General features: G+C 44.2%; 40 protein-coding genes, 2 tRNA genes, 1 other RNA gene and 1 riboswitch (1 of these 44 only partly in view). Of the genes, 4 read left to right on the top strand and 39 right to left on the bottom strand.

Annotated features, from left to right (window positions below; all coding sequences use genetic code 11):
* Nucleotides 1-123: 123 nt before the first annotated feature.
* The 9 genes from G5B11_RS04935 to G5B11_RS04895 all read right to left on the bottom strand — a co-directional run bounded on the left by G5B11_RS04935 (nt 124) and on the right by G5B11_RS04895 (nt 10,549).
* Nucleotides 124-1,047 carry an SH3 domain-containing protein gene (locus G5B11_RS04935; RefSeq protein WP_244092915.1) on the bottom strand — a complete coding sequence of 308 codons (924 nt, stop codon included), beginning with the start codon at nt 1,045-1,047 and terminating at the stop codon, nt 124-126.
* A gap of 54 nt (nt 1,048-1,101) precedes the next feature.
* Nucleotides 1,102-1,173, bottom strand: a tRNA-Arg gene (locus G5B11_RS04930).
* 194 nt (nt 1,174-1,367) lie between these two features.
* Complete coding sequence (locus tag G5B11_RS04925; RefSeq protein ID WP_244092917.1) at nt 1,368-2,945, bottom strand: Na+/H+ antiporter NhaC family protein; 1,578 nt, start codon at nt 2,943-2,945, stop codon at nt 1,368-1,370.
* A gap of 190 nt (nt 2,946-3,135) precedes the next feature.
* Nucleotides 3,136-3,324: riboswitch (Lysine riboswitch) on the bottom strand.
* Between the two features lie 60 nt (nt 3,325-3,384).
* Nucleotides 3,385-4,176 carry a hypothetical protein gene (locus G5B11_RS04920; protein ID WP_173727079.1) on the bottom strand — a complete coding sequence of 264 codons (792 nt, stop codon included), beginning with the start codon at nt 4,174-4,176 and terminating at the stop codon, nt 3,385-3,387.
* A 10-nt stretch (nt 4,177-4,186) separates the two neighbouring features.
* Nucleotides 4,187-5,230, bottom strand: a complete 1,044-nt coding sequence (locus tag G5B11_RS04915) for a DUF6077 domain-containing protein (RefSeq protein WP_173727078.1) — start codon at nt 5,228-5,230, stop codon at nt 4,187-4,189.
* Between the two features lies 1 nt (nt 5,231).
* Nucleotides 5,232-7,520 carry a xanthine dehydrogenase family protein molybdopterin-binding subunit gene (locus G5B11_RS04910; RefSeq protein WP_173727077.1) on the bottom strand — a complete coding sequence of 763 codons (2,289 nt, stop codon included), beginning with the start codon at nt 7,518-7,520 and terminating at the stop codon, nt 5,232-5,234.
* Nucleotides 7,517-7,993, bottom strand: a complete 477-nt coding sequence (locus tag G5B11_RS04905) for a (2Fe-2S)-binding protein (protein ID WP_173727076.1) — start codon at nt 7,991-7,993, stop codon at nt 7,517-7,519. The genes G5B11_RS04910 and G5B11_RS04905 overlap by 4 nt, the downstream gene beginning before the upstream one ends.
* Nucleotides 7,971-8,801 carry an FAD binding domain-containing protein gene (locus G5B11_RS04900; RefSeq protein ID WP_173727075.1) on the bottom strand — a complete coding sequence of 277 codons (831 nt, stop codon included), beginning with the start codon at nt 8,799-8,801 and terminating at the stop codon, nt 7,971-7,973. Before G5B11_RS04900 ends, G5B11_RS04905 begins: the two co-directional genes overlap by 23 nt.
* 20 nt (nt 8,802-8,821) lie before the next feature.
* Nucleotides 8,822-10,549 (bottom strand): alpha-glucosidase, encoded by a 1,728-nt coding sequence (locus tag G5B11_RS04895; RefSeq protein WP_173727074.1) that lies wholly within the window; start codon nt 10,547-10,549, stop codon nt 8,822-8,824.
* A gap of 354 nt (nt 10,550-10,903) precedes the next feature.
* Between G5B11_RS04895 and G5B11_RS04890 the strand changes: the two genes are divergently transcribed.
* Nucleotides 10,904-11,500, top strand: coding sequence for a cytidylate kinase-like family protein (locus G5B11_RS04890; protein ID WP_173727073.1), 597 nt, complete (start codon nt 10,904-10,906; stop codon nt 11,498-11,500).
* Nucleotides 11,501-11,574: 74 nt separating this feature from the next.
* Here G5B11_RS04890 and G5B11_RS04885 read toward each other — a convergent pair whose 3' ends face one another.
* The 4 genes from G5B11_RS04885 to G5B11_RS04870 all read right to left on the bottom strand — a co-directional run bounded on the left by G5B11_RS04885 (nt 11,575) and on the right by G5B11_RS04870 (nt 22,695).
* Nucleotides 11,575-12,675 carry a DUF362 domain-containing protein gene (locus G5B11_RS04885; RefSeq protein WP_173727072.1) on the bottom strand — a complete coding sequence of 367 codons (1,101 nt, stop codon included), beginning with the start codon at nt 12,673-12,675 and terminating at the stop codon, nt 11,575-11,577.
* A 32-nt stretch (nt 12,676-12,707) separates the two neighbouring features.
* Nucleotides 12,708-14,063, bottom strand: a complete 1,356-nt coding sequence (locus G5B11_RS04880) for a sodium-dependent transporter (RefSeq protein WP_158422449.1) — start codon at nt 14,061-14,063, stop codon at nt 12,708-12,710.
* A 211-nt stretch (nt 14,064-14,274) separates the two neighbouring features.
* On the bottom strand, nt 14,275-21,711 hold the full coding sequence (locus tag G5B11_RS04875) for an Ig-like domain-containing protein (protein ID WP_173727071.1): 7,437 nt from the start codon (nt 21,709-21,711) through the stop codon (nt 14,275-14,277).
* A gap of 135 nt (nt 21,712-21,846) precedes the next feature.
* The gene (locus G5B11_RS04870) at nt 21,847-22,695 is read right to left on the bottom strand and encodes a hypothetical protein (protein WP_173727070.1); all 849 of its coding nucleotides are present in this window, start codon (nt 22,693-22,695) and stop codon (nt 21,847-21,849) included.
* Between the two features lie 470 nt (nt 22,696-23,165).
* Between G5B11_RS04870 and G5B11_RS04865 the strand changes: the two genes are divergently transcribed.
* A complete protein-coding gene (locus tag G5B11_RS04865; protein WP_173727069.1) occupies nt 23,166-24,971 on the top strand; it encodes a helix-turn-helix domain-containing protein in 1,806 nt (601 codons plus the stop codon).
* Here G5B11_RS04865 and G5B11_RS04860 read toward each other — a convergent pair.
* The 11 genes from G5B11_RS04860 to G5B11_RS04810 all read right to left on the bottom strand — a co-directional run bounded on the left by G5B11_RS04860 (nt 24,892) and on the right by G5B11_RS04810 (nt 38,313).
* A complete protein-coding gene (locus tag G5B11_RS04860; protein ID WP_173727068.1) occupies nt 24,892-26,556 on the bottom strand; it encodes a glycoside hydrolase family 13 protein in 1,665 nt (554 codons plus the stop codon). The genes G5B11_RS04865 and G5B11_RS04860 overlap by 80 nt on opposite strands.
* 71 nt (nt 26,557-26,627) lie before the next feature.
* Nucleotides 26,628-27,452: a TPM domain-containing protein gene (locus G5B11_RS04855; protein WP_173727067.1), complete on the bottom strand. Its 825-nt coding sequence runs from the start codon at nt 27,450-27,452 to the stop codon at nt 26,628-26,630.
* A gap of 16 nt (nt 27,453-27,468) precedes the next feature.
* Entirely contained in the window at nt 27,469-28,542 is a 1,074-nt protein-coding gene (locus G5B11_RS04850) for a hypothetical protein (protein ID WP_173727066.1), read from the bottom strand.
* Between the two features lie 30 nt (nt 28,543-28,572).
* The gene (locus G5B11_RS04845) at nt 28,573-29,877 is read right to left on the bottom strand and encodes an SPFH domain-containing protein (protein ID WP_158422807.1); all 1,305 of its coding nucleotides are present in this window, start codon (nt 29,875-29,877) and stop codon (nt 28,573-28,575) included.
* Between the two features lie 238 nt (nt 29,878-30,115).
* Nucleotides 30,116-31,645: a sensor histidine kinase gene (locus G5B11_RS04840; protein WP_173727065.1), complete on the bottom strand. Its 1,530-nt coding sequence runs from the start codon at nt 31,643-31,645 to the stop codon at nt 30,116-30,118.
* Nucleotides 31,642-32,322 carry a response regulator transcription factor gene (locus G5B11_RS04835; protein ID WP_158422808.1) on the bottom strand — a complete coding sequence of 227 codons (681 nt, stop codon included), beginning with the start codon at nt 32,320-32,322 and terminating at the stop codon, nt 31,642-31,644. The genes G5B11_RS04840 and G5B11_RS04835 overlap by 4 nt, the downstream gene beginning before the upstream one ends.
* 125 nt (nt 32,323-32,447) lie before the next feature.
* On the bottom strand, nt 32,448-33,551 hold the full coding sequence (locus G5B11_RS04830) for a glycoside hydrolase family 172 protein (RefSeq protein ID WP_416797838.1): 1,104 nt from the start codon (nt 33,549-33,551) through the stop codon (nt 32,448-32,450).
* An 81-nt stretch (nt 33,552-33,632) separates the two neighbouring features.
* Nucleotides 33,633-35,096 (bottom strand): hypothetical protein, encoded by a 1,464-nt coding sequence (locus G5B11_RS04825; RefSeq protein WP_173727064.1) that lies wholly within the window; start codon nt 35,094-35,096, stop codon nt 33,633-33,635.
* Nucleotides 35,097-35,111: 15 nt separating this feature from the next.
* The gene (locus G5B11_RS04820) at nt 35,112-35,948 is read right to left on the bottom strand and encodes a carbohydrate ABC transporter permease (protein ID WP_158422811.1); all 837 of its coding nucleotides are present in this window, start codon (nt 35,946-35,948) and stop codon (nt 35,112-35,114) included.
* Complete coding sequence (locus G5B11_RS04815) at nt 35,945-36,838, bottom strand: carbohydrate ABC transporter permease (protein WP_158422812.1); 894 nt, start codon at nt 36,836-36,838, stop codon at nt 35,945-35,947. The genes G5B11_RS04820 and G5B11_RS04815 overlap by 4 nt, the downstream gene beginning before the upstream one ends.
* A 206-nt stretch (nt 36,839-37,044) precedes the next feature.
* The gene (locus G5B11_RS04810; RefSeq protein WP_173727063.1) at nt 37,045-38,313 is read right to left on the bottom strand and encodes an ABC transporter substrate-binding protein; all 1,269 of its coding nucleotides are present in this window, start codon (nt 38,311-38,313) and stop codon (nt 37,045-37,047) included.
* Nucleotides 38,314-38,566: 253 nt separating this feature from the next.
* Between G5B11_RS04810 and G5B11_RS04805 the strand changes: the two genes are divergently transcribed.
* Complete coding sequence (locus tag G5B11_RS04805; protein ID WP_158422814.1) at nt 38,567-39,625, top strand: LacI family DNA-binding transcriptional regulator; 1,059 nt, start codon at nt 38,567-38,569, stop codon at nt 39,623-39,625.
* Nucleotides 39,626-39,682: 57 nt separating this feature from the next.
* Here the strand turns inward: G5B11_RS04805 and G5B11_RS04800 are convergent.
* The 9 genes from G5B11_RS04800 to G5B11_RS04760 form a co-directional block, all read right to left on the bottom strand.
* Nucleotides 39,683-39,756 (bottom strand) — tRNA-Val (locus tag G5B11_RS04800).
* A gap of 36 nt (nt 39,757-39,792) precedes the next feature.
* Nucleotides 39,793-40,141, bottom strand: a transfer-messenger RNA (tmRNA) gene (gene ssrA, locus G5B11_RS04795).
* Between the two features lie 231 nt (nt 40,142-40,372).
* On the bottom strand, nt 40,373-41,380 hold the full coding sequence (locus G5B11_RS04790) for an aldo/keto reductase (RefSeq protein ID WP_173727062.1): 1,008 nt from the start codon (nt 41,378-41,380) through the stop codon (nt 40,373-40,375).
* 219 nt (nt 41,381-41,599) lie between these two features.
* On the bottom strand, nt 41,600-42,157 hold the full coding sequence (gene efp, locus G5B11_RS04785; protein WP_158422019.1) for an elongation factor P: 558 nt from the start codon (nt 42,155-42,157) through the stop codon (nt 41,600-41,602).
* A gap of 162 nt (nt 42,158-42,319) precedes the next feature.
* Nucleotides 42,320-42,835, bottom strand: a complete 516-nt coding sequence (locus tag G5B11_RS04780; RefSeq protein ID WP_158422020.1) for a shikimate kinase — start codon at nt 42,833-42,835, stop codon at nt 42,320-42,322.
* Nucleotides 42,832-43,341 carry a YqeG family HAD IIIA-type phosphatase gene (locus G5B11_RS04775; RefSeq protein ID WP_173727061.1) on the bottom strand — a complete coding sequence of 170 codons (510 nt, stop codon included), beginning with the start codon at nt 43,339-43,341 and terminating at the stop codon, nt 42,832-42,834. The genes G5B11_RS04780 and G5B11_RS04775 overlap by 4 nt, the downstream gene beginning before the upstream one ends.
* A 57-nt stretch (nt 43,342-43,398) precedes the next feature.
* Nucleotides 43,399-44,259: a patatin-like phospholipase family protein gene (locus G5B11_RS04770; RefSeq protein ID WP_262582925.1), complete on the bottom strand. Its 861-nt coding sequence runs from the start codon at nt 44,257-44,259 to the stop codon at nt 43,399-43,401.
* A 16-nt stretch (nt 44,260-44,275) separates the two neighbouring features.
* Nucleotides 44,276-45,637 (bottom strand): citrate/2-methylcitrate synthase, encoded by a 1,362-nt coding sequence (locus G5B11_RS04765; protein WP_173727060.1) that lies wholly within the window; start codon nt 45,635-45,637, stop codon nt 44,276-44,278.
* Between the two features lie 159 nt (nt 45,638-45,796).
* Nucleotides 45,797-47,014, bottom strand: a complete 1,218-nt coding sequence (locus G5B11_RS04760) for an aminotransferase class I/II-fold pyridoxal phosphate-dependent enzyme (RefSeq protein WP_158422024.1) — start codon at nt 47,012-47,014, stop codon at nt 45,797-45,799.
* Between the two features lie 223 nt (nt 47,015-47,237).
* Between G5B11_RS04760 and gdhA the strand changes: the two genes are divergently transcribed.
* A complete protein-coding gene (gene gdhA, locus G5B11_RS04755; RefSeq protein ID WP_173727059.1) occupies nt 47,238-48,572 on the top strand; it encodes an NADP-specific glutamate dehydrogenase in 1,335 nt (444 codons plus the stop codon).
* Nucleotides 48,573-48,772: 200 nt separating this feature from the next.
* Here gdhA and ppdK read toward each other — a convergent pair whose 3' ends face one another.
* The 6 genes from ppdK to era form a co-directional block, all read right to left on the bottom strand.
* Nucleotides 48,773-51,403: a pyruvate, phosphate dikinase gene (gene ppdK, locus G5B11_RS04750; RefSeq protein ID WP_173727058.1), complete on the bottom strand. Its 2,631-nt coding sequence runs from the start codon at nt 51,401-51,403 to the stop codon at nt 48,773-48,775.
* A gap of 138 nt (nt 51,404-51,541) precedes the next feature.
* Nucleotides 51,542-52,801, bottom strand: a complete 1,260-nt coding sequence (locus tag G5B11_RS04745; protein WP_158422027.1) for a 6-phosphofructokinase — start codon at nt 52,799-52,801, stop codon at nt 51,542-51,544.
* A 71-nt stretch (nt 52,802-52,872) separates the two neighbouring features.
* Nucleotides 52,873-53,907: an acyltransferase gene (locus G5B11_RS04740; RefSeq protein ID WP_173727057.1), complete on the bottom strand. Its 1,035-nt coding sequence runs from the start codon at nt 53,905-53,907 to the stop codon at nt 52,873-52,875.
* A gap of 49 nt (nt 53,908-53,956) precedes the next feature.
* Nucleotides 53,957-55,366, bottom strand: a complete 1,410-nt coding sequence (locus G5B11_RS04735) for a glycine--tRNA ligase (RefSeq protein WP_158422029.1) — start codon at nt 55,364-55,366, stop codon at nt 53,957-53,959.
* Between the two features lie 156 nt (nt 55,367-55,522).
* Nucleotides 55,523-56,281: a DNA repair protein RecO gene (gene recO / locus G5B11_RS04730; protein ID WP_173727056.1), complete on the bottom strand. Its 759-nt coding sequence runs from the start codon at nt 56,279-56,281 to the stop codon at nt 55,523-55,525.
* A gap of 2 nt (nt 56,282-56,283) precedes the next feature.
* Nucleotides 56,284-57,188, bottom strand: the 3' portion of a protein-coding gene (gene era / locus G5B11_RS04725; protein WP_158422031.1) for a GTPase Era. Its footprint extends 4 nt past the window's final position; 905 of the gene's 909 nt are visible here — the last part of the coding sequence; its start codon lies off the right edge, out of view — the gene reads right to left on this strand; its stop codon occupies nt 56,284-56,286.

The raw sequence follows: 57,188 nt of genomic DNA, 5'->3' as shown, positions 1-57,188 counted from the left end.
TTTGAAGAAAATAAAAAGAAAAGAAGTTTTAAAAGAAAAATGGTGCTGGGCATAACACCCAACACCAAGTTTGTCTACAGTCTGACAGCTGCAGATCTGATCTGCAGCTGTTTTTTTTACCCTTTATTCAGTTTTTTCTTCCAGAAGTCCACTGTAAATATATGCAGTCTGACCTTCATACTCCACCTGGATCCAATCTCCTTCAGAACCAAGCTTCTGAACTTCCTCACCAGCAGAAAGACCACCAATAATATCTGCATCACTGCTGGCAGCAGCACGCACATTACAGTCTTCTGTCACTACCAGTGTAGTTCCATCAGATACAATAGATGAATCACTGGTATCCTGGCCAAGGCCATCCAGAAATGCTGTCAATGCAGGATCACCTGCCTGTGCATCCTCAAGCTGCTTGCGGATATCAGAGTAAAGTGTCTTTACATCCTCATCTGCTTCCAGCCCATCAGTATAGGCAGAAATCTCTGTATCCTCTACTGCTGATGCATCGATCTTCCACTGGCCTTCGCTGTCCTTATATACATAAAACTGACTCAATGCCGGTACTTTCGTATCAATATCCTTGCAAATATAGTAAAAACTTGCATAGACCACATATGAGTCATCCTTCAGCCCCTTTTTCACATAAACATCCCGCACTTCATACCCTTCAATATAGTCCTTTGCGTTAGTGATCTTTGATTCATCGGACGGTGCAAGATTGTCTACATACGTTTTAAGCGTTGCAATATCTTTGTCCCCCAGAGCCTTGTAATAGCCCGTAATTAATGCAGTAATCTCTGCATTGCCTTTTTCCATGGGATTGGCGTCTTTCTTCCCGTCAGTCTCCCCATCTTTTGCCGGAGAAGAAGGAACATTTCCCTGGTTATCCTGCGATGCTGTCTGCTGATCTCCCTGCCCCTGATCGGTACCCTTCTTACCTTTAACACAGGCATGGATTCCAAAAGCCAAAGCACCAACGATTAACAAAATCGCTCCGCCTAACATAAAATAGCGAAGGTTATCTGATAACCATTCTCTAAAATTGTCCAAGTTCTTGTCCTCCTTATAAAACAACGCACCGGAACGCTGGGTCGTTCCAGGCAGCACACCTGAAGGGAATCGAACCCCCGCACATGGTACCGGAAACCACTGCTCTATCCACTGAGCTACAGGTGCTTAAACTTACTGTTGAATTATCAAAGTACACTACTTCAACTTTAAAAAAGTATATCACAATCTGCATCAGATGTAAAGTTTTTTCTTTTGGTTGAAAATTCATGTCTAATGCGGACAATTCAATGATATCAGGATACCAAAACCATGCATCCACCTAAGTGGTTGTACAGTCCTGGCATCCTTACATAGAATCATTATTCCTTTTTCAGATCGCAAAAACGGGTTTTCACCACTGTCAGTACTCCCATCATCAGCACCACACCGATCACCAGGCATAGCGGGCTCTGGATAAAGCCAGCAAATATATAAGTGATAAAGGATACCACTGCTGCCACCACAGCATAAGGAAGCTGTGTAGACACATGGCTTACATGGTCACACTGTGCACCTGCCGATGCCATAATAGTGGTATCAGAAATAGGCGAACAATGATCTCCACATACAGCTCCGGCCATACATGCGGAAATAGAAATGATCATCAGATCTCCGGGTGTGTTTTCAAACACATGTACAACAATAGGAATCAGGATGCCAAAGGTTCCCCAGGAAGTTCCTGTTGCAAAAGCCAGGAAGCAGGCAACCAGGAAAATAATGGCAGGCAGCATGTTTACAAGACCGGAAGCAGAAGATTTTACCATTTCAGCTACGAATTCATCTGCTCCAAGACTGTCTGTCATGCTCTTTAAGGTCCATGCAAAGGTAAGGATCAGGATTGCAGGAACCATGGATTTAAAGCCATCCGGAATACATGCCATACAATCTCTGAAGGATAATACCTTCCGCACCAGGTACAAAAGCACAGTGATCACCAGACCAAAAAAGCTTCCAAGTACAAGTCCCACAGATGCATCACTTTGGGAAAAAGCAGTTACAAAATCGGTGCCGTCAAAAAAGCCGCCGGTATAGATCATTCCGATCACACAGCAGATTACAAGGGAAATGATGGGAATCAGAAGATCCATTACTTTCCCCCGGGGATTCACCTTTCCATCTTCTTCAGCACCTGCATAGGGCCTTGCAGCTGTAGTAAACAAGTCGCCTTTTAATGCATTAGATTCATGAATGCCCATTGCACCAAATTCTACTCTCATTAAAACCATGGATACCATCATTACAATAGTAAGGAGTGCATAATAATTATATGGAATGGCACGTACAAATACAGACATTCCGTCTTCTCCCGGGACAAACCCACTAACAGCTGCTGCCCATGAAGAAATAGGGGCAATGATACAAACCGGAGCTGCTGTAGCATCGATCAGATATGCCAGTTTTGCCCTTGAAACATTGTGCTGATCTGTGATGGGACGCATAACGCTTCCCACTGTAAGACAGTTAAAATAATCATCAATAAAGATCAGTACACCTAAAAGAATCGTTGCAAGCTCTGCTCCAACTCTGGTACGGATATGCTTTCCTGCCCAGCGTCCGAAAGCCGCAGAACCTCCTGCCCGGTTCATCAAACATACCATGGCACCCAGAATTACAAGGAATACCAGAATACCCACATTGCTGCTTGAAGACAGAACACTGATCATTCCTTCAGAAAAAATATGATTGACTGTGCCCTCAAAATTACCTCCTGAATAAAGGATTGCACCTACCAGGATCCCAAGGAACAAAGAGCTGTATACCTCTTTCGTGATCAATGCCAGAACAATTGCCACAACTGGAGGTATCAGAGACCAGAATGTGGCATATACAGCCGGTTTTGCAGCTTCTTCTGCAGCCAGCACAGTTACCGGACAAACCATCACAAACCATGTGATCATTGCCAGAACTACGGATACTTTGTTACGATTGTGCTTCATTATTGATTTCCTCCCTCATTTTGAACCCGGGCAATTCTGACAGATCATTAACAGGCTATGGTCTTTTGTGCCTTTAATTACGCAAAAATAGCCATGAACACTTCCCCGCTATGGGACACATTCATGGCATTTATTCTTTCACAGGATCCACACCTTTGATAGCGCTCCACAACAAGTGACAGTCTGCCGCATATTCTGCGTCAGCCCAGAACCTTCCTGTATGGCATAAGAAAGCTCTTCGGCGGTCTTCCCTTTATCTTTGGCCAATCTGCCATGGACTGGATATCTTCTCGTATCCGCAGCCAAAAATACTGATGAACCCCGCACCTCTATCATTATTTCCCGTATTCAGTTTCCTTTAACCATGGTAGCAGTTTTCCCTAATAATTGCAACCTTTTTTTATAGATGCTCTTGTTTGAAAACTCCGTACTGATTCACAGTGCCGATCAGACGATATCCTTTGCCTTCCAGATATTCCTGTTTCTCCTGAGACGGAAGTGCAAAGACAAGGTAATTACATCCTAGCTTTCTTACCGCCTTCACCACTCTTTTCAGATCAGGATCAGGAGAAGAAAGCTCCTGATAAAGCCGCATGGATGAATAGTGCTGGGAACCTTTTCCTGCTCTGCTGTAAGGCATGTAAAAAGAAGGCTGGTACACTCGGATATAAGCAGCCAGGTAATCATCTGCTGCCACGCATACCTCTTCCTCTTCCTCCTGCTGATCACTGATCAGATTACACACCTGAGTCACCTCATCTGGAACCTTCTGGTAATTGTGTACCTGTACATAATTATCCTCACTCCATACAGATTTTCCGGATATGCCAATCACTCCTATCAAGAGAATCAGCACAAGCCCCTGCAGCTTATGCCCACCCTTTCTTGCCTTAAGGCCAGCCCGTTCTGCCAGGGCAGTACCGGTATACGCAAGAAGCACAGTAACAGGAAGAAGCCAAAGTACACGCCAGTATACATCACTGCCAATACATTTCTGTATAATTCCCGCACTCAGGGGAAAGAAAAATAGCACAAGCAGGAGTACCGAATATGCAATAAGAAGTCTTGTCTCTTTTCTTTTTCTGAAAAAAAGCAAAAGCAACAATACCGCCAAAAGGATCAGATACTGATAATACCCGCTTCCCCAGAATAAAATCCAGGTATCCAAAATTCCTTTGATCATTTCTTTCATGAGCCACCTCCTACTGTATGAAAAAGTAAATACAACCAAGTGCCACCGGTGGAAGACAGCAGATCACTCCATACAAAAGCCTTCTCAGATCCCGCTGTTTGTACAGGCTGATCAAAAGAAAGATCCCGGTAAGGACAGGCGCCAGTATGATCCCCATAGAAGATAAAAGACAACAGGCCAGTTCTGTTAAAAACAGACTGATCCATGGATATTCTCCTTTTTTATCCACCAAAAGTTCCATACATAAGAAGAAAAGAAAAGGGAGAAAAACACCAGTAAGTAAAGCTTTTCCCTGCCAGATACGAACCATCTGGAAATTACCGCTGCTATATACAGAATAGCCGGAAAACCAGATTACAACAGCAGAAAGAAGCATAAAGATCCATCTGCTTTTCTCATTATCCTGAAACCATTTTTTTCCATAGCCCCAAAGTACAGCATAGCCTGTCAGCAAAAAGACCGGTGGAAACACAGTATGGGCCATAATTGCCGGATGGAGTTCCCCGCACAGCTGACTGACAACAGCCAGAAATACAGGAAACGGAGACAAAATGTACCTGCTTGGAATCTTTGTATAAGCATAGCCTGTATATGGACTGATAGAAAAAATAGTATCCGTATGAATATCTGTTACTGCTGTTCCCACATAAAAGGAATCATCTGCATCCATATGTGCATAGCGCACTACCACATACATCTGCAGCAGAATCAAAGCCAATGCCAGGATCATAGGAATAGAAAGACGGATTTTCCCTTTTTTCAGCCTTCCCATATATGCATCTATTGCATCCTTTTTCAGCAGACACCACATCCCCCACCATACCATTATGATCCCCAGGCTTCCATAGCATACGGTCAGGATATGAAGAGGCAGCCCAAGCCAGATCATCAACAGGGTAAGAACCTCCATAACTGCAAATAAAAAAGCATAGCCTGTGAGAAAACAGTTTCTCACAGAATAAATCTCTTTTTTCTGAAAAAACGGTGCTCCTGCTGCAGCAGGCACCACCAGAAGCCAGAAAGCGGCCAGTATCATTTTGATCATAAGACCCATCTTATACCTCCTGCCTTCCTTTGGCGATTCCCATTGCAATCTTTTCAGGTGTTATCGGCAATTCCCGGATCCGGACTCCCACTGCATTGTAAACTGCATCTGCAATGGCCGGGCAAGGGGTATCGATCACCAGTTCCCCAATGGATTTTGCCCCAAAAGGACCGCTTTGTTCATAGCTGCTTTCAAATTCCACACGGATCTGTCCCACATCCATTCTGGATGGGATCTTGTACTGCATAAAGGAATTATTCCGGATCCTGCCGGTATCCGTATACTGTACCTCCTCTGTAAGAGCCATACCGATTCCCTGTACGATCCCGCCTTCTGTCTGTACTCTGGCAAGATTGGGATTTACCGGTGTCCCGCAATCTACCACAGCCACATAATCCGTCACTTCCACTGATCCGGTCTCAGGATCTATCTCCACTTCAGCCAAGCCTGCCATATAAGGCGGCGGGGAGATCATGGAGGAAAATGAGGCAGTTGCCTGCAGCTCCTGAACATTTCCACAGGTGGCCTGTACAGCGATCTCCGCAAGTGATACCTGCCTTCCCTGGCCGGTTACACAAACACCATCAAACATGGTATCTTCCACAGGAAGTCCCAACATTCCAGCGCCAAATGCCTGGATCTTTTCCCGCAGCATACTGCAGGCTTTAAGCACTGCATTTCCGGTAGCATAGGTAGTGGCAGATGCGTAGGATCCGGAATCATAAGGTGAAATGTCTGTATCTACTGCTCCAACCACCACATTATCCAGCTCTGTATCCATACAGTCAGCTGTCATCTGGGACAAAATGGTATCACAGCCAGTACCCATATCTGCACAGCCCAGGGACAAGGTATAAGAACCATCCTCATTCAGCTTTACAGTGGCGCCTCCCACATCCACACACGCAATGGAAGAGCCCTGGAGAGCCAGTGCCATACCTGCTCCTCTGATCTTTCCGTTTGGCATTACCCTGGAGGGATATCTTTCATCCCAGTGGAACATTTCTTTTGCTCTTTTCAGGCACCTGTCAAGGGAACAGCTGGTAGCGGTAGGGCTGTTTCCATCATAACCATGTAAAGGGCCGCCTTCTACAGGCATATTTTTCTCTCTAAGTACCACTGGATCCATACCCATCTGATGGGCCAATTCATTGATCGCAGATTCTACTGCAAAAATCCCCTGGGTAGCTCCGTAGCCTCTGTAAGCCCCGGAAGCCTGCACATTCGTATAAACCACATCATAAGAAAAATGATAGGCCTGAAGATGACGATAAAGAGCCAGTGCCTTATGTCCGGTCAAACCTACTGTCGTAGGCCCGTGATCCCCGTAGGCTCCTGTATTGGAAAGCACCTTTATATCCAGTGCCTTTACAATCCCCTCCTGGTCTGCCCCTGCCTTTACCCGTACCTCCATTTCATGTCTGGGAGAGGCACAAATCAGGGACTCATATCTGGAATAAACGATTTTGGAAGGGCGTCCTGTGATCCAGGTGACCAATGCAGGATATACCTCGCATACTGCCGTCTGCTTTGCACCAAAACCGCCTCCGATCCTTGGCTTGATCACCCTTACCTTTGAGGATGGGATCCCCAGTGCCCTTCCAACGATCCTTCGTACATGAAAGGGGATCTGTGTGGAAGTCAATACATTCAGTCTCCCATAGCAATCCATATAGCAGCAGGTACGGAAGGTTTCCATCATACACTGCTGATTGGCTTTCGTATGGTACGTCTCATCTACCACATAGGCGCAGTCGGCAAAAGCAGCATCCACATCCCCGCTTATCTCATCTCCGGATGCAGCCAGATTCCTTTTATTATCTGCACCAACCGGGACTTTGGCTTCCCAGTCCTCTTCCGGATGTACAAGAACCGGGTTATCCTTTGCCTGATGCATGTCCAGTACAGCCTTTTCAACCTGATAGCTTACCTTGATCTTTGCCAGAGCCTGATCCACGGCAGCTTCTGTTTCTCCGGCTACAATCGCCACCGGATCCCCGGCAAACCTTAAATGTACATCCAGGATCTTGCGGTCATAAGGGCTAAGCTCCGGATAGGTCTGTCCTGCAATCGTAAAACGCTGATCCGGCACATCCTGATATGTAAGCACACAGACAATGCCCTCTACCTTTTTGGCTGCTTCTGTGCGGATCTCACGAACCCAGGCATTTGGATGGGGACTTCTTAAAAGCTTTACCACAAGACAGTCTTTCGGTGCAAGATCATCAGTATATACAGGTTTTCCTGTCACAAGGGCCATGGCATCCTTTTTAGGAACCGGATGATTTACATATTTCATTCCCTGTATTCTCCTTTCCTGTCCTGTTTATATCTAAGGTATTTCAGAATACTTCTGGTCTGTCCCACAAAGCCGGAGCAGCGGCACAGATTGCCCGCCAAATATTCCCGGATCTGTTCTTCATCCGGATCCTGCAGCTCTTTTAACATTGCAAAAACATTCATAATAAACCCTGGATTACAAAAGCCGCACTGCTCTGCCCCCTCTCCTGCAAGAAAGGCGCCAAACTCCTGGGCTTCTTTTTCCATGCCTTCCAGGGTAACAACCTTTTTCCCCTGTACTCGAAGAGCAAGCATGGAACAGGAAAGTACCGGACGTCCATCCAGAAGCACGGTACAAAGACCACAGTTTGCTGTCTCACATCCCCGTTTCACACTGAAACATCCCATCTGACGCAGCAGATCCAGCAAAAGAGTATCCGGTTGCACTTCAGCTTCCCTGTGAACATTGTTAAGCCAAAAATCCATTTTCATTTACCGTTCCTCCTATATCTGTCCATGCTCTTCTTGTAAGTACCTGTACCAGATGGGTTCTGTACTCCTCACTGCCTCTCATATTACTTCCAACCGGCACATTCTGAGCAGTCCAGACACTATATCTGTGAATAGCGTCCTTTTTCTTTTCCGGATCCATGGCGCAAAGTCCCTTTAAAATGCCCTCCGGATCTTGCAGAACCATTGCCTTTCCAGGCCTTGCCCCGATCACTGTCCGCACATTCTCCCCTGCCTTGGAGGCGCAGCAGGTAAGCACTGGAAAATCTGTCTTTGTATTTCGCTGGCTCAGATAACAGATCTTGGTTTTCTTTTTCCTGATGATCAGGCGCAAAAGAATATCTCTGTCCTTTTCCATAGAGACAAATTCCGAAAGGGGAATCCTGCCTCCTTTATACAATTCCACCCAGGTATCCATAGCCAGGAACAGGGTAAGCACATCTGAAAAACCATATCTTCCCCAGATGCTTCCCCCAACAGTAGCACAGTTGCGGAACTGCACCCCTACAATATGACGAAGACATTCCTTTATGGCTCCCCCTGTATAGTGAAGAAGGCCTGGATGCACCTCCAGATCATGAAGAGGCGTCATGCACCCGATCACAAATTCCTCCGGATCTTCCTGTATCCCGCACAGATCCAGCCCTGAAAGATCTATGGCAGTGGACACTCTGCGGTTTCCCATTTTCAGCCATACCATTCCTCCCAGGATCACGGCTGTTTTTTTCTGGTTCAGTTCATAGGCCTGCTGGAGGCTCTCTGCTTTTACATAGCTTTTAATCTTCAGCATGTCAAAAAAATACCCTTCCCTTAGTCTTCAAGCTCCAGGAGCACATACTGGAAGCCTGATAATTCAATTTCCATACCTCTTGTATCTTTGCGGAATGTCCCCTGCTCACCGTTATCCCTTGGACATCCCCAATTCACACTTTCTTTATTGTTCAGCACCACTTTTTTTGCAGGTGCAGGCAGCTGTACCTTTCTTGGATCCTTCTGAAAGTTAGCCAGAACCAGAAGTGTTTTCTCTCCTTTTCGGAAATAAGCGATCAGATTCTTTTCTTCTTCCAGATAAGGGATCAGCTGGCCATAAACAATGGTTTCTTTATATTCTTCACTTTTACGAAGCCTGGTAAGCTTTTTGTAAAAGGCAAGCACTGAATCCTCATCATTTACCTGTGCCTGTACATTGATCTGTTTGTAATTAGGATTAACCTTAAGCCATGGCTTTCCTGTGGTAAAACCGGCATTTGCACCATCATCCCACTGTACCGGTGTACGTGCATTATCCCTTGAAAATGCACTGGCAACCGCAAGTGCTTCTTCATCACTAAGTCCTGCCTCCCTGGCAACCTTATATTCATCCAGGGTACTGATATCATCGATCTCATCAATAGAATGGAAATCCAGGTTTTCCATGCCGATCTCCTGCCCCTGATAAATGAACGGAAGACCACGGAGCATGAAATAAACGCCTGCCAGTAGCTTCTTAGCGTCTGTGCATCGATCTTGGGGCTGAATATAATAACATACTCCTCTTGGCTCATCGTGGTTCTCAATAATATTGGACACCATGCCCATGTCGCCGATCTTTTTCTGTGTTTCAAAAATACAATGCTTATATTCATCCGGTGTAAGGTATCTTTGGGAAGCATACCATCCGTCAAGACTTTTCCCGAAAATATGGCTGTTAAAGTCAAACATGGAAGAGAAATATCCCTCATCCCCGATAAAATCCTTCAATTCATCATCCTTTACATTGAAAACTTCCCCAACCGTAAAGGCATTATAAGGGCGGAACGCTTTCTTGGCCATCTCTCCTAAGAATTCACCGATCCCATGGGCATCTGCCAGCATATTCCCCATATTGGACAGACCATCCTCACGGTCAGCGGGATAATCCTGGAATGGAAGCTTTTTCTTAATATTGATAATAGCATCAATACGGAAACCTCCCAATCCCTTCTCCATCCACCAGCGGATATTTTTGTAAACCTCTTCCCTGACCTCCGGGTTCTCCCAGTTCAGATCCGGCTGTTTCTTATGGAATACATGAAGATACTGCTTGTCCGGGTGACCTGGCAAAGGCTCCCACACCGGGCCTCCGAAATAGCTTCTCCAGTTGCAGGGCAGCTTCTCCCCTTCCTTTCGGTCAGTAATATAAAAGAAATTTCCATATTTTCCATCTGGATCCTGGATCGCCTTCTGGAACCACTCATGCTCATCTGAGCAATGATTTACTACCAGATCCATCAGAATATACATCTGGCGTTTCTTTGCCTCATGGATCAGATGCTCCATATCTTTCATAGTGCCAAATCTTGGATCAATGCTGTAATAATCCGAAATATCATATCCCTGGTCTGCAAGAGGTGATTTATAGATAGGGGAAAGCCATAAAATATCTACACCCAGATCCCTGAGATAATCCAGTTTTTCTATGATACCAGGTATATCCCCGATGCCATCTCCGTTAGAATCATAAAAACTTTTGGGATAAATCTGATACGCTACTTTATCATGCCACCACTGTTTCTTCATAACAAAGTCCTCCTTATAAACACACTGATTATAAACACACTGAAAAGAGGATGTTGTATAAGCCTGTTTCCTGACAGCCGGCTCATACCACAGCCTCTTTATTATTTGTAACTGTTAGCAGCTCTGCAACAGTTGTCTGCAGGGCAGTTATCAACCATATCTGATATTAACCTGAATATCTTAATGCGTCAATAGATTTTTTCCTAGCTATGTCAGTTTTAGCAATACCTTTTCGTCATATCGCTATATATTTTCAATTATTATATTATTATTTATAGATTTTTCACAATTATTGTGCTATAATACTTTCAAATCTATAAAATATTCTGTAATTTCCGGAAGGAGGAATGATTCATGAGCAAGCAGATCATTACAATCAATCGTATGTTTGGCAGCAATGGGCGGGTGATTGGCAAGGCAATTGCTGATGCGCTTGGATTAAAATTCTATGATAAGGAACTGATCGAGATTGCCAGCCGGGAAAAGGGCGTTCCTTTCGATGAGTTTGCCAAGGCAGACGAGAAAAAGGCAAGCCAGTGGCGCTATTCCGTAGAATACGATATCCAGATCGACAGAGAATATCATTTTACTCCTATCAATGATGTACTTTTTGATGCCCAGAAGGAGATCATCCTGAATCTGGCAGACAAAGAAGACTGCGTGATCGTTGGCCGCTGTGCCAATTATATCCTGAAGGACAAAGCACTCAGTCTCTTCATCTATGCTCCTTTTGAAGACCGTCTGAAGACTGTCATGGAGCGTACAGGCAGAGAGGAAAAAAGCGCCCGGAAAATGATCAAGAAGATCGACAAGGATCGCAGGGCTTATTATGAGTACTTTACAGATGAATATTGGATGGATCTGCTTCATTACGATCTGTGCATCAACAGCAGCCGTTTCACTACCCAGCAGATCATCTCCATGGCAAAAGAAGGCCTTTCAGACAGATAAGCTTACAGCATAAGCCATAAGTGGCACATAGAACAGGGGCAGCTGCATTTTCATATACAGCTGCCCCCTTATTTCTATTTCTGGTGTTCCATAATGTATTCTTTCAGGAATTCATAAATCTGCCCTTCTGTAGGCGGACACCCATCCAGATGGTGGGTAAACCCTCTGGTACAGTGGCCGATTCCCAGTTCTCCACTCTTTTCCCTGTATCCCTGACCAATACAGATCTTTGTTTTTAGTCGGTCAAACAATCCTTCTTCCCTAAGCCTGTCAAGGGCAGGGATCAGATATCCATAACAGGCACTACAGGATTCTACTTCTTCGACTGCATCTTTCAGTTCCACAACTTTTCTTGATCTGGGAATTTCCTTAGCTGCTTCCTTATCCAGCATTTGGATCTCTGCCTTTATAATGTCACTGCATCCCACGCCTAGCTTTCCGGCCATTTCCACATAAGGCACCTCCCAAACCTGATAATGCAGCATCTGGCACACATATGCATCTATCAGCACCGGATCCCTTCCGGCAAGAACCCGGTTCATAACCACTGGATGTCCTCCATCTTCAAAGTCAAGATCCCCACATATATTATCCACAACAATAAAATCCTGATGAATGCCAAGGCTTAAATGGGCAATGGGATCATGCAAACCCATTGCGTGAAATCTGCGTTTCTCAGAATTTGGGATCAGTCCTTTCATATTTTTCAAGGCACAGGTGATTTTTGTCTGGCAATGGCCTTTTAACACCGGCACATTGATCAGGAAATCAAGATCCAGTACCTTCTGACACACATTTAAAGTCATACCGCCACACTCTACAGCAACGCCCTTGTCTTTTTGCATATCCCAGAAAGGAACCTGATACTTTTGGGAAAGTGCCTCAAAACCACACACCTGATAAGCCTCCTGTGTACGGTCGCCCACCCATGAGCCTTCCAGCATAACGATCTTATGAAAATCATATTTCTGAAGATACTCAATGATTCCGGCAACTACCTCCGGATGGGTAGTACCACCCCAGGATGCTTCTACAGGAGATACAAGATTAGGCTTGATCCCGATCAGTTTCTCCCTGTCCCCAATCTGACCGGCAAGATCACTGTCCTCCAGAAGAAGCTTCGTCATTTCTTTATAATCTGTACCGCATCTGATAAAAATCTGATTTTTATTCATCTGCAATCCTCCTGAAATCTTCTGCTTTTGTATCATACCAGCCCAAGAATAATAATGATCAGGATCAGCACAGGAAGCACAAACTGAAGATATGGCTTCAGTATCCTGGGAAGCTTCAGCCCCTCTCCTGCATTACATTCCTTGTAATAGTTATCAAATCCCCATCCGAATCTGGTCACGCAGAACAAAAGATAGATCAGTGATCCAATGGGGAGAAGCAGATTGCTTACAAGGAAGTCTTCGCTGTCCAGTACATCCCTGCCGCCGATCAGATGCAGATCACTCCAGATATTATACCCCAATACACAGGGAATGCTGGCGATCAGCACGATCACTCCATTGATCAGTACGGCTTTCTTTCTGTCAACTTTGTACATATCCAGGCTAAAGGAAATAAGATTCTCAAAAACCGCCATAACCGTTGAAAAGCTTGCAAATGTCATAAACAGGAAGAATAAAGATCCCCAGATCCTTTCTCCTGCCATATTTACAAAAATATTGGGAAGAGTAACAAAGATCAGAGATGGTCCGGCATCCGGCTGTACGCCGAAAGAAAAACAAGCCGGAAAAATGATCAGTCCGGACATAAGTGCCACAAAAGTATCCAGTGCCCCGATCCGAACAGCTTCTCCGGTAAGCGTATACTGCCTGTCCATATAGCTTCCAAAAATCTCCATAGCTGCGATGCCAAGGCTTAAGGTAAAAAAGGCCTGGTTCATAGCTGCCGCGATCACATTCCAGATACCAACCTTAGCAACCTGTGCCGCATCCGGTATCAGATAGAATTTAATACCTTCTCCTGCTCCGGGAAGCAGCATGCAATGCACTGCCAGGATCACGATCAGAAGCAGAAGCGCAGACATCATATATTTACTGATCTTCTCCACGCCTTTCTGTAATCCCTGGCTGCATACCAGAAAGCCCAGTACAACCGTCACTGCCATCCATAGCCCCATCTCTTTTGGTGAAGACAGCAGGCTCTGAAATACATTTCCCACACTTTCTTTATCCATACCGGAAGTAAATTTACCTGTAGCGAATTTGAAGAAATAACTAAGCATCCACCCTGAAACTGTTGTGTAATACATCATCAGCACATAGCATCCGATCATACAGAACCATCCATGAATATGCCATTTACTGCCAGGCTTCTCCAGTGCCTTATAAGCCAGCACTGCACTTTTCCTGCTTGCGCGCCCTACTGCCAATTCCATGGTAAGCACCGGCACTCCCATCATCAGCAGGAAAACCAGGTAGAGAAGCACAAAAATGCCTCCTCCGTTCTGTCCTGCCACATAAGGAAAGCGCCACACATTACCAATACCTATGGCGCATCCTGCACTTACAAGTAAAAAACCCAGTCGTGATTGAAAATTTTCTCGCTTCATAAAAACTTTTTCTCCTATCGTTCATGTCCAGTCAATTTTAACACACCAGTCATAACAGGGCAACCATAGTTTCATTTAGCGGAAATTTGTATGCATCACCATTTCATTTAGCGAAAATTTGTCCAAGACGCAGAAAAAGCACCGCCCGGCAGGCGATGCTCTTCCTGTTTTATGGAAGTATCTGATTATATCTTACTTGCAATACCATATCTTACTTACGATATGCTTTTGTGTAAGTATTTGTGGTATTTACATAGGATTTTATTCCTGCTCCAAGAAGCTTCAGAGCCTTAACCGGAACGTATCCTGTCACACCATTTGTAAATACTACCTGATAATAGCCATTGATCTTCGCACTGTTAAGAACCACTTTGGCCTTGCACTGGATCACACCGATCCTCTTGCCCTTGCCTGTAGCGTCTGCATAAACGCCGGTTCTCTTTGTTGTTCTGGCAACACGGTATACTGTTATCTGTGGTGTACTGCTGAACTTCTTGGTTGCAGTGCCGGTTCCAAGGTATGTTGTCTTTGTTGCAACACCATACTTAAATCCTGCATCCGGTCTTACGCAACTCTTCAGTACATATCCGCTGCCAACACTACCTGTACCATAACGTACTCTGTAGTAATTGCCTGTCTCACCTGTGATCAGTACTCTTGTAGCTACAGGAGCAACTGTGTTAGCACCTGTACCAACGCCTGTATAGATCCATGTAGTAGTGGAAATCTGACCATTAGACTTCACAGCTGTACGTTTTGTCAGTGCACCGCTGGTAATTTTTACATAAGCTGCACGAACATATCCATATCCGCCGTTAAACTTGATCTTATACCACTCATCTACAGTATCCACGATAGTAACAGCTGTACCTCTGCCAAGCTGTCCAATCTGAATACCCTGAAGGCTGGCAGAATTTCTTACAAACAGGGCGCTTGCAGTTGTTACACCATATTTTACAGTGTATACTTTCTTGCCAGGTTTTACACGCAGATAGCATTTTGCAACATGTCCGTTTGCTGTAATAGCTGTGATCATGGTTGTACCGGCTTTCAGACAGGTAACAACACCAAATTCGTCAACAGTAGCAACCTGAGGTCTGGAACTGGACCAGAAGATGGTACTTCCAACTCCGTTAGCCGGAATTGCGGTAGCCGTCATCTTGAACATGTTTCCAACCTTCTTGGTCAGCTTCTTAGCACAGATGGTAACGCCTGTTACCTTCTGTCTTACATTTACCTTAACCTTATCTGTGATAACACCATGGTGAGTATCATTTGCTGTAATAGTGATCCAGCAGCTTCCTGCACCCTTCATCACGATCTTGTTGGTATAGGTATCATAGTAAGCAACGTCTGCATTATTGGTAGACCATGTCACACCAGTCTCTGTTGTATAGTCCGGAGTGAATGTGTAACCAATGTCATGCTTTTCTCCTGCAAATCCGGAGATCACTTCCTCACTAAGCTTAACGCCGGTAGGTGCTGCAATAACCTTTACAAGCATCTGTGCTCTCAGCTTATTGTAGGAGTATGCAGAAATCCATGTAGTTCCAAGCTTGTTTGCATGGATCTTACCGTAGCTGTCAACAGATACGATAGAAGAATCATCGGATGTCCATGTAATGCTTGTATCAGATGGTGTAGTAGCACCGTCATTGAAGATCGGTGACAGGTAATCATCCTCATCAAGATAGATGGTCATTGCATCTTTCTCGAATTTCAGGGAATTAACATCTGTCTTGATGTACAGCAGTGCTTTCGCTTTTTCTGTAGTACCATCTGCAAATGTCATGGTTGCTGTAATATTTGCAAGACCGGCTTTTGCTGTCTTGGATACCATGGCAACGCCTGTGGAATCGATCACAACATCTGAATTGTCACTGCTCCAGGTAAGCTCACCTGCGTATGCTTCTTCCGGTGTAAGTGTAGTTGTGTACTGCACATTCTCGCCTGGATATACTTCACTTCTTGTAGGTGTGATATCCAGCTGGATGTCATCCTCAGCACCTACAATGATCTTGATCATGCCTACTGCCGGCTTGCCAGTGCCATCTATACCATAGGTGCCATTCATGCATTTCGCATAAATATAAGTGGTACCCTTGCCAACGGTAGTAACCTTACCATTCTGGTCAACAGTTGCAATAGCTTCATTCTCAGAACTCCATGTGAGAGACTTATCATAAGTTTCTGCAGGTGTGATTACTGCTTTCAGCTGGATGGTCTCGCCACGTTTCTTAGCAACAATATCATCATTTGTATCTGTATCTACCCGTCTCACTTCTACAGATTTAACAGGTGTCTTCACAAATACCTTCGCTCTTGCAGATGCGGTCTGGTTATTGCCATCTGCATCCGTCCAGGTAATGGTAGCTGTGATATAGGTTGTGCCGCCCTTCTTAGCTACGATTCTGCCGTCTGTACTTACAGTAGCGATAGTATCATCATCAGATGTATACTCCACCTTTGTATATTTTGCATTGGCAGGATTTGGTGTAGCCTTGATAAATGCGATCTCATTTACCCAAAGCTCATAATTCTCCTGAGATAAGGTTACGCCCTCAACCTTTGCGTCTACGATCACAAGGATCTTTGCACGCAGGCCATTGCTTGCCTTTGCATATACATAAGTACGGCCAACGCCTGTTGCAGTAACAACACCTGTATCGTCTACTGTTGCAACAGAAGCGTTTCCTGTGCTCCAGGTAAGGCTGGTATCATAAGGTGTTGACAGACCGTCATTCCACTGAATCAGGGATAACAGATCGTCTGTATCACCAACGAACAGATTTCTCTTGTCCTCGGTAAATGCAACTTTCTCCACTTCCTGCTGTGCGGTCACAACCAGCTGTGCGGTTGCTGTCTCACTGTTTACCTCAGCAGTTGCTGTGATCACAAATCTGCCTGCTGCAAGAGGAACAAAGCTGATCTTCTTACCATTTACAGAAAGTGTATAATCTGTGCCTGCTGCTGCCAGATTACCATCCAGTTTTACTTCATAATCTACTGCTGCATCTTCCGGATCTACAGCAACATTTGCCTGAACAACTTCACCTGTAGGTACGGATACGGAATCTTTATCAAAGCTGATAGCCGGAGATGCATAAACTGTTACCTTAAATGCAAGCTCTGAACCATTTGGAGCTTTTGCGATCACATAGGTAATGCCAGGTGCTACTGCTGTCACACTGTCACCAGTGATCTTTGCAATAGACTCATCTGCACAACTCCATGTAACCTTGCCTGCAGTTGCTTCAACAGTCGGAAGCTTCTTGGACATCTTATCAGCAACGCCAACCTGAAGTGTTGCTTCCCAGTCTGCTTCATATCCCGGTTTGAATCCGCCTGCAGATACAGCTACGATAAATACTACCTTGGATCCATCCGGTGCTGTAACTGTTACAGTAGTATTGCCCACTGCCTGTGCACGAACAACGCCGTGGGAAACGGTAGCAATGGTCTTGTCTGCAGATACCCAGTTAAAGGTTGCAGGATCTGCGCCCAAAACTGTATCTTCTACTAACTTAGCAAGATCCTTATGACTTTCATCATCAGATCCGTCAAGAATCAGATTTACAATGTTGCTCTCGCCTGCCTTCAACTGCACGCTGGAGATATCTTCTGCATCTACAGTGATTGTAAATACAGCCATACTTCCATCCGGTGCTGTTGCTGTTACAACTGCCACACCTGCGGATTGGGCAACTGCAACGCCGCTGTATACCTTTACAACAGACTCATCAGAGCAGGTCCATGTAAGCTGGCTTAACAGAGAATTTGTACCAACAGCCGGAGCACTGCCGCCTAATCCTGGAGCTGTAAGACCTCCAATCAGATCAACTGTCAGTTCTTTTGTCAGGTCATGAGTCTCATCCTGACCCATCTTAAGGGAAATCTCATCCTGACCAGTAAGCTTAACTGTCACAACAGGCTCAGCCAGAACCTTAACAGAAACACCAACGCTGCTTCCATCTGGTGCTGTTGCAACAGCTACGGTATGGCCAGCCTTCAGTCCTTCTACTTTATTGCCTGCGATTCTTGCTATATCTGTGTCAAGAACCTTCCATGTAACAACACCACCGTCAGACTTGATCTCCGGAAGAGCTGCTGTCTCTTTATCTGTAACATTCAGCTGAAGAACAATCTGTTTCAGATTATCCGGTGTCAGTGTTGTCTGATCAAAGCTGCCAGCAGAAACACTTACGATAAAGGATACGCTTGATCCATCCGGTGCTGTAACTGTTACCATTGCAAGTCCTGGATTCACAGCCTTTACAGTACCATTAGCAGCAACTGCAACATCTGTATTATCACTGCTCCATGTAAATCCTTTAACATCTGCGGTTGGAACAGTAGTTGACTCTACCAGTTCAGAAAGGTCTTTGCTTGCATTAACTGCACTGTCAAGTGTAAGGTTAATTACATTTGTACCTGGTGCTTTCAAAGCTACATTTGCAAGAGCCTTTGGATTCACTTTAACAGTAAAGGTTACATAATAGCCATCAACTGTGGTTGCTGTAATTACAGCAGTACCTGGTTTTAAGCCTGTAACAACACCACCGTCAACCTTTGCAACAGAATCATCATTACTGCTCCAGGTCACGCTTGTGATATCATCTACCGGTGTTCCACCCTTAGTCAGTTCAATGTACTCTGTCAGGCTTGGAGCATATGCTTCACCTTCAGTTACTTCGATTAATTTCTCAGCTGCAGCTTTATAATCAATCTTAACAGGATCCGGTGTTGTGGAATCTGTGATATGGAAGGTAAAGGTGATCACCTGTCCCTGATACTCAGCTTTCACATTGGTGGTTCCTGTACCTTTAAAGGTAACAACACCTTTTGTATCAACGGATGCGATCTCATCTGCAGATGCGGTATAAGTTACATCTGTATCAAGCTGATCTGTTGTATTCAGAAGCTTCAGGTATGCCTTCAGATCCAGGCTTGTCTGCTCTGCTCTGTCAATATCAAACTCTGTCTGAGATGCTTCCAACTTTGCAGCTGCATTAACAATTACCTTAAAGGTTACAAAGTAACCATCTTTGGTGGATGCAACTACAGTAGTATCTCCTGCCTTCACACCCTTTACCATACCATTAGATACAGTAGCAACGGAGTCATCAAGAGAGCTCCAGATAATATCACGGATATCACCGCCAGTTACCTCTACCATGTCACGAAGGTTGGTATCATATACTTCACCTTCAAGAACATCTACAATAGTACCTTCATATCCTGCTTTAATATTGATCTCTACAGGTGCCGGAGCTGTGGTATCTTTAATAATGAAGGTAAAGGTAACAGTCTGTCCGTTAAGTTCTGCCTTAACTTCAGCTAATCCTGTCTTCTTAAAGGTAACCTTGCTTCCTGTAACTTCAGCGATCTCATCTGTAGATGTGGTATAAGTCACATCATCCAGTGTATACTCATCTGCTGTTCCCGGCTTTGTCTCCGGATTTGTAATATTCAGGTAAGTATTCAGATCTACTGTCTTATTGTCTTTCATATCTACTGCAAAGGTGGTCTGTGTAGCATTCAGCTTCATAGCGTTCTTTACAGTCACTGTGAAAGTTACATAATAACCATCTACCGTTGTTGCAGTGATCACTGCTGTACCGGCTTTCACACCTGTAACAACACCGTTATCAACCTTTGCAACAGAATCATCATTGCTGCTCCAGGTCACATTTGTAAGATCTGCAAAAGCACTGCCCTGTTTTACTTCAATGAAATCACGCAGGTTCTTCTCATAAGCCTGTCCTTCTTTCACTTCAATATTCTGCAGAGCACCTGGTGCATAGTTGATGGTGATCGGATCCGGAGTAGCGGAATCAGTTACATTGAACGTAATGATCACATATGCATCCGTATTCTTGATCTGAGCACGTACATAAGTGGTACCTGTTTTGCCGGTAAAGGTTACAAGTCCATCATGGTCTACTTGAATAATGTTCTGATTGAAGTCTGAATATACGACATCATCCATCTTTGCATTCTTCACTGTAAGAAGTGTGGAAAGATTATAATCTTTAGGATCCAGATTCTTGTCATTCAGATCTACGTCAAAGGTAGATATCTCTGTAGAAATCTGTGCTGGTGCAACTGTAACAGTGTAAGTAGTATAATTGCCATTCGGCAGAGTGGCTGTAATAACAGCTGTACCCTGTCCTACTGCAACAATCACACCATCTGTAACTGTAGCAACTGCTTTATTATCAGAAGTCCACACAACGCCTGCACTGCCATGCTCCAGTTCTGTTCCATCGAAATCCTTCACAGTCAGTGTCTTATCTGCATCAAATGCATCCCCGATTTCGGAAAGCGGAACATCCTGACCACCGCTGATGCTTGCCCCAGCTTCCTGAACTGCTGAAGTAACATGGAAGATGATGACATCACTTGTTGCTGCGTTTGTTTTCTCCACTGCTGTAACAGTATAATAACCTACCTTACTGAATGTAACTGTGCCATCGGAATTAACCTTCGCATTTGTCGCATCAGAAGACTGGATATCTACGTCTGTCCAATCAAGATTGGAAAGTGTGAAGTTTGCCTTCAGATTGTAAGTAACAGTCTTGCTGCCGCTGGCAAGAGTGATATTTACTTCTTTCTGTTTTGCAGTAATAGCAGGTTTAGCTGCCGCTTCTCTTGTTACATGGAAGTTAACAGTTACGGACTGGCTTCCTCCCTTGGTTGTAACCGTAGCTTTAACGGTATACTCACCAGCTTCCTTTACCTTCACTGTACCATCAGTAGAATTAATCTCTGCATTTGTTGCATCAGAAGACTGAATATCTACATCTGTCCACTCTGCATCTGTAAGATTCAGAATAGATTTAAGATTGTATACTCTCTCTGTCTCTGTTGCACCAAGCTCAATATCTACATCTGTCTGGTTGGCTGTGATAGTCGGTGCTGCAACGCCCTTCTTCGTAATATGGAAGTTAATGGTAACGCTGCTTGATTCAATATAAGCCCGTACGGTGTATTCGCCGGCCTTCTTGAATGTAGCTGTTCCGTTCAGTTCAACCTTCGCATTTGTCTCATCAGAAGACTCATACTTTACATTTGCAAATAGTCCATTCTCAACGGAAAGAATAGACTTCAGATTGTAGCTTACTTCAGCATTATCTGCAGAATCCAGTTCCAGAGAAACATCTGTCTGGTTTGCTGTGATAATCGGTGCCGGAACACCCTTCTTCGTGATATGGAAGTTGATGGTAACGCTGCTGGATCCAATATAAGCCCGTACTTTGTACTCGCCTGCTTTCTTGAAGGTAGCTGTTCCGTTCACAACCTCAGCATTTGTCGCATCAGAAGACTCATATGTTACATTTGAGAGATCTCCATTTTTAACGGAAAGAATAGACCTCAGATTGTATTTTGCTGTTGCGCCATCAATTGCATCCAGTTCCAGAGAAACATCTGTCTGAGATGCAATCAGTTCAGTCTTTGCAGGCTCAATGTCCTTAACAGTGATCGCAAGATTAACCTTTTTCTGGTATTTCTTGCCTGTGTCCGGATCATCATAGGTAGCTGTTACCGTAATGGTAGCTGTGCCAGCACCCACACATTGGTATGCGCCTTTGTTATCCACTAATTTTACAACGGTGTCATCAGATGAACTGTACTCAACACCAGCCATCACCGCCTGGTTGCCAAGAAGCGCAGTACCAGCAGCACTGCCACTCTCACCTCTTGTGTGTGTTCTCTGCAGCTCGCTGATCTCATATGTAAAATCCTCTGCTGCGGAAGTCTTCTTGGTTACCTCAAAAACAACCTACATGTCCTTCGTTGCTGCAGTGCCATCACTGTTTTTCCCTGTTGCGGTAACAGTAGCAACATACGTGCCAGCTTTCTTAAATGTGAGCACCCCTGCAGTAGTATCCACAACTGCTGCGTCTGCTGCAGCTGTGTTTCCTGTAGCTGCATCCTTCAGCGTATAAGTTGTAGTGTCCGCATTCTCTACTGTCACATTATTCTTAAGGTCATAAACAGCAATTGCATCTGCCTTTGCATCCAGTTCTACGGATACATTCGGCTGCTTCACTGTCACGGTCAGCTGCGGTTCTGCATCCTTTGTAACAGTAATGTTCAGGGTATTAACTGTCTGATAAGTCTTTCTGCTGGAAGGATCTGTGTACTTCACAGTCGCTGTTATAGCAGCTATCCCCTCTGCCATGCACTCATAGAATCCTGTATGCGGATTTACTGCAACCACTGCCGGTTTGGATGAATCATAGGTAACTGTTGTGGGAACAACTACACTGCTGTTCAACATAGCTGTACCGGAAACACTTCCTGTATCTCCAACCTTCAGTGTTTTCTCTGTCTCTCTGAGTGTGTAGTTAAAATTCGGATCCGCACTCTGCACATCTACTGATGCTTCCTCGGAAACAACATCCGCTGTCACCTCACTGCCGGATGTAAAGTCTGCTGTCTCAACAGCATCGTCCACTGCATCCGCGTCAAGTGGTGTGATATCCGCTTCGCTTGTCTTTCCGTCTGAGAACTCTTCTGCTTCTGCTCCATAAACAGTAAGCACATCCATAGGAAGAGAACCTGGAACCATTGCTGTAGACAAAAGGCAGGCCAACGCCCGAGCAGTAAATTTCTTCTTATTTGCCATATCGTTCCTCCTTTTATAAAAATAACCATTTTGACCCTGATGTTATCTAATGAATGTGTGAATACATCTGGGCCTATGATCTTCATCCTAAGTAAATCTTCACAAACCTTCCATAACTGTGCCCGAATCACAGGGCCTGATTCAATACTTTGTCCAAAGATCATAATTGGTCTTTGTATATTATACCATATAATTCCAATCTTTTGGCAAGTCATTCACGTAGAAAAACATGTTTTTCGCGTATTTTTATGGCCCGTATGAAAATTATTTTTCATTAATCACAACTATTATCTACCAGGACGCTCAGTACGTAAGTTTGACTGACCTGCTGATTTTATATATAATGATTCCAGTATCAAAAGGTCTGATCCCACCTGTGCTTGCACAAGGGAGGGGAAATGACCTTGGGACACGCCCCGATATAAGCATAAAAGAGGGATGTGTTGATTTCTATAGGGAGGTCCATAAATATGCCAGCTTCATTTAAAGAAATTCTGAACCAGTACATAGATGCACTGGGCTGTACAGCCAGCCAGCTTTCCCGTTATTCCGGCATCTCCGGTGCTACCATCAGCCGTTACCGTTCCGGTGAGCGCACCCCTTCCCCGGATTCACAGCATTTTGAACTTCTATGCCAGGCAATTTCTCAGCTTGCTGTCGAAAACGGTCAAAGCGATCTTACATTCCAAAAAATTGCAGATTCTTTTTCCACTGCTGCAGATATGAATCCTCAGTTGGAGAACCGGTTTTCCCGTAATTTTCACGCCCTTTTGTCAAGTCTTTCTATCAGCGTATCTGATCTGGCCCGTACACTGAATTATGACTCATCTTATATTTCCAGAATCAGAAATGGCCAGCGGACGCCTTCCGATCCCCGGCTTTTCGCTGAAGGAACCGCTCATTTTGTAGTAAAACGATATCCGGAAGCCTCCCACCGTACTATGGTTGCCCGCCTTACCGGCTGCGATCCTCAGAAGCTTATGGATGATACTGCATATTTTGAAACTCTTTCCCAGTGGCTGATACAGGGTGAAAATAAAGAGAAAGACGATCTTTCAGGTTTTCTCCGAAAGCTGGATGAATTTGACCTGAACGAGTACATCCGTGTGATTCATTTTGATAAAATGAAAGTACCCTCTGTACCTTTCCAGTTTCCCATTTCAAAATCCTATTACGGTCTGTCTGAAATGATGGACAGCGAACTGGCTTTTCTGAAAACCACAGTTCTTTCCAAATCCATGGAAGCTGTGACCATGTACAGCGACATGCCTATGGAAGAAATGGCAAAAGATCCGGATTTCCCGAAAAAATGGATGTTTGGCATGGCCATGATGTTAAAGAAAGGACTGCATCTGAATCAGATCCACTGTCTGAACCGATCCTTTACAGATATGATGCTGGGACTTGAAAGCTGGATCCCCATGTATATGACCGGCCAGATCTCCCCCTACTATCTGAAAACTCCTGCCAACCTTACCTTTTCCCATTTATTGAAGGTATCCGGCAGTGCGGCTCTTTCCGGCGAAGCCATTACAGGTTTTCACGAAAATGGCCGGTATTATCTTACCAATAATAAAGAAGAAGTTGCTTATTATAAAAAAAGAGCAGAGCACCTGTTATCCAAGGCCCTGCCCCTGATGGAGATCTACGGTAAGGATTCCCGTTCTCTTTATCATGCGTTTTTACATTCGGATATTGCTTCTGGCGGCAGCCGGTATGGGATCCTGTCCTCACTGCCTCTTTACACAGCAGATGAAGCCCTGCTTTGCCAGATCATGGATCACAATCAGGTTACCTCCAAAGAGCGGACGCAAATCCTGTCCCATGCCAGAGAACAGCTGGAAATGGCACTGCAGATCCTTTCCAGAGATACCATCACAGAGGAGATGCCCCTTCTTACAGAAGAAGAATTCCACAGATCTCCCATGCGGCTTTCCCTGTCAGGTATTTTCTGTGAAAAGGACATTTTCTACAGCTGGGAAGACTATCAGAAGCATCTGCTGCTTCTTAAAAAATTCCAGGAATGCCATCCCAATTATACCTGCCGCCTGACCACAGAAACTGCTTTTTCCAATATCCAGATCCAGATCCACAAAGGCAGCTGGGTCATGGTTTCCAAAAACAAAGCTCCTGCCATGCACTTTTTGATCCGTCATCCGAAAATGCTGCATGCATTTGAAAATATGGTCATTCCGATCAGCGATACAGCACAAATGCCTGATACGGCTTCAGCTGCACCTGCTGCTGATCATACTGACCCGGAAGATTGGAAATAAGGCATTTGCCATTTACAAATTCTTCTGGCAGCTGAATGCTTTGTTCTTTGCCTGAAAAATTGCATACAACCAGAAGCTTCTCCTTCTCCAGTTCCCTGGTATATACGAAAAGATCCGGATCATCAGGGAGAAGCAGCTGGTATTTTCCATATACGATCACCGGATACTCTTTCCGGAGCTGGATCAGTTTTTTGTAATAATAGAACACAGACTGGGGATCCTGAAGCTCTGCTTTGGCATTGATCTCTTTGTAATTAGGATTTACAGGCATCCAGGGCGTTCCTGTGGTAAAGCCTGCACTTTGGCTGTCGTCCCATTGTACCGGAGTACGGGCATTATCCCTGCTTATAAAGGTAAGGCATGGCCAGAATATCTCGTGGCTTAAGCTTCCGCTTTCACACCATTCCCTGTATGCATTAATGCTTTCAATATCATGAAAATCTGCCGGGGTCTTGAAAGGATAATTGGTCATTCCCAGTTCCTCTCCCTGGTATATATACGGCGTTCCCTGCATCATATGAAGGCAGGTAGCCAGCATCTTCGCAGACACTTCTCTGTACTCCTTACTGTCATTGCCATAGCGTGATACTACCCTTGGCTGATCATGATTATCCCAGAAAAGACTGTTCCATGCTTTTCCATAAAGCTGGGTCTGCCATTTTGACAGGATCTGTTTCAGCTCTGTTAATGGCTTGGGTTCATCCGTCCACTTCCCGTATTTGCCTCCGTCCACATGTTCAAACTGAAATACCATATTCAGCTCATGCTCATCTTTGCCAGCATACTTCTGGGCTTCCTCAACAGTAACTCCTGCTGTTTCCCCAACTGTCATAATATCATATCTGGAAAGCACCTTTTCATTCATTTCTTTCAGATATTTATGCACATTTGGGCCATGGATGCAATATTTCCCAAAGTCTCCATACTTACCGCCGTGGGTTTCTCCATCCGGCATCTCCTTTGTCTTGGAAATCATACTGATCACATCCATGCGAAAACCATCGATGCCCTTTTCACACCACCAGTTCATCATATCAAAAACTTCTTTTCGCACCTGGGGATTGTCCCAGTTCAGATCTGGCTGCTTCTTTGAAAAAAGGTGCAGGTAGTACATCTGCCGCTCTTCATCATACTGCCATGCAGAACCCCCGAAAACGGAACCCCAGTTGTTAGGTGGAAGGTTTCCCTCTTTTGCAGGTCTCCAGATATAATAATCATGATAAGGATTGTCTTCTTTCTTACGGCTTTCCACAAACCATTTATGTTCATCAGAGGTATGGTTCACCACCAGATCCATCAGGATCCGGATCCCACGCTTGTGAGCCTCTGTGAGCATTTCATCAAAATCCTCCATCGTTCCAAACTCTGTCATGATCGCCTGGTAATCACTGATGTCATATCCATTATCATCATTTGGGGATTGATAAACCGGTGATAACCAGATCACGCTGATCCCAAGCTGTTGCAGGTAATCCAATCTGGATGTAATCCCTTTGATATCTCCGATCCCATCTCCATTGCTGTCCATAAAGCTTCTGGGATAAATCTGATAAACAACCGCTTCTTTCCACCATGCTTTTTCCATTTATATTCTTTTCCTTTCTGTTTTAGTAATCTTTAAGAATGTCTTTGGATAAGAATCGTACTGCAATTCTCTTAGAATTTCCCGCTGGATCCTCCATGGGTTTTCCCCTGGGAGGAAGTATGTGTAGTGCTGCCGGAATTCTCTTCCTGTCTCTCAATCGGTTTCTTTGTAACTATGCAATTCACCAGATGATCCTGTCTGGTGGTAAGCCGTATGCTGCCTGGCACCACATAATCCTGTGCACTTACTTTTTGCCTTACAGACGTCAGTTTGCTTTTCTTGATAAGCCCAATGATCAGTGCGATTACCAGACCGATCAGAAGATCTGCCGGTATCCAGAAAAGGCCCGGGGTCTCTTTGGGAAGGTGATCGGTATCGTATGCCTCTCCTGTTTTCGCCTGTGTCAGGAACTCATCGCAAAGAGAGGTAAAGTCCTCAAATGCTTCGTAATAATCATCATCCTTCAGTTCTGTGGAAATCTGTTCGATGATATACTGCTGTCCTGCATCTGTAAATGCAGTGATCCCAAAGCCGCTGGTACTGATAGCCCAGTTCCTGTCTCCCATATCCAGCAGAAACAGGATACCATCCAGATCTGGTCCCTGTCCATATCCCTGCAGGTCATAATAATCATCTGCGTATACAGAGGCTTCCTTTCCCTCCAGATCCGGCACCGTAACAATCACTACATCACAGGCCTGCTGCGAGCTTACCTCTTCAAGTTTCTTTTCCAGCTCTTCATACTGTTCTTTTTCCAGGATCCCAGCATTATCTACCAGAAGGGCTCCGTGTTCCTGAACCTCTTCTGCATTCACAGGCATGATCTGTGTTGCACTCATAGTGGTGAGAACAGTCACAAGAAATAAAGTTACAGTTCTACAAATTCTTTTTCTCATTGTCTTGTCCCCCCTCCTATAATAGCATCAGCAGCCACATAAGTCCATAAAGGACAGCGCCGATGGCTGCGCCTCTGGACAGCACATATTTCCAGAATGCCTGTTTATCAGCCGGCAGATCTCCTACCATCTTTCCTGTCTGACCATTCATGGCAAAAAGATAGTGTTCCCCATTCCATGTGGTGCTTAAAAGCCATACCGGATATAACACATACATGTAATCTGCATTCAAAATATGTATATCACTGTGCGCCATATTTACAGAAGTATAATGCTCCATATCCTGACTCATGGCTGATTCTGCACTTTTACGGATCCGCTGTGTAACCCGTTCCTGGCTGTCTTTGGCTTCCACATCATACCTATCTGCAAAGTATCCTGCAAGATAAGCATTCTGAAACGGAACAGCCTCTGCAAAATCAAATGGTTCTATGGATTCCATAAGGGTATTATCCATTTTGCGGGATCCGTCTACCGGTAAATGGGAAAAAGACATATTCCCGCCTCGTTTTACATCATAGGATTTCCGCTCGGTATACTCCATGTCGCCCTGTTCCCATACCCGGATCTTTTCTGCTTTGTAGGAAACATCTGCATGAATATCTGAATCAAAAAGCCAGAAAGGAATGTATACTCCTTTTATTTCATCAATATGATTTTCCCTTGCAAATACAGAAGGCAAAAAGCTTTTTCCCTTCAGATGGTTCTTATAAGATTCCTTTGCTGCCTTTTTATCCAGCTTGAAAGGTATGATGCGGTCCGGCTTCAGATCTCCTGCAAACTGACCTTTTACAACGATTTTATTCCCGCAGAAAGGACAGGAAGATGCTCCTGTAGTCTGTTCGGCAATAATTTCACCTCCACAGGACTGACACACATAAACCTTCATATCCTGGGTTTCTTCCTGGGACCAGGTTTCGTTACCTGTTGATGTCCACTGAGCGGTTCCCTGGTCTTTTGCATTCTGTCTTTCCCATTCTTCCACACTGATCTGGGTATCGCAGTATGGGCACTTTAACTGCTGTGTCTTGCTGTCAAACTCCATAGCCCCACCGCAGGCCGGGCACTTATATTCCATTACATCACTCATCCGGTTGTCTCCTTTCCCTGTGTTAGTGCATCAAAAAGGTCTGCTCTTTCCGCACTCCTGGCAGAATTTCCCTTTATTTACTGTGCCACAGGAGCAGGTCCACTGATCCTGTACAACCGGTCTTGGAGAACCGCATTCCGGACAGAATTTCCCAGTTGCAATCGTGCCGCACTGGCACTGCCAGCTTCCTGGCGCAGTCTGCTGTGCACCAGGCATCCCCTGCTGCATCCCTGCCATGTTCTGCTGCGCTCCAGGCATTCCCTGCTGCATCCCTGCCATATATGGCTGTGCCCCAGGCATTCCCTGCTGCATCCCTGCCATATTCTGCTGTGCTCCCATCTGGTAAAGCCCCTGCATATTCATACCGCCTTGTGCAGATGCCATATTCATGCCGGCAAATCCCATCATGGCTCCATTCTGATTAGAAGCAGCCATCTTCATTGCCTCTGCCTGTGCTCCTGCCAATGTGGCTGCTGCCATCGACGGATTTTGTAAAATAGCCATTCTCTGAGCCTGTTTGATCATCTCAGCATCTTCTTCAGGAAGTGTAACCTGATTCATGCCGATTGCTACGATCTTCAAACCGCGCAGTCCCTGCCATTTCTCACTAAGGATCTTATCCATAGCATCTGTCAGTTCCATTAAATGTCCCGGAATCGCATTCGGACGGATCCCCATCTCTGAAATCCTTGCAAAACCAGGCTGTAATGCTGTAAGGAACTCCGCCTTTAACTGACTGTCCAGTTCCTCTCTTGTGTATTCCTCAGAAACGTTGCCGCACACATTTGTATAAAACAGAATGGGGTCAGTGATCCTGTAGGAATATACTCCATTACAACGTACAGACACATCTATATCAAGACCAATATTTCTGTCTACCACCCGAAATGGGATAGGAGAAGGAGTTCCGAAACGGTTATCCATAATCTCCTTTGTATTAAAATAATATACTCTCTGATCTTTCCCTGTATCTCCGCCAAATGCAAATCTCTGTCCGATCTTGTTAAAGGTATTATTCAAGCTTTCTCCCAGATCACCAGAAAAAATACTTGGTTCTGTGGAAGTATCATAGACGAATTCCCCAGGCTGTGCACACACCTCCACTACCTTGCCCTGATCCACAATAAGCATACACTGTCCGTCTGCAACTGCGATCACAGAGCCATTGGAAATAATGTTGTCATCTCCTTTTTTATTGGAAGATCTTTTCCCAGTCCGTTTCCTGCCCTTCATCACAAGAATGTCCCGATCCATAGCTTCACAATAAAAATATTCCTTCCACTGATCTGCCAGCACGCCTCCAACTGCACCTATTCCAGCCTTAAGTAATCCCATACTTCTACCTCCCGTAAAAATGTTATTATTTATTATTTTACCTCATTTTCCTTTTTTTTTCATCACCTATTTGAATGAAATGCATTTTTCCTTAATTTTTTCAAAAAACGCATAAAAAAAGAAAGCAGAACAAATATCTCTGCTTTCCTTTTATGCTGTCACTGCCGGATAAATTCCAGGCTCTGTCTTTTCAGATCTTTTTAGTCCTGTCCTGTCAAATGCTTTTTTCTGTCAGATACTATTTTCTGTCAAGGGTAAACCAGAATTCCACTCCGTTATCAAAATTCACAACTCCATATTTCTGGTTCATGCCTTCCATAATCGCCTTGACAATAGAAAGGCCAATACCACTGCCGCCATATTCCCTGGTGCGGGCTTTATCCACTTTGAAGAACTTATTCCACAGCTTGGGAATATCCTCCTCCGGTATAGGCGTTCCTGTATTAAAGACTGTAACCTTTACTGTACTTTCTTCTTTAAGGATCTTGATCTCTATCTCGTGTTCCCCTTCCAGATGGTTTAGGGCATTGCTTACATAATTGGTAACTACTTCCTCAGTCTTAAACTCATCTGCCCAAACATAAACTGGCTTCTCTTCCTCGAAAATGATCTTTGCCTCTTTTTGCTGGATCATAATATCCATGGTGGACAGAACCCCCTGGATCAAAGCTGTCAGGTCAAAGCGTTCCATCACGATCTCATCCCTGCCGGATTCCAGATGATTCAAGGTAAGAAGATTTTTCACCAGCTTATTCATCTTTGATGCTTCGTCCATGATCACATCACAGTAGAACTCCATGCTTTCCGGATCATCATTGATCCCTTCCTTCAGTCCTTCTGCATACCCCTGTACAAGGGCAATGGGGGTCTTCAGTTCATGAGATACATTGTCCAGGAATTCTTTACGCATCTCATCGATCTTAACCTTATCTGCAATATCTTTCTGAAGCTTGTTATTAGCAGATTTAAGCTCTGAAATAGTAGTCTCCAGCTGGCCGGACATCCGGTTGAAATTATCTCCCAGAACATCGATCTCGTTGCCTGCATGGCTTTCATACTTTGCTTCAAAATTCAGATCTGACATTTTTCTTGACAGCTCAGTCAGTTCGCTGATCGGCTTTGTGATCCTTCCTGTTACGAGCCAGATCACAATACCGCTGGCAATAATGATCAGCGCTCCTACAAAGAAATAAAACTTATTGGATATGGCAGCGCTTTCCCGGATACTTTCCAGCGGACTCCGAATCAGGAAATAATTCCCATTATCAAAAACGCCCCAGCATTCTACATAATCCATACCCACAAAACGGTCATGTACCTGTTGTACCACATAGTCGTCAGTGGATTCCAGGATCTTGCTCTTTACTTTGTCATCATCCAGATTGCTTGCATACCCGAAAAACAGCTTGTTTCGCAGCTGATCCTCATTCTCCGGCCAGCAGATATACTTGGTGTTATCGCTGTTGATCAATACCCAGGTAAGATTATTTCTGGAACCTGACTGTGCGATTTGCGAAGGCAATTCCTCTTCTGTACCGTCATCATGGACCACTTCATCAACATCGATCTGCGCCAGAACCTCTTTGGCTTCCAGCAAAACCTCTTTCTTCCGTGACACATAGTATTTTTCAAGAAAAATTCCATTGATCAACGTAATTGCAAGCACGGACAGTAAAAGAAGCCCTATAAAAGTAAAGGTGATCTGATGCTTCATAGTGTGCAGTTTTGGGGCTTTTGCGGCTTTTTTATGCTTACCTGGTGATTTCATTCTCCCACCTCGAACTTATAGCCCATACCCCAAACTGTCTTGATGTATTCCCCTTTCTCACCCATTTTGCTACGCAGCTTCTTTACATGGGTGTCAATGGTTCTTGCATCTCCAAAATAGTCATAATTCCATACAGAATTCAGGATCTTCTCTCTGGAAAGGGCAATGCCCTGATTCTCCAGAAAGTATGTGAGGAGTTCAAATTCTTTGAAACTTAAATCCATAGCCTTCCCATCTACAGTAGCAAGATGCGCAGCCTTATCAATCACAATCCCGCCTGCTGACAGTACATCCTGCTGGCTGCCCTGCCCTGTACGGCGCAGGATCGCCTCTACCCTTGCCACCAGGATCTTGGGACTGAATGGCTTGGATATATACTCATCCACTCCCAGATCAAAACCCAGAAGCTCGTCTCTTTCATCACTTCTTGCAGTGAGCATGATAATAGGCACTTTGGAATCCTTACGGATCTCCCTGCACACTTCCCAGCCATCCATCTTCGGCATCATCACGTCCAGGATCACCAATGCAATATCCTTTTCTTTATAAAATATATCCATGGCCTCTTCACCATCACCGGCTTCCAGCACCTGGAAATTCTTCTTTGACAGAAAGTCCTTTACCAGCTTTCTCATACGGCTTTCATCATCCACTACGAGAATCTTAAGTGTATCCATTTATAAACCTCCTTGTTATCCGCCCCAAAAATTATAAATATATAATATAACTGATTTGTGGGCATTTCAAGGCGAGTTTGTGACTTTTGTGTGAAGGGATATGATTGCTATCCACAAGTAATATTTTATCTGGGCCACCGTTCCTCTTTTGGTGGCAGCGGTTCATACCGGTTCTTCCCACCCTCCATTTGATACCAATATGCCACGCTGGACACATCATCCTGCCGCTCAAACAATCCATTATGGGACATTCCGATCTGCTGTACAGTTACGCGGATATCTTCCTGGAAATATATGGGATCCGGAATGTGGAATCTGTACATTCCCCGCATGGGAGGACAGTCATCGTTATGATAAGGATGCGTAGTCAGATCATCATGGGCAGAATAATAAGGATATCCAAGAAAAGGAGTGGAATAGGTCTGTTCTTTCATTTTACCAGGTTCCGGGCTTGCAAAACTCCAGGAACCGCCCACATAATCCTCCATTCCGGTGCCACAGATAGTAGGGTAATCCTTATCTCCATCCAAATAAAATTTCACTTCTCCCTCTCCCCACCAATACCGTTCCAGTGTCTGTAGTGCAATATAAGTTCCTACATAAATGCCTTTTCCATGAACCCCGTCCAGAATGGTATAATCCTTCTTTTTACAGGTTACAGGCTCCCGGTTCCATTTTGCATGAAAATAAAATACTGGATCCGGCAGAGAATCATACAAACAGTAATCAATCTGGTAAAAAAAGGCTGGCACAGGATTTTTATGTTGGCTGATCAAGCGGATCTGTGCTCTTTTCCTGAATGGCATAGAAAAATAACAGTTCAGTCCACGAGACGGCACTACTGCAATGGGATAAGAATTTACCATACATTCTTTCCCAAAACCACAGCAGAAGAAATCCCCCAATGGTACCTCTACAGCTGGATATTCTTCCTCATCCCAGATCATCTGAAGTATCAGGTCCCGAAGCACAAAACAGTCACCCTGAGAGGTTTTGTTATCTACTGTAATCCAAATATGATTAATTACCCCACACCCATGTATATCTGCCAGAACTGTAGTACTGCCTGGTGCAATATCAGTAAGGCATGGATGACCTTTTCGGCCTTTGCCCAGGCTTCCCGATGCCATTCCTCCTTTACCCTTTTCTCCCGTAGGATTTTCCCCATTAATGGCACGGGAACTGCCAAACTTCCCATAAGGAAAAATATTCCCAAATAAATTCATCAGCGCCTCCTGTCATCAGAACACATATCTGACAATCCAATTCTTTGGTTGCATTCTTTTGTTCTGTTATCTAATTTCGTTCTGTTATCTGATTTCGTTCTGTTCTTCCCCTTCGTACATTTCAAACTGCTGTACCTGCACGCTTCCGTATTCTGCAAAAACTCCTGCATTACCAGGTGTAAAACCATAACATCTTCCACAAAGGGCCACATCATCAACATAAGCTGCCACAATATCATTAGATGTAAGAATGAAAATCTGTACAGTTCTGTCTTCTTTAAAATGAACAGGGCGGGTTTCTTCAAAAAACTGATCCTTTTCTGTTTTCCCGGATCTTTCCAGTACCATTCGGTCATGCCCCAGTTCCAGACGCAGCTGGCACCATTGATTCATTTTATCTCCTGATACATGGAACATGATTCCAACTGCATGAGTTCCTTCTGTCCATTGCAATCTGGCTTTTATCAGGCATACATTTTTCATTGCCCCCAGCTGTATCCAGCCAAAACCATCCTTGGAAACTCCTTCTGTCAGCAAATCTGCTGTTCCTGTTTTTGAACTGCATTTCCAAAATCCAGATTTAGGAATCTGTTCCAGACTTATTCTTTTAGAAAAAGACTGAAGGATCGTATCCGGTATTTTTACACCCAGTTCTCCATTTTCTCTTGGAACCAGCTGATGGACGATCACATTTCCGCCCCATACGTACCTGCCATCATTGGTACAATCCTTCCGGATAGACTGCCATCCCACCAGATATCGGTTGATCCCGTCAGAAACTGTTTTTGCAGCATAGAAATCCCTGCCGTCAAATTTTTCATCCCAGAGAGGCGGTACCCATGGACCTTTAAAGGAATCAGCCATTTTATATTTTGTTTCCCATTGTTTTTCATAGGAGGAATACGTCAGATACCATCTTCCATTCATCTGAAAAACGTCCTGGCATTCCAAAGTGGGATCTATCCGCGGCGAGCAGATGGTATCATAATATGTCCAGCTTCGTATATCCTCTGAAACATATACTGCGGTACAGCCGCTGCGATTCTTATCCCCATCCTTTTCACAGGCAGTAACCAGCATACAATACTTACCAAGAACAGGATTCCAGAATACATGGGGATCTCTCCAATGTCTGCCTGCAAAATGCTCCTCATCCGGGTAGAATATATAATCTCTGTCTTTTTCCCATATCTGCAGATCCCAGCTTACAGCCCGAAGGATTGCCTGCTCATATTTGCCTGCTTTTCCTCTGTTTCCTTCGCAAAATCCGGTATAATAAAAATAATATTTTTCCCCATCCCAGCACACACTGCCTGTTGCAGCATGCCAGTCCTGCTCCTGTGGTGTTCCATTCTGAAGCACCAGTCTGAAATGGTCATAATGCACAAAATCTTTTGTCTCTATTGCATAAATGCAATACTTATAAAGATAAAGAAATGTATACACTCCGTCTTTGTAAAAAGGCATCAAATCCCCACACATTTCCCCATGAGGCATTCCTTCATACTGATATTCCGGTGTATAAAAAATGTAATTACATCCTGTCATAATCTCCTCACAATCTCAGCCTTTTACTGCTCCTGCCACAACGCCTTCAATAATATGTTTCTGCAAAATAAAGTACAAAATCAGAATCGGTATCACTGACATAACCATTCCTGCCATCATCAATCCATAGTCTGACGAAAAATCCCCATGGAAGGACTGGGCTGCAATAGGAAGCGTGTACAATTCCTTTTTTACCAGCACCAGGCTTGGAAGCAGATAATCATTCCAGATTGCCAGCGAATCAATGATCACCAAAGTGACCACCGTAGGCTTTAATAGGGGCAGTACCACAGACCTGTAAATCTTCATTCTGGAAGCGCCATCAATCTTAGCAGCCTCTTCCAATTCCAATGGGATAGAGCTTACAATAGCACCATGAAACATAAAGGTTCCCATACTGACCCCAAATCCTACATGCATGCAGATTAGCGTAAGCCGGCTGTTCAGCACATGAAGCACTGATCCATACACCGAAACAATAGGAATCATCAATACCTGAAAAGGGATCACCATAGACAGGATCATCAGGGAAAAGAACAGCTTATTGATCTTCCATTTACACCTTGCAAACAGATAGGCTGTCATGCTGGAAAATAGAACGATTAAAAGCACACTGACTACCGTGATCAGCAGGGAATTAAGAAAAACATTCCAGAAATCCATTCTTTTCAAAGCAAGAAGATAATTTTCCGGACAAAAGCCTTCTTCACCAATAAGCGACAGCGGATTCTTAACCACATCTCTTTTGCTTTTGAAGGAATTGATCAGCACCAGGAAAAAGGGAAATATGTAAACCAGCAATAAAACAGTAAGCAGAAAAGAACTTTTCCCGTATGTTTTTTTCTTTCTCATGCCTGAACCTCCTTCTTCTTTGTAAAATAGATCTGCATCAACGAAACAAAAGCACAAACCACGAACAGCAGAATGGCTTCTGTCTGTCCCAGGCCATAGTTTTTCTCTGAAAAAGCTTTTCTGTAAACATACATGGAGGCCATTACTGTTGAACCAAAGGGATTTCCTTCTGTCAATGAAAAGTTCAGGTCATATGTCATGAAGCATCTGGTAATTGTAAGGAAAATACAGATAATAAATGAAGAAATCATCATTGGCATAACGATATATTTCCTGCAGGCTTTTTCATCACAGCCGTCAATTTTTCCGGCTTCCAGCAGTTCTTTGGGTACGTTCATCAGACCGGCAATATAGATCAGCATCATATAACCGGAATACTGCCACACAGTTACCAGGATCAGTGCAGCCATGGCCAGCTTTGTGTCAGACAGCCAGGACTTTGAAAGGAATCCAATATCCAGGGATTTGCCAAAAGCCACCAACACCCTTCCAAAAATAAACTGCCAGATATACCCCAGGACAACTCCTCCGATCAGATTTGGGGTAAAAAAGGATGCACGGTAAAAATTCTGAAAACGTACTCCCTTCGTCACCAGCCTTGCCAAATGAAATGCTATGTAATTTACAAGAAGCACCGCAATTCCTGTAAAAATAATGGTTAATAGAAGGGACTGCCAGAATTTCACATCCCCAAAAGCCTTTATATAATTTTCCAGTCCCACTATGTTCTTTTCTCTGGAAATCCCATTCCAATCCGTGAACGTTAGATAAACGCCGTAAACAAGCGGAACCAGGATCGTCATCACAAAAAAGAATAGCGATGGTCCGGCAAATACGAGAAATGTACCTGTATTCTTTATCTTTGTCCTGCTTTTTTTAGATATACTCATGCTGCTCTCCTATGTTTGTCTTTCATTTATTCCTATAAATCCTGCATCTTAAGATCCTGTATTCCAGGGGGCCGACACTTGTTTCAAAAGAGATGCTGTATAATCCCGGCACCAGACTTTCATCTATATATGCACAAGATCTGTACAGCATCTCTTTCTCAGGGTTCAACCAGGATTCTTAAGTTCTCTGGCTGCCCCTGGCATTATCATTCATGATTTTTCCAGTAATCGCTGACTTCGGAAATCAATTCATCACGATCCATGTCACCGGAGATATATTTCTGAAGAATAGCACCAACTACTGTATTATGATCACTTGGCATTGCCTGATACCAATATACAGAAGATCCATTCTTTACAAAGGATGCAACAGATGCACTTAATGCAGCCTCAGGCTCCTGTGTATTATTGGAAAATGCAGTAATCAGAGAACATGTATTTACCATGAATTTCTGGCCATAATCGCTGTATACCAGCCAGTTCAGAAATTCAAGAGCTGCCTTCTGCTCATCTTCAGAAGAATATGCTGCGTCAACTGCGAGCATCTTGGTAGCTCCGCTGACCAGATTATGGGCATTCACTTCATCCTTGGTATCCATCGGGTATGGCATAATTCCCACATTATCTGTAAGTTCACTTACATCTGTGGCCCAGCTTCCATTTGGCCAGAATGCAACGGTTCCTTCTTTCAGATACTCATCATTCATATCATAGGTTGCAGAAAGAGGATCATCTTTGTTGATGTTATACTCCATATATACATCGATCAGATCCATTAATGCATTAAAGTCCTCATCATTCGCCAGATCTTCTTCTCCCTTTTTCAGTCCGTCTACAAAAGCCAAAGATGCTTCTTCACTTCCATCTTCTCTTGCACAATAAGCCTGTCCAAATACATGGCTTGCCAGTGACCAGTCATCCTGGTTCAGTGCAACCGGACTTTCCATGCCGCCTTCTACCAGTTTGTCCAAAAGACCTTTAAAAGCTTCCAGATTGCTATAGTCTTCCCAGTTAAATGTTTCTCCTGTAATCTTCTCGATGGCATCCGCATTATAGATCAGCCCCATAGCTTCAATTACAAATGGGAATCCATATACTTTTCCATCCAGAGTCAGGCCATACTGGGATCCTCCGTCTCCAATCCATTTCTCTCCGCTAAGATCATACAGATATTCCTGATAATCTGCCACATCCGGATAATCCATCATCATAATGGTGTACGGCTCCCCTGCTGCATACTTCTCGGTAATATGGTTCTCTTCCGTATTGGTATAGAATTCCACCTCAATACCTGTTTCTTCTTTAAATGCAGCTCCCATATCTTCCAGGTAATCCTGGATCTCTGTTTTAGTATTCAGAAATGTGATCTTTGTCCCTGAAAGATCTGATTCCTGTGCCATTACTGTGCCAGCCGGAGCCACCATTGAACCAACCATGCATCCTGCCATTAAAAGTGCAATTGCCTTTTTACTCATTTGCTTTCCTCCTTGTTTTCATTTCTTTACATTTTTTTGATGGGTTTATATTAACATATTTATCATTTATAGTCAATTATCTTTTCTTTTTTTACATCGTTTCGTAAATTATGTATAGTTTTCTTTATACTATTTGTCTTAAATCACAATATTTAGTAATACATTTTTTACTTTTTCATTTTATGTATTTACATTTTTAACATTTTACGCTATACTGAATTATAGAAAGAACCCTATATTCAGGAGATGTGAGATGAATAAGAAAAAAACAACCATACAGGACATTGCAGATTCCCTGGGTTTTTCCAGAGTCACTGTATCTAAAGCTCTGAATAACTCTGGTGATGTGTCCCAAAAGACAAAAGAAATCATTCTGAACCGTGCAAAACTGATGAATTATAAGGCCTTCCGGTCAGACACGATTCCTGAGGCAGTCAAAGAAGAAGCATTGCCTGGGCAAAGCGGCAATATTGCCTTATTTTTACATATGATACCGGATAGCTTCCATATGGCCTCCTATTTCATGATGTCGTTAGAACAGGCACTTGGAAAGATCGGCTATTCTCTGTCCCTTCATCTGATCACAGACTGTGAGCTTGCTAACCATACATTACCAGCTAGTTTCCACATCCAGAATACAGATGCTATCCTTGCACTGGAGATTTTTGACCGGGATTACTGTGAATTTCTATGCACCCTGAAAAAGCCTGTGCTTTTCTCAGACATATACAGTTCCTTTACCCAGGGAGACCTGCCTGCAGATATTCTGGTAGCAGACAATTATACTGCTTCTGTAAAACTGTATTCTTCTGTAATCGAAGAACGCAAGCCAAGCACTATAGGATTTCTGGGTGATCCGAATTACTGCCTCAGCTTTTATGACCGGTTCAAAGGCTTTCTGAACGTGGCACAGACCTACGGTTTTCTATCTACTTACAAAGAACACTCCATTATCTCTGATAATAAAAACTTCCAGGATGACCTGTGGATGCAGGATCGCTTTAAGGCCCTGGAGCTTCCAAGCCTGCTTGTCTGTGCCAATGATATCCTGGCTATGAAAGCACTCACCTGCCTGGAACGGTTGAATATCAAGGTACCGGAGGATGTGATGGTCTGCGGATATGACGGAACCCCTACCATTTCCTCCTTGTATCCATCCCTTACCACCATCATTGCCCCCAGTGAAGAAATGGGGATCATGGCTGCTGAGATTCTCAGCCACAAGATCAAGAATCCACAGCTTCCCAACATGATCATTACCATGAACTCCAAGATCAAGAAGAACCGGACTACCGGGAATTATGAAAGGTAATTGTTATTTCTTGCATATAAAAAACTGCTGCACAAACTGTACAGCAGTTTTTTATAGTGGAAGCAGTGGGGCTCGAACCCGCGACCTCTCGCGTGTGAGGCGAACGCTCATCCCAGCTGAGCTATGCTTCCTTCTCATAAATGCAGGCACACTTAAAAGCCTGCATTCTATGGACCTGGCGGGAATTGAACCCGCGTCCGAAAGTCTATCCCTTGCGGCATCTCCCATCACAGTCAATGTTTTAACATTCCCTCCACAGCACGCCCACAGACAGGCTTACTGCTTCAGTAGCTTCATAATACATCTGCCGGGACAAAGCTTAACCGGCAAGGTTTCTCACATAGTCGACGCCAGGCTCCTGATGTGTGAGTGCATCAGGTCTGACGGGCAGCACTTAGGCTGCCATTACTAACTGATCGTCAGCGTTTATATTTAGAATTTCCCGTTTTAACGCAGTTCGGGAGCTGCGGATGGCTTCCTCAACTTCAAAACCCCCGTCGAAACCAGTACAAGCCCGAATAGATAAAATCGGATATCTTTGCTGGTACGCAGACGAATTGAAACTGTGTGGCAGAACATATCTGTCACTACCTGACAGCCGACAGTCTTACCATCAACTCTCTTGTTAAAGAATTATAATCATGTTTCCACCGGCTGTCAAGGCAAATTACAGCATTATTTCAAATCAAATCACAACATTATTTCATATCAATCACAGCATTATTTCAAATCATTTCAACTCAAATCCTATTCTCCGAATTCCTGTGCTGCTTTCTTCAGCATCTGACGGATTGGTAAATGATAAGGACATCTTGTCTCACACTTCCCACATCCGATACATGCAGAAGCCTTCACCAGAAGCTTCTCATAACGGGCTCTTGCCCACTCTTCCAGATTGTAACGTAACAGATAACCTTCCATAAGAAAAACATTCGGAATACCGATCCCTACGCTGCAAGGCGCACAGTAATTACATCTTCTGCAGAAATTGGTTCCCAGCTGTCTGCGCACCTCATCCATCTTCTCTTTTTCTTCTAAGGTAAGAGGTGTCTGATCTGAACAGGCAGCAATATTCTCTTCTAATTCGGCAATCTCAGCCATTCCCGGGATGGTCACAGTAACATCCGGATTGGAACAGACATAACGCAGTGCAAGACGTCCATCCTCAATAGCTCCGCCAGCTAAAGGCTTCATATCAATGAATCCGATCCCCTTCTCTGCGCATTTACGAATCAGCTCTTCTCCCTGATTCTCCACAATATTATATGGAAACATGATAGTCTCAACCCAGTCAAGCTCCAGTGCCTTCTCAAAAACAGCTGTAGAATGTGCAGTCAGACCTATATGTCCGATCTTTCCGGATGCCTTTGCTTCTTTAAGCGCTTCCAGTGCACCTCCTTTGCCGATCACCTGCTCCAGCTGGTCCATAGAAGGATTGTGTACCTGATACAGATCAATATGATCTGTACGAAGATTATTCAGGCTGATCTGGATATCGGCTGCCATTGCATCTTTTGTCCTGGACATGCTCTTGGTTGCGATCACAAACTGATCCCTGATCCCCTCAAGACCATATCCCAGATACTCCTCGCTGACTGTATAGCCTCTGGCTGTATCAATATAATTTACGCCCTCTTCTGCCAGCTTATGCATCAGCGCCCGTGTACCCTCTGCATCAATTTTCTGGATAGGAATACCTCCGAATCCCATCCTTGAAATACGAAGCCCTGTTTTTCCTAAGTATGTATACTCCATCTCTCTCCTTTCCGGGATATTCCCTGTTCTTCAAAAACAGTGTAAAAATCCCTCACTGATAATCATTTACTGCTCATCACCTATAGAGGTGGAAAACCTCTCACATTCGGCATATATTGAAAGGGATGCTGCCATGTGCAGCATCCCTTCTATCCGTGTATCCACACGCATCGCTCTCATGTCTGTCTGAAGCTTCTGCTGCAGGGCAGCCTGACCGCATCAAACTCTGGAGAGATACTCTCCTGTTCTTGTATCAATCTTCAGCTTGTCGCCTTCGTTTACGAAAAGCGGTACCATAACCTGTGCACCAGTCTCAACAACAGCCGGCTTGGTAGCACCCTGTGCTGTATTACCTGCAAACCCTGGCTCTGTCTCTGTAACAAGCAGCTCTACAAACAACGGCGGCTCAATAGCAAATACATTACCATTGTGAGAACAGATCTTAACCATCTCGTTCTCTTTCACGAATTTAAGAGAATCGCCTACCTGCTCTTCTGTAAGGCCGATCTGGTCAAATGTTTCTACGTTCATGAAATAATACAGTCCGCCATCATTGTACAGATACTGCATATCTACACGCTCAATACGTGCTGTAGGGAACTTCTCAGTAGGACGGAAAGACTTCTCCAGTACAGCTCCTGTAATGATATTTTTGTATTTGGTTCTTACGAAAGCAGCTCCTTTACCAGGTTTTACATGCTGAAATTCTACGATCTGACATACATTGCCATCAATTTCCACTGTGACGCCGTTTCTGAAATCACCTGCTGAAATCATACTTGTGTTTCCTCCTTAATTGTGCTTATCGCTAAAAAATATTTTATAATACCCAGGAATATTTTTCAACTGTTTTTTTACTTATCTTGCCATTTATATTTTTCCGTTTCAAATTGTCCTTTGATTTATACAATTTGTCCTTATAAATGATCTCGTTTCTTTTTATTTCTCTTTTAATTTTTCCTCAATCTCACTGATCAGATCATCAAAGGGCTTTACGCCTGTAACGACCTGGATATCGGCAAAACCTGCATAAATAGGATCTCTTTGCTTCAGAAGCTTTTTCATCTTCTCATCCCTGTCATCACCTTCCAGAAGCGGATTGGTATTCCCACTGCCTTCCATACGCTTTTTAAGCACGTCTGCAGATCCTTTCAGGTAAACAACAGTACCCAGCTGTTTTATATACTTCTGGTTCTGTTCCTGTACCGGAAGACCGGAGCCAAGAGAAATGATCTTTTTCTCCTTGTCCTCGATCAAGCCTTTGATGGTCATTGTTTCCAGTGCTCTGTAATACGGTTCCCCAAATCTCTGAAAAATCTCTTTGATAGACATATCCATCTTTTTGCTGATCACTCTGTCCACATCAATAAATGGCAGTCCAAGATCCTTGGACAGACGTTTCCCCACTCGAGTTTTTCCTGAACCCATAAATCCAATGATAACGATATGGTTCATGAATTCCCCTCCTTCTTTTGCTTTTGATAAAAAAATAAAACTATTTTTTCCAGATAACGCTTAAGAACGATCTGGATTTCTTCTTTTGGATGGATCGGCTTCACAAGAATGCAAAAAAGCCCTGCCTTCTTTGCACCGTAAATATCAGTAAATAGCTGATCACCGATAAAAAGTGTATTCTTCCGCTCCGTGCCCAGAAGCTCCATAGCCTTCTGATAGCCCTTTGGCGACGGCTTGCCAGCCTTATATACACAGCATCCACCTGTCTCTTCACAAAAAGGCTCCACTCTATCCTTTTTGTTGTTGGATACAAAACAGTATCCAAAGCCAAGTTCTTTCAACCTTGCAAAAAGGGCTTTGGCCCTTTCATCTGCCGGTGCCCCATGAGGCACCAGCGTGTTATCAATATCAAACAGAATCCCCCGGAAGCCTTTGGCATATAGCTGTTCAAAATCGATCTGATATGTGGAATCCAGATATTGATCCGGATAAAAGCACTTAAACATTCACTATCCTCTTTCATACAATTTCTGTTTTTGTGTTTCCGTCCCTGGCCTGGCTTCCTACTTTTCAAGATAAGCCTGCATCTCTTCCATACGCTGCTTCATCAGCTGGTACCCATGATCATAAAACTCTGTCAGCTTCTCTACATTCTGCTCAGTTCTTGACACAGGCTCCACCTCCGGACGGATCACAAAAATATGGCCTTCTTCTTCCCATTTCTCCACCAGCTCCATTACCCGGTTGTAATTCCGGTAACGGTTCAAAAGTGCGTTTAAAAGATTGGGATATTTCTTCAATGCAGCCGTATAAAGAAGTCTGCTTTTCCCGGGTGCTTTCTTACGATAGCCTTTATTTCGAGTAAGCACTACCACATTCTTCTGATGCCCCAGCTTCATGGAATGAATCAGAGGCACAGAATCTGCCACGCCTCCATCCACACAAGGAATACCATCCACATCTACCACAGGACTTATTAATGGAATACTGGAAGAAGCCCTGCAGATCGTGAGAAGCCGTTCCCTGTCCTGCTTCTCTGAAAGATACATAGCCTCTCCAGTAAGACAATTGGTCACAACCACTTCACATTGGATATCAGAAGCAAAGTAAGTATCAAAGTCAAAAGGAAAAAGCCGGTTAGGATATTCGTCAAAAAGTCTGTCCATATCAAAAAGATATCCCTTTTTCAAGGCATCCTTTGTACCAATATAACGATTCTTCCGATCCTGGATGATCGTACAGTCCTTTGTCCTGCCGATCTGTTTTGAAACATAATCTATCGCATTACAGGCACCTGCTGAAACGCCGATCACATAAGGAAACTTAACTTCCTTTTCCATCAGGTAATCCAGCACGCCGGCAGTAAACACACCTCTTGTGCCGCCGCCTTCCAGTACCAGTGCTGCCTCTTTTTTGCCATTCACTTGTGTCAATGCCCCCTTACCTGTCGCTAAGCGGCACATACTCTGACGGATCCAGTACATTCTTATAAGCCGGACGGATGATCTTGTCTACATTGATCAGCTCTTCCATACGGTGCGCACTCCATCCTACAATACGTGCCACAGCAAACATAGGTGTATATAATTCCAGAGGAAGATCCAGCATGCTGTACACAAAACCGCTGTAAAAATCCACATTGGCGCTTACGCCCTTGTAGATCCGGCGCTCCTGTGCGATCACCTCCGGTGCCAGGTGCTCTACATTGGCATACAACTGATAATCCTTCATCCTGCCCTTTTCCTTGGCAAGCTTCTCTACAAAGCCCTTCAATACCTGTGCACGTGGATCAGATACGGAATAAACTGCATGTCCCATACCATAGATCAGTCCCCGTTTATCAAAGGCTTCTTTGTGAAGAAGCTTCCTCAGATATACGCGGATCTCATCTTCGTCAGAGAAATCTTTGATATGCTTCTTCATATCATTAAACATGCTCATCACTTTAATATTGGCACCGCCATGCTTTGGTCCTTTTAAGGAGCCAAGAGCTGCTGCCACAGCAGAATATGTATCTGTACCTGAAGAAGACACAACTCTTGTGGTAAATGTGGAGTTATTACCACCGCCGTGTTCCATATGAAGAATCAGTGCAAGATCCAGGATCTTTGCCTCCAAATGGCTGTATTTCTTATCTGGGCGCAGCATACGGAGAATATTCTCCGCAGTAGACAAATCCTTCTTAGGATTATGGATATACAGGCTCTTCCCACATGAATAATGATTGTATGCCTGATAGCCATAAACTGACAAAAGCGGGAATACGCTGATCAGGTTCAAACACTGACGCAGAACATTAGGCAGTGCAATATCATCTGGATTTTTGTCATAACAGTAAAGAGTAAGCACACTCCTTGACAGTGCATTCATAATATCCTTGGAAGGCGCTTTCATGATTACGTCTCTGACAAAATTGGTAGGCAGTGATCTCTGATTTGCAAGAAGTTTGGTAAAATCCTGCAGTTCCTGCGCAGTTGGCAGTTTACCAAACATTAAAAGGTAGGTTGTTTCCTCAAAGCCAAATCGGTCATCCTCAATAAAACCTCTGGTAAGATCCTTGATATCATATCCCCTGTAAGACAGCTTTCCTGCACATGGCACTTCCTTGCCATCCACTACCTTTGTGGCACACACATTGGATACCTGGGTAAGTCCGGCCAGCACACCTTTACCATTCACATCTCGCAAACCGCGCTTTACATCATATTTCCCATAAAGAGAAAGGTCCAGGGTGGAATGATCTTTACAGATCTCCGTCAGATTTTCAATTTCCGGCGTTACTTTCATATTAAATCCTGTCATTAAACAATCTCCTTTCTATTGGTAATATTATAACATCATATTTTCTTCAGGTAAACCAAAGAATCCATCCAGCTGCATTCCCGCACAAATCCATGTTACTGTTCACTCTATTCAAAGTATCCCGATATCCTTAAAGAAGCTGTCATAAGCTGATTCTTATCATCGCTGATGATAAGTGGAAAGGAATTCTCTCAACCTGTCAGTTGCCTTTTCCAACTGGCGCACATTTGGCAGATACACAACGCGGAAATGATCTGGCTGTCCCCAGTTAAAGCCTTTTCCAGGTACAAGAAGCACCTGCTTCTCATGAAGGAAATCCAGGGCAAACTGCTCGTCATCCATAATATTGAATTTCTCAGTATCGATCTTAGGGAAAATGTAAAATGCAGCCCTTGGTTTTACTGCTGTAATCCCTGGAATATCAGTAAGTGCCTTGTAGATATAATCTCTCTGCTCATAAACCCTTCCACCCGGCTGGATATATTCATTCACGCTCTGATAGCCGCCAAGAGCAGTCTGTACGATAGACTGAGCAGGAACGTTGGAGCAAAGCCGCATGGAGGAAAGCATATTCAGGCCTTCGATATAACCTTTTGCCTTGTTCTTTGCACCGCTGAGGATCATCCACCCAATACGGAAGCCTGCGATCATATGAGATTTGGACAGTCCTGAAAATGTAACACAGAACAGATCCGGTGCCAGGGACGCAATGGAAGTATGTTCATATCCATCCATAACAAGACGGTCATAAATCTCATCTGAAAAGATGATCAGTTCATGCTCTCTTGCGATCTGTACGATCTGCTCCAGCACTTCCTTGGGATATACTGCACCGGTAGGATTATTGGGGTTAATGATAACGATGGCCTTTGTCCTGTCTGTGATCTTGCTGCGGATATCATCCATATCCGGATACCAGTCAGACTGCTCATCGCAGATATAATGGACAACATTTCCGCCTGCAAGAGTAGCTGTAGCTGTCCATAAGGGGTAATCCGGCGAAGGAATCAGGATCTCATCCCCATTATTCAGGAGTGCCTGCATGCACAGATTAATCAATTCACTTACACCGTTACCTGTATAAATATCACTCATGGTAACATTGGGAAGCTTCTTCAGCTGAGAATACTGCATAATGGCTTTTCTTGCAGAAAAAATCCCTTTGGAATCAGAATAGCCCTGGGATGTACGTACATTACTCAGCATATCCAGGATCACCTCCTGGGGTGCTGAAAAGCCAAAGGGATAGGGATTGCCGATATTCAGCTTCAGGATCTCCATCCCGTCCTCTTCCATCCTTGCCGCCTCGTCTACTACAGGTCCACGCACATCATATAATACATTATCAAGTTTACTGGATTTTTCAAATTTTCTCATAATTACCTCTTTTCTGCCCTGAGGGCACAACGATTATATTTATCTTCTCATATTTACCGATTTTTCGCAAGTCCTCATCCCATGAAGATTGTTAAAAAAAAAATTAATTGTAACTCTTTTAAAAAAAAATAAATGTAACTCTTTTCTTTTTTAATACTTTAGTGTATAATAGCACTCGAAAAAATTTTCATATCAAAATCAATATGGATGAGGAGGAACTACAATGTCTTATACTGAAGAAGTTTATGAGAGAGTCGTAGCACAGAACCCTGGCGAGCCGGAATTCCATCAGGCTGTAAAGGAAGTTCTTGATTCTCTTAAAGTAGTAATCGACAAAAATGAGGAGAAATACCGCAGTGTTTCCCTTCTGGAGCGCCTTGTTGAGCCGGAAAGAATTATCTCCTTCCGTGTTCCGTGGGTTGATGACAACGGTGTTGTTCAGGTAAATAAAGGATATCGTGTACAGTTCAACAGTGCGATCGGACCTTACAAGGGCGGTCTTCGTTTCCATCCGTCAGTAAACCAGGGTATCCTGAAATTCCTTGGTTTTGAGCAGACCTTCAAAAACTCTCTGACAGGTCTTCCTATCGGCGGTGGCAAGGGTGGTTCCAACTTCGATCCTAAGGGTAAATCTGACAGAGAGGTTATGGCATTCTGCCAGAGCTTCATGACAGAGCTTTCCAAATATATCGGTGCTGACACTGACGTACCGGCTGGCGATATCGGCGTAGGCGGACGCGAGATCGGTTATCTGTTCGGACAGTACAAACGTATCCGTGACCTTTATGAGGGTGTTCTTACAGGTAAGGGTCTTACCTATGGCGGTTCCCTGATCCGTACCCAAGCTACAGGCTATGGTGTTGTATACATGCTGGACGAGATCGTGAAAGCACACAAGGATGCAATTGCCGGCAAGACTTTCGTAGTTACCGGTTCCGGTAATGTTGCTATCTATGCAGTAGAAAAAGCACAGCAGTTAGGCGGCAAGGTTGTTGCCATGTGCGATTCCAACGGATTTATCCATGATCCGGAAGGCATCAAGCTTGATATCGTAAAAGATATCAAAGAAGTGAAACGTGGACGTATCAAAGAATATGCAGACCGTGTTGAAGGTGCTACCTACACAGAAGGTCTCGGCATCTGGAATATCAAATGTGATGTATATCTGCCATGTGCAACTCAGAACGAGCTTTCTCTTGACGGTGCAAAAGCACTGGTAGCAAATGGCTGCAAATATGTAGTTGAGGGTGCTAACATGCCTACTACTCTTGATGCAACAAGCTACCTGATGGAGAATGGTGTTCTCTTTATGCCTGGTAAAGCAGCTAACGCTGGTGGTGTTGCTACTTCTGCTCTTGAGATGAGCCAGAACTCCATGAGACTTTCCTGGACTGCTGAAGAGGTAGATGAGAAGCTTCACAACATTATGATCGATATCTTCCACAAGACAGATGATGCAGCAAAACGCTACGGCATGGAAGACAACTATGTAGCAGGCGCTAACATCGCCGGCTTTGAGAAGGTTGTTGATGCTATGATGGCTCAGGGGATTTGCTAATTCCTGCTCCACCTTACCTAAGTAAATGATTAACCGCCTGTGCTTTTGCACAGGCGGTATTTTTATGCCATACAAAAAAGACCTTGAAGGGCTGGATTTCTCCAGTCATTCAAGGTCAATTCTTACGTTTGGACAATTATTCATAGCTGGGTAATATGCCCTTAACAGGGCAAATACCCAGGCTTTATACAAAAATCAAATTATGCGTTCTTCTCAGCGATTGCTGCCTGAGCTGCTGCCAGACGAGCTACCGGTACACGGAACGGTGAGCAGGAAACATAATCAAGACCGATCTTGTTGCAGAACTCTACAGAAGACGGATCTCCACCATGCTCGCCACAGATACCTACATGAAGGTTTGGATTAACCGGTTTTCCTAATTTGATAGCCATCTCCATCAGCTTGCCAACGCCAACCTGATCCAGTTTTGCAAATGGATCGTTCTCGAAGATCTTAGCGTCATAGTAAGCGTTCAGGAACTTACCAGCATCATCACGGGAGAATCCGTAGGTCATCTGAGTAAGGTCGTTTGTACCGAAGCAGAAGAAGTCTGCCTCTGCTGCAATAGCATCAGCTGTAAGAGCGGCACGCGGGATCTCGATCATAGTACCAACTTCGTACTTCAGATCAACGCCTGCTGCTGCGATCTCAGCATCTGCTGTCTCAACAACGAATTTCTTAACATATTTAAGCTCTTTTACATCACCTACAAGCGGGATCATGATCTCTGGGCAGATGTCCCAATCAGCGTGTGCTTTCTTAACTTTGATAGCTGCACGGATGATTGCAGTTGTCTGCATCTTAGCGATCTCAGGATAGGTAACTGCAAGACGGCATCCACGATGACCCATCATCGGGTTGAACTCGTGAAGGGAAGCGATGATCGTCTTGATCTCCTCAACGCTCTTGCCCTGTGCCTCAGCAAGCTTCTTAATATCCTCTTCCTCTGTAGGAACGAACTCATGAAGCGGCGGATCCAGGAAACGGATAGTTACCGGGTTGCCTTCCAGAGCCTCGAACAGTCCTTCAAAGTCATCCTGCTGATATGGCAGAACCTTTGCAAGAGCTTTCTCTCTCTCCTCTGCTGTTGTGGAGCAGATCATCTCACGGAATGCATCAATACGTCCCTCGCCGAAGAACATATGCTCTGTACGGCAAAGACCGATACCTTCTGCACCAAGCTCAACTGCTTTCTTAGCATCAGCAGGAGTATCTGCGTTTGTACGAACCTTCATAGTTCTGTATTTGTCAGCCCAAGCCATGATACGGCCGAACTCACCAGCGATTGTAGCATCTACAGTCGGGATGATACCGTCATAGATGTTACCTGTTGTACCATCGATGGAGATGAAGTCTCCCTCATGGAACTCTTTTCCGCCAAGTGTAAATTTCTTATTAGCTTCGTCCATAGCGATATCACCGCATCCGGATACACAGCACTCACCCATACCACGGGCAACTACTGCTGCATGAGATGTCATACCACCACGAACTGTCAGGATACCCTGAGCAGATTTCATACCTGTGATATCCTCTGGAGATGTCTCAAGACGAACAAGAACAACCTTCTCGCCTCTCTCAGCCCATTCAACAGCATCATCAGCTGTGAATACGATCTTACCGCAAGCAGCTCCAGGAGAAGCTCCAAGACCTTTGCCCATCGGTGTAGCAGCTTTAAGAGCCTTAGTATCAAACTGAGGATGAAGAAGTGTATCAAGGTTACGAGGATCGATCATTGCAACTGCCTCTTCCTCAGATCTCATTCCCTCATCAACAAGGTCACAAGCGATCTTCAGAGCAGCCTGAGCGGTTCTCTTACCATTACGTGTCTGCAGCATGTATAACTGGCCATGCTCAACAGTGAACTCCATATCCTGCATATCTCTGTAGTGTGTCTCCAGAGTATGGCAAACTTCTGTAAATTTAGCGAATGCTTCAGGGAACTTCTGCTCCATCTCAGCAATGTGCATAGGTGTACGAACACCAGCAACAACGTCCTCGCCCTGTGCATTGGTAAGGAACTCACCAAACAGACCTTTGTTTCCTGTAGCTGGGTCTCTTGTAAATGCAACACCAGTACCACAGTCATCACCCATGTTACCAAATGCCATCATCTGTACGTTTACAGCTGTACCCCAGGAATATGGGATATCGTTGTCACGACGATATACGTTTGCACGTGGGTTGTCCCAGGAACGGAATACGGCTTTGATTGCACCAACTAACTGCTCCTTCGGATCAGATGGGAAATCAGCACCGATTTTCTCTTTATATTCAGCTTTGAACTGCATAGCAAGCTCTTTAAGGTCGTCAGCTGTAAGCTCAACGTCAAGCTTAACGCCTCTCTCAGCTTTCATTTTGTCGATCAGCTCTTCAAAATATTTCTTTCCAACTTCCATAACTACGTCAGAATACATCTGGATGAATCTTCTGTAGCAGTCCCATGCCCAACGTGGATTGTTGGATTTCTCAGATAATACAGCAACAACGTCTTCGTTTAAACCAAGGTTCAGGATAGTATCCATCATACCTGGCATAGAAGCTCTAGCGCCAGAACGAACGGAAACAAGCAGAGGATTTTCTTTATCACCAAATTTCTTGCCGGTGATTCCTTCCATTTTGGTGATTGCTTCCATGATCTGACCCATGATCTCGTCATTGATCTGTCTGCCGTCCTCATAATACTGTGTGCAAGCCTCAGTAGTGATTGTAAAGCCCTGCGGAACAGGAAGACCCAGGTTTGTCATTTCAGCAAGGTTGGCACCTTTACCACCCAGAAGGTTTCTCATATCAGCGTTACCTTCTGTAAACATGTAAACCCATTTTGCCATTTTACATTTTCCTCCTAAATAAATTGTTCTTTCAACATGAAATATGTTTTTTATACGCACATAGTTATTTTATAGAGTTATCCGGCAATAGTCAAGGCTATTTTTCGCTGTGTCTGTATTTTTACCAGTCTTTTTTGTCTATTTTCGTTTTTTTCCTGCATTTTTATTTAATACCAGGTGTCTGGGCAGTCCGTTTACCATCATCGGAGGATAGTCTCCCTGGATCAGAGGCTTGATATAATCAATGAAATCCTTGGTAACATTGGTAGCATCCTTATTCATCCAGCTTCTTGGAACCAGCTTCTCCTCATTGGCGATCCTGTGCACATCATAAATCCCTGTGGCAGCCATGTAAGGATCATCTGATACACGGTCGATCACGATCATCTTACCTGTATCTCCTTCATCTGCTGCTTTCACCGCAGCGCCGCCTACCATAAATGCTTCGTCAATGTCCACCCTGGATGCCATATGGGATGCACTTCTTTGTAAAGTAGAAAGCTCCACTGCACGGGTCTTGCATCCACACTCTGCTGCCAGGAAATTGGCCAGATAAGTAGCTGTACCCTGCAGCTGCTTATGTCCGAAGGCATCTACATAGTCTCCTACATTTCCAAGCTCGCATACATAACGTCCGTCTGCCAGTTTGATACCCTCAGAGACTGCGATTACAATAGAGGATTTCTTTTTCAGCAGTTCCTTTACCTTTACCAAAAAACGGTCAATATCAAAAGGAACCTCTGGCAGATAGATCAGATCCGGACCTTCACACTCTTCTGTCTTGGCAAGAGCAGTGGCACCGGTAAGCCAGCCTGCATTACGGCCCATGATCTCCATAATAGTGATCATATTTTTCTTATAGGTAAGGCCTTCCGCATCCCGGATCACTTCCTTTGTGGATGCCCCAATATATTTGGCAGCACTACCAAAACCAGGAGTATGGTCTGTCAGTGCCAGATCATTATCAATGGTCTTAGGCACCCCAAGGAACTTCTGGGTCTGGCCGGTAAGGATGGCATAGTCGGAAAGCTTCTTAATGGTATCCATAGAATCATTACCGCCAATGTAGATAAATGCATCAATATCCAGCTTGTTCAGGATCTTGAAAATCTTCTCATAAATATCTCTGTCTTCATGGATCTCCGGCAGCTTGTACCTGCATGACCCAAGAAAAGCAGACGGTGTTCTCTTCAACAGTTCAATATCAATCTCGGAATGGATCTGCGTGGACAGATCAATGTACTGTTCATCCAAAAGTCCCTGGATCCCGTGCAGCATACCATAAACTTTGTTAAAGCCTCGCTCAATGGCATTCTTGTATACGCCTGCAAGACTGGAGTTAATAACAGAAGTAGGACCTCCTGACTGACCTACGATAATGTTTCTTTTTTTCCCCATAGTGACATTTCCTCCTCTACATTGGTTTATAATAGTAAATTTTAACAACCAAAGTGTAGGAAGTCAATGTTTTATTGTAAGATTTTGATTAATATATTTTTTACGCCAAATAAAATCATGGAAATAATAGCTGTACATGCAAATATCAGCACAGGTGCATATGTGCTATATGCCATACTCCACGGATCTGTACCGTCTTTCAAATAAAGATCCATCACTGTGATCACAGCCGGATGAAGGATATAGATCATTGTTGCACAATTCCTGCCCAGCCATGCAAAAAATCCGGTAAGAATCCTTCTTTTGTAAAAGCCTGCCCAGCAAAAGAACACACAAAATACACACACAGTAAGAAACGTAGTACTGATATAATGCTCCCGTGGTGCATTTGCCTGCACAGACTCCAGATATCTTCTTTCGTAAAAACTGGTCCAGGTAAATACTGCCCCACCTGCAAGAAACAAAAGTCCTTTCCACCAGCTGCTTTTTTCCAGCTTTTTCTCTTTATGGATCCCTAATGCCCAGCCAATGGCAAAATAAGGAATCCCTACAAACAGATAATTTCTTACGTAAATATAATCAATCTCCTGGTTCCATAAAAGCAGGGAATACTTTCCAAAGATCAGATCTCCGGCAAGAAGAAAGGGTGTCAGAATCAGCATCCAATACTGTTTTTCTTTTTTTACAAGCCAGGCTGCCAGGATCAGCACATACAGGATAGCACCCAGATACCACAGATGGGAACGAAAAGGAGATTCATTGGTAATGAGCAGATCACGGATCTTCTCAGGGGTAAGAAGCTTCTGAAGCTTTCCCTGAATATTGCCTGTGCCATAATAATACACAACAAAAAGATCCCATACAAAATAAAACAGGTTCGCCAGGATCCCTATCCTCAGGATCTTAAGGATCTGTTTTTTTTGTTTCCCTTTTCTTATGGTATCACTGTAGAAAAACCCTGTGATCATAAAAAACACAGGAACTGCAAACCTGAAAAAGATCTTCAGATACATCCCAGCGTCTCCCGGAAATCCCCGATGTATGCTGATCACACCAAAAGCACATATACATTTCAGGATATCCAGTGTTTCCCATCTTTTTTCCATAAAATAAACAGGGGCCTGCCCTTTCACAGGCAGACCCTTTTACCTCCGATTATTTACCTACCTCAAAAGTGAACTTATCTGCAAAATATGCATCCAGCTCATCGATCTTAATACGTACCTGCTCCATGGAATCACGCTCACGTACGGTTACGCAGCCATCTGTTTCAGAATCAAAGTCGTAAGTGACACAGAACGGTGTACCGATCTCATCCTGTCTTCTGTAGCGCTTGCCAATATTTCCTCTGTCATCATACTCACAGTTATATTTCCTGGAAAGGCTGTGATAAATAGCCTCAGCACCATCATTCAGCTTCTTGGAAAGCGGAAGTACACCAATCTTTACAGGTGCAAGTGCCGGATGGAAACGAAGCACAGTACGTACATCATTCTTCTCTGCATCCAGAACTTCCTCATCATAAGCGCTGCACAGAAATGCCAGTACCATACGGTCAGCACCAAGTGATGGCTCGATCACGTATGGGATGTATTTCTGCTTCTTCTCATCATCAAAATAACTCAGATCCTGACCGGATACGTTCTGGTGCTGTGTCAGGTCATAATCAGTCCTGTCTGCAATCCCCCACAGCTCGCCCCATCCAAACGGGAACAGGAACTCAACGTCTGTGGTAGCCTTGCTGTAGAAGCTTAACTCCTCCGGTGAATGGTCACGGTAACGTACCTCATCCTCCTTAAGGCCAAGGGCACTAAGCCAGTCAAGACAAAACTTCTTCCAGTATGCAAACCACTCCAGGTCTGTATCCGGCTCACAGAAGAACTCCAGCTCCATCTGCTCAAACTCACGGGTACGGAATGTAAAGTTACCTGGTGTGATCTCATTACGGAAGGATTTACCGATCTGAGCAATACCAAATGGAATCTTCTTTCTGGAAGTTCTCTGTACATTCTTGAAGTTAACAAAAATACCCTGTGCAGTCTCAGGTCTTAAATATACAGTGTTCTTAGCGTCTTCTGTAACACCCTGGAATGTTTTGAACATCAGGTTAAACTGACGGATGTCTGTAAAGTTGTGCTTCCCACAGGTGGGACACGGAATGGAATGGTCTTTGATAAAGTCCATCATCTTCTCCTGGGACCATCCGTCAACGGATCCGCCTTCGATCTCCAAGCCTTTCTCTGCACAGAAATCCTCGATCAGCTTATCTGCGCGGAAACGCTCATGGCACTCTTTACAATCCATCAGAGGATCAGAAAATCCTCCCAGATGTCCGGAAGCGATCCATGTCTGAGGGTTCATAAGGATGGCACAGTCAACGCCTACATTATAAGGAGACTCCTGAACAAATTTCTGCCACCAGGCACGCTTTACGTTATTCTTTAATTCCACACCCAGATTGCCGTAGTCCCATGTGTTCGCCAGACCACCATAAATCTCTGAACCGGGATATACGAAGCCTCTGGCTTTTGCCAATGCTACGATCTTGTCCATTGTTTTTTCCATAACAGTTCTCCTCATTTTCTCTTCATGATATTCCGCCTGCAAGCAGCGGTTTTATTTATTCAGGAATGCTGTCATTCCTGCTGCAAGATGCGCATGTCACCTTACATCTGATGTTCCTAATTATACTAGCATCCCCTTGGTTTTTCAACCTTGAAATTATTTCATCACTTCCAGGACCTGAAGACTTTTAAACTTTCTGTCTGTATTTCTTTCCACATATGTATGGATGCAGTGCTCCAGTTCCTTAAGTACCTGTTCGTTCACAGTAAAGGTATACAGCTTATTCATTGGCTGGCTTACAATAAATTCCATGGCATATACTGCAGCACCGGAGATCCTGATGGCATCCGGTGCTGTCCTTTGGTCCACACATTCCCGGCAGACAATGCCGTGAAGGCTCTGGGAAAAGAAAAGCTCTTTCATTTCTCCTGCTCTGCGTCCGCAGCTGCCACAGGAAAAAACCTCCGGCATCAGTCCCTGTTCTGCCATAGTACGCAGTTCAAATATGCACCGCACCAGTCTGTCATCAATCTTTGGATTCAAAAGCGCACGTACAGAAAGATATAAAAGATTCATCATTTCTTTTTCATCTGTGCCTTCCTGTCCAAAATAATCAGCCAATTCCAGGAAATAGTAACCATAATAGATACCCGGCTGCTCTCCTGCAAGCTCTACAAAATGATGGGTAACTGATACCTGGTTCAGGTTGTAGCTGCTGCGCCCTTCATAAAGGGTAAAGCTTCCAAAAACGAAGGGATTGGCAGCCGCCATAAACGGACTGTTCTGCCGCCTTGCTCCCTTTGCAAAAGCTGAAATCTTCCCCCTCTCCCTTGTAAGAAGAAGGATCCGTTTGTCATATTCTCCTACAGGCATTGCAGACAGAACGACTCCCTGTACTGTGATCAGATCACTCATTTTCAGATTTCCTTCTTGTCATAACCAAAATTCTTGATCATAAAATCACTGTCGCGCCAGTCTTTCTTTACTTTTACCCAAAGCTTCAGATTTACCTTTGCTTCCAGCATCCGTTCCAATTCATATCTGGCATTGCTGCCGATCTTCTTCAGCATGGTGCCGCCTTTGCCGATAATGATCCCCTTATGGGACTCCCGCTCACATATAATGGTTGCTTCAATATCATACATCAGGTTCTTCCCGGGACGTTCCTTCATCCTATCAATGGCCACTGCGATCCCATGTGGGATCTCTGCGTCCAAAGCATGAAGAGCCTTTTCACGGATGATCTCTGCTACGATCTGTCTCTGGGGCTGGTCTGTAACAGTATCCTCATCATAAAACATGGGGCCATAGGGAAGATACTTGAAAATACTGTCAATAATGTCCTCTGTATTCTGTCCGCGAAGCGCAGAGCAGGGAATGATCTCTGCAAAATCACAGATTTTGCGGTAAGTGTCAATGGCAGGAAGGATCTCTTCTTTTTTGACGGTATCGATCTTATTGATAATCAGGATCACCGGAACCCCTACCTGCTGAAGCTGCTCGGCAATATGCCTTTCGCCTGCTCCGATAAAGGTGGTGGGTTCTACCAGCCACATAATGGCATCTACCTCTTTCAGGGTACGTTCTGCCACAGCAACCATATACTCTCCCAGTTTATTTTTGGCCTTATGGATACCAGGTGTGTCCAGGAATACGATTTGTCCCTGATCACATGTATATACGGTCTGGATCCTGTTTCTTGTAGTCTGGGGCTTTTTAGAAGTAATAGCGATCTTCTGGCCGATCAGATGGTTCATTAATGTGGATTTTCCCACATTCGGCCTTCCGATAATAGCCACAAAACCGGATTTAAAATTTTCAT

Source organism: Blautia glucerasea (genome assembly GCF_013304385.1).
GTDB classification, from domain to species: Bacteria; Bacillota; Clostridia; order Lachnospirales; family Lachnospiraceae; genus Blautia_A; species Blautia_A ammoniilytica.
The sequence above is the reverse complement of the archived record's forward strand: the minus strand, read 5'-3'. Positions and strand labels throughout refer to the sequence as shown.

What these genes read in the sequence shown, in the direction of transcription:
- gdhA (WP_173727059.1), top strand. Translation starts at nt 47,238, where the DNA reads ATGTCTTATACTGAAGAAGTTTATGAGAGAGTCGTAGCACAGAACCCT.
- G5B11_RS04900 (WP_173727075.1), bottom strand. Translation starts at nt 8,801, where the DNA reads ATGCTGAAGATTAAAAGCTATGTAAAAGCAGAGAGCCTCCAGCAGGCC.
- recO (WP_173727056.1), bottom strand. Translation starts at nt 56,281, where the DNA reads ATGAGTGATCTGATCACAGTACAGGGAGTCGTTCTGTCTGCAATGCCT.
- G5B11_RS04925 (WP_244092917.1), bottom strand. Translation starts at nt 2,945, where the DNA reads ATGATCACATGGTTTGTGATGGTTTGTCCGGTAACTGTGCTGGCTGCA.
- G5B11_RS04905 (WP_173727076.1), bottom strand. Translation starts at nt 7,993, where the DNA reads ATGAAAATGGATTTTTGGCTTAACAATGTTCACAGGGAAGCTGAAGTG.
- G5B11_RS04735 (WP_158422029.1), bottom strand. Translation starts at nt 55,366, where the DNA reads ATGGAAAAAACAATGGACAAGATCGTAGCATTGGCAAAAGCCAGAGGC.
- G5B11_RS04895 (WP_173727074.1), bottom strand. Translation starts at nt 10,549, where the DNA reads ATGAAGAAACAGTGGTGGCATGATAAAGTAGCGTATCAGATTTATCCC.
- G5B11_RS04760 (WP_158422024.1), bottom strand. Translation starts at nt 47,014, where the DNA reads ATGAGAAAATTTGAAAAATCCAGTAAACTTGATAATGTATTATATGAT.
- G5B11_RS04865 (WP_173727069.1), top strand. Translation starts at nt 23,166, where the DNA reads ATGCCAGCTTCATTTAAAGAAATTCTGAACCAGTACATAGATGCACTG.
- G5B11_RS04870 (WP_173727070.1), bottom strand. Translation starts at nt 22,695, where the DNA reads ATGGCAAATAAGAAGAAATTTACTGCTCGGGCGTTGGCCTGCCTTTTG.
- G5B11_RS04890 (WP_173727073.1), top strand. Translation starts at nt 10,904, where the DNA reads ATGAGCAAGCAGATCATTACAATCAATCGTATGTTTGGCAGCAATGGG.
- ppdK (WP_173727058.1), bottom strand. Translation starts at nt 51,403, where the DNA reads ATGGCAAAATGGGTTTACATGTTTACAGAAGGTAACGCTGATATGAGA.
- G5B11_RS04745 (WP_158422027.1), bottom strand. Translation starts at nt 52,801, where the DNA reads ATGGGGAAAAAAAGAAACATTATCGTAGGTCAGTCAGGAGGTCCTACT.
- G5B11_RS04840 (WP_173727065.1), bottom strand. Translation starts at nt 31,645, where the DNA reads ATGAAATCACCAGGTAAGCATAAAAAAGCCGCAAAAGCCCCAAAACTG.
- G5B11_RS04855 (WP_173727067.1), bottom strand. Translation starts at nt 27,452, where the DNA reads ATGAGAAAAAGAATTTGTAGAACTGTAACTTTATTTCTTGTGACTGTT.
- G5B11_RS04810 (WP_173727063.1), bottom strand. Translation starts at nt 38,313, where the DNA reads ATGAGTAAAAAGGCAATTGCACTTTTAATGGCAGGATGCATGGTTGGT.
- G5B11_RS04850 (WP_173727066.1), bottom strand. Translation starts at nt 28,542, where the DNA reads ATGAGTGATGTAATGGAATATAAGTGCCCGGCCTGCGGTGGGGCTATG.
- G5B11_RS04910 (WP_173727077.1), bottom strand. Translation starts at nt 7,520, where the DNA reads ATGAAATATGTAAATCATCCGGTTCCTAAAAAGGATGCCATGGCCCTT.
- G5B11_RS04825 (WP_173727064.1), bottom strand. Translation starts at nt 35,096, where the DNA reads ATGACAGGATGTAATTACATTTTTTATACACCGGAATATCAGTATGAA.
- G5B11_RS04915 (WP_173727078.1), bottom strand. Translation starts at nt 5,230, where the DNA reads ATGGGTCTTATGATCAAAATGATACTGGCCGCTTTCTGGCTTCTGGTG.
- efp (WP_158422019.1), bottom strand. Translation starts at nt 42,157, where the DNA reads ATGATTTCAGCAGGTGATTTCAGAAACGGCGTCACAGTGGAAATTGAT.
- G5B11_RS04880 (WP_158422449.1), bottom strand. Translation starts at nt 14,063, where the DNA reads ATGAAGCGAGAAAATTTTCAATCACGACTGGGTTTTTTACTTGTAAGT.
- G5B11_RS04740 (WP_173727057.1), bottom strand. Translation starts at nt 53,907, where the DNA reads ATGGAAAAAAGATGGGAAACACTGGATATCCTGAAATGTATATGTGCT.
- G5B11_RS04885 (WP_173727072.1), bottom strand. Translation starts at nt 12,675, where the DNA reads ATGAATAAAAATCAGATTTTTATCAGATGCGGTACAGATTATAAAGAA.
- G5B11_RS04920 (WP_173727079.1), bottom strand. Translation starts at nt 4,176, where the DNA reads ATGAAAGAAATGATCAAAGGAATTTTGGATACCTGGATTTTATTCTGG.
- G5B11_RS04860 (WP_173727068.1), bottom strand. Translation starts at nt 26,556, where the DNA reads ATGGAAAAAGCATGGTGGAAAGAAGCGGTTGTTTATCAGATTTATCCC.
- G5B11_RS04805 (WP_158422814.1), top strand. Translation starts at nt 38,567, where the DNA reads ATGAATAAGAAAAAAACAACCATACAGGACATTGCAGATTCCCTGGGT.
- G5B11_RS04820 (WP_158422811.1), bottom strand. Translation starts at nt 35,948, where the DNA reads ATGAGAAAGAAAAAAACATACGGGAAAAGTTCTTTTCTGCTTACTGTT.
- G5B11_RS04790 (WP_173727062.1), bottom strand. Translation starts at nt 41,380, where the DNA reads ATGGAGTATACATACTTAGGAAAAACAGGGCTTCGTATTTCAAGGATG.
- G5B11_RS04845 (WP_158422807.1), bottom strand. Translation starts at nt 29,877, where the DNA reads ATGGGATTACTTAAGGCTGGAATAGGTGCAGTTGGAGGCGTGCTGGCA.
- G5B11_RS04835 (WP_158422808.1), bottom strand. Translation starts at nt 32,322, where the DNA reads ATGGATACACTTAAGATTCTCGTAGTGGATGATGAAAGCCGTATGAGA.
- G5B11_RS04780 (WP_158422020.1), bottom strand. Translation starts at nt 42,835, where the DNA reads ATGAACCATATCGTTATCATTGGATTTATGGGTTCAGGAAAAACTCGA.
- G5B11_RS04765 (WP_173727060.1), bottom strand. Translation starts at nt 45,637, where the DNA reads ATGACAGGATTTAATATGAAAGTAACGCCGGAAATTGAAAATCTGACG.
- G5B11_RS04775 (WP_173727061.1), bottom strand. Translation starts at nt 43,341, where the DNA reads ATGTTTAAGTGCTTTTATCCGGATCAATATCTGGATTCCACATATCAG.
- G5B11_RS04875 (WP_173727071.1), bottom strand. Translation starts at nt 21,711, where the DNA reads ATGGCTGGTGTTGAGTACAGTTCATCTGATGACACCGTTGTAAAATTA.
- G5B11_RS04815 (WP_158422812.1), bottom strand. Translation starts at nt 36,838, where the DNA reads ATGAGTATATCTAAAAAAAGCAGGACAAAGATAAAGAATACAGGTACA.